This is a genomic window from Sphingomonas sp. Root710 (genome assembly GCF_001429065.1).
Taxonomy (GTDB): domain Bacteria; phylum Pseudomonadota; class Alphaproteobacteria; order Sphingomonadales; family Sphingomonadaceae; genus Rhizorhabdus.
Genome location: NZ_LMIB01000001.1, coordinates 1243060 through 1299564, shown reverse-complemented (window position 1 = coordinate 1299564; position 56505 = coordinate 1243060). Strand labels below are relative to the sequence as shown.

Below are 56505 nucleotides of genomic sequence, written 5' to 3'. Positions count from 1 at the left end.
TGCTCGGCGAGGTCGATGGCGGGATCGAACAGGCCGGACCAAGGCAGTTTGCCGTAGCGGGCGTGAAGCATCGACCAGGCATCGACCGTGCCGGGCACCGATACCGAAATGGCCCCATAAGCCGGAAGCGCGCCATTTTTCGCGCGCGAGCGGACGGTATCGAGCGAGAGGCCGCGCGGTGAGCGGCCTGAACTGGCGACGCCCATCACTTTTTTGAGCTTTGGGTCCCACAGCATGACGAAACAATCGCCGCCGATGCCGCAGGCGGTTGGCTCAAGCAGGCCGAGACAGGCGTTGATCGCGATCGCGGCGTCTACCGCGGTGCCGCCGCGCCGGAGCGTTTCGATCCCAGCCTGGGTCGCGAGGGGATGTGCGGTGCCGGCCGCGCCGGAGAGACCATAGACGGCGGTGCGCGACGCGAAGCTGGCCCCGACCGGACGATCGCCACCCCGGACATCTGGCCGAAGGAAACGTTCCTCGCCCGGCGTCCAGCGGCCAGGCAGCGGAGCGGCGGATTCGGATAGGGGCGCCCGCTGGGCGATCGCGGGCAGGGCGATGGCGGCGGCAGGCAGGCTGGCGAGGAAGGTTCTACGGCGCATCGGCATGTCCCTCGAACTATCGGTTATGTCGAGGTTTTCCGACCTATCGCCGTATGGTGCAAGCCCTTTCGCGGTCGATGCGGCTTGCTGGCAGCGTGGGCACGCCTATAGTTTGCGGCGAGGAGAAATAGCCATGCAGAATATGGGTGATAGCAGCTGCCCGTTCGAGTTCAATTTCGATCCGGCGAGCTTCAAGGTTGGCGATGTTGTGAGCTATCGGGTGACCGGAAGCCTGGCGGACTTCCCGTTCGTCGGCACGCTGACCGAGGTGCATGACGACCATGTCTTCCTGATCGCCGAGCCAGATAATCCGGGCAGCGCGGTCCGTGCGACGCGCGAGAGCCGTCCGGTCGTCAACGAAGCCGATATTCTATAGCTCGTACGACCACTCAATGCGCGGAACGGGTCGCGAGCCAGGTACGCGCGCGGCGCTGAGCCTCGGCGATCTCGCGGTTGCTCATCTGATCGGCGATGTCGGCGCGGCAATATTGCGCCTCTTCCGAACCCGCGAGCGCGGCGAGGTTGAACCATTGATGCGCGCTGACCAGGTCGAGGTCCATGCCCCGCGTTCCTGTGGAATAAGCAAAGCCGAGATCGAGCAGGGCGTCACTGTCCTTGGCGGTCAGCGCGATGGCTGCGATAGAATTTCCCATAGCATTAACTCCTTTCGGAGCTCTGTCTGACGGGATTCCCCCAAACAAATGGTTAACGCGGTCTTAGACCTTGGTCGAAGCGCTTCCGGAAGCAGACAAGCTGGAGAAGAAAATAGTCGGCTACTTGTCGGGTGCGAAGACGCGACAAAATCGTTTCAGGTTAACATCAGTCGGTTAGCATGTCGGACCGCTTCGCCGACGAGCCATTGCGTGATTGGCAGGCGTCTAGCGGCTCTCCTGCCAGAGCGCTTCGCGATAACGGGCAAAGCAGCGCGCGCCGCAGCCGAGGCGAATAAGCGCACCTTCTGCAATTGCAGTAGCGCGGGCCGGATCCTCGTCCACGAGAGGCCTGAGAGCCTCACGATTCCAGTCGGCGCTGTGCTTGATGTCGAGCACGGCATGCAGGTCAAAATAGCGCCGCTGCTTGTCAGACAGCCCGATCCGGCGGAGGCCCTTGGCCACCATGGCCGAACGGCCCGGCGCGGTCAGTTCGATAACGCCAAGCGCGCCGATCGAGTGCCACGCATAGTCCCGGCTAGTCGCCATTGCGGTCATTGCATTGGCGAGCGCGAGGCTAGGCCAGACGGTTTTCTCGATGACCGGATCGACCGCGAGGGTCTCGACGAGAGCGTCGAGCATTGGACCGTGCATCCCGGCGCGGTTGCCACGTCCCATCTCGTCCCAATAATTCCTGGCCAGTTCGAGCTTGGCGGAAACGGGCAGCTTTACCTGAGTGAAAGCGACAAGATCATCGAAGCCAGCTTCGCCCGCCGCTTCCTGCTCAAAGAACCAGCGGAGCTCGTCGCGGCTGGCGCGTTCGGCAAGCCATGGGAAGAGCGGATCGCCCTGGCCCGGGCCGACTTCCTTCAGATTTTCGAACCAGGCGACGAAGCCATCCGGGTCGGTAGGGGCAAGAGCTGCCTCATCTTTGATGTCCGCGCGAAGATGCTCCAGAAAGGCGCGCTCGAGGCGAAGCATCTTCATGTCGAGCTCAAGGCGAAGATGCCAGTCTTCTTGCGGGAAGCCGGGCGCGAGACGCTCCCTGTTCCAGTGGGCGAGGCCACGCTGGAAGCTGTCTGTCAAAAATTGCGAACGCGGTGCGTAATCGTCGATAGTATATCGGCTCGCCATCATGTTTCTCTATTTATAATTGCGTGTGTGCCGGGAGAACGGACACGCCACGAATGGGGTTCCCGGCAAATCGGCTGATCCAGATTAGCCATATGTCTTCACGCCCCGCTAACCGGGCCATGCGATCAGGATTTTCATGTTTCGCTATAGTTCGCTTTTCCGGAGCCGCTGGTTCGCGCTGATATGGAGTGCGGGGATCGTCTGGAGCGCCGTGAGCTTCGTGGGATCGGAAGATCCAGAAAGAGACGTGGCGGCGAATTCCGCAGCCGGCGACGACGCAGCAAATCTGAACCAACTCCAAGCCTTGGTAAGCAGACTTCAGGCGAGCTAGGCCGGCGCCATTGCGGCTATGGCGAGCGGAAGCCGAAAGCGGGTATAAGCGTCGACAAGGGGCGACGACCTGCCGGAGGATGATCGTATGAAGCGCCTAACCGATTCGATGTGCGTCTGTCTGCTGATGGCATCCGCCGCGGCGAACGCGCAGGTCCAGCCCGGCCAATGGGAAGCCAGCACGACCTTCAATTCGATCGATATCCCCGGCGCCCCGCCTCAGGTCGCACAAATGATGAAAGGCCGGATGGCCAGCGGCGGCCGGACCAAGATGACATATTGCATCACGCCCCAGCAGGCATCGCAAGGACCGCAGGAGATGTTGAAGCAGAACCCGTCGTGCCGCTTCAGCAAATATGAAATGAAGGCGGGACGGATCGCGACCGAGATGAGCTGTAACCAGAATGGCGGGACCATGACCGCCCGGGCGAGCGGCAGCTATACGCCGACCAGCTTCAACGTGACATCGAATGCGGTGATGAGCGGCCAGATGAGCATGCGGATGTCGAGTACCAGTACCGGGCGGCGTATCGGGCCCTGCAGCGGCAAATAAAGTAAGCGCCTGCGCCCGATCGGCGCGGATGTCTCAGGCTGCGGCCTGCTCGCGCGCGGCAGCGATGCTGGCAGTCAACTGGATCTGCCGGAAAGGCTTGGACAGGCGGACGACGTCGGGTGCGATCAGATCAATCCCCTGATAACCCGAGACGATCATCACAGCCATCCGGGGACGTTCGAGCCGAAGGCGCAGCGCCAATTCGGCGCCGGTCATGCCAGGCATGACGTGATCGGTGACGACCACCGCCGGATCGAGACCGTCGTCAAGCAGATCAAGGCCTTCGCGCGCGCTGGCGGCCTCGACCACGTCGTAGCCGAGCGCGGAGATCATCTCCGCGGTGCCCGATCGGACGATGGGCTCATCATCGATGACCAGGATGGTACCTCTGTTCTCTTCCTCCCACATCGCTTTACCGGCTGCCGCCGCCGCCTGCTGGTCGACCGGAAGCCACAGCACGATTTCCGTGCCCGAGCCGGGTTCGCTGAACAGTTGCAGCGCGCCGCCGAGCTGGGCGGCGAGGCCGTCGACCATCGAAAGGCCGAGGCCGGTGCCATGTTCGGCATCCTTGGTGGTGAAGAACGGCTCCACCGCCTGAGCCAGAACGGTTTCGTCCATGCCGACGCCGTCATCGCGTATCGAGATACGGAGATAGTCGCCGGCTGATAGGGATGCGGGTTGCTCCTCCCGCCTTCCGCCGCGCGCGGATATCGTCAGGCTGCCGCCGTCGGGCATGGCATCGCGTGCATTGACCGCGAGATTGAGCAACGCCATTTCGAGCTGATGCCGGTCGGCGCGGGCATTGGGCAGGCCAGGGGCGATATCCAGAACCAGCGCTATGCGCGATCCCAGCGAGCTGCCGAGCAGATCCTTCATCCCCGTAGCAAGTTCGGCGATGTCGACCGGCCGGGTAATCAAAGGCTGCCGGCGAGCAAAGGCCAGCAACCGCTGGACCAGCAGCTTGGCGCGCTCGGCCGCTTCCATCGCCACATTGGCGGCGCGCAAGACATTGTCGGTCGCTTCGCGCCGGCTGAGCAGCAGATCCAGGCTACCCATGATCGGGGTGAGCAGGTTGTTGAAATCATGCGCGACATTGCCGGTCAGCTTGCCGATGACTTCCATCTTCTGCGCCTGGCGCGCGATCTCCTGGGTGCGTTCCAGCTCGGCCGTACGCTGCGCAACGCGGCCTTCCAGCGCATTGTTCAGTTCTTCGAGCGATGCGAGGAGGCGGCCATTTTCAAGTGCGGTGGTGGCGGCGCGGCTCAGGGCCTCGAGCAGCGCAATGGCATTTGGATCGGGATCTCCAGTGTGCGACCAATAAGCGCCGACTGCCGCAACCGACTCGGGAGAGCCGATCGGCACCATCACCATGCTGCGCACGAAGGTCGGTTCATAGGCCGCATGCGGTACACGCGGGTCGGCCATCACGTCTGGTATTATGATGGTTCGACGCGACTGCATCGCCATGCCCGATATGCAGCTGTGCTGCGGAAAGCGTTGCCCTGACCATAAAGGCGACATCGCGTCTTCGGTCAAATAATGGCACTGTCCATTGTCGGACAGAATGATGGCGATGCCATCGGAGCCGGCAATGCGGCGCGCGCTGCTGCGCAGGACATTGACCACTTTGTCGAGGGTGCGCGCGCTGCCGAGCCGTTCTATTGCCGATGTGAGTAGAGACCAACGCTCAGTGGACATGCGATGTGCGCTAAAGTCGTCGTCGTGCTCCGACGGCCTCATTGCGGAATTCCCCTACGTCACTCGATCCTTTTTCAACTCCGTTATGGCGCATATTCGTTAAATTTCCATAAGGAGTTTAACGTCGGTCAAGCTTTCAGTCGGCCAGGGCAATGGAAATCGCGTTGGTGAGTGACTCCGCGCCATAGGGTTTTTGTACGAGGTGGAAGCCGGCTGCTTCGCCGGCGGCAACTTCCCGGCTGTAGCCAGTTGCGAGCAGGACGCGCTGGTCCGGGCTCGTGTCGCGCAGTCGCCGAGCGAGATCGAGCCCGCTCATGCCGGGCATGACGATGTCGGTGAAGACGAGATCGAAATGACGGCTCGCGAGGATGTCGAGCGCAGCCTCGGCAGACTCGGCTTCGACCACATCGGCCCGCAACTCCTTGAGCATCGAGCGCGCGAAGCGGCGGACATTGTCGTTGTCTTCGACGAGGAGGACGTGGAGCTTGTCCCAATTAGCGATCGCTCCGCGCCGGGGAATGCCCTCTACAACGGATTTATGCGTGCGTGGAAGATTGAGATAAACAATGGTGCCTTCGCCAGGCCGGGACCGAATGAAGGCGCGGCCGCCAGTCTGGGCCGCAAAGCCGTGGATCTGGCTGAGGCCCAGCCCCGTGCCCTTGCCGACCGCCTTGGTGGTGAAGAACGGTTCGAACACGCGCTCGAGATTTTCGGGTGCAATGCCCTCGCCAGTGTCGGCGATGGCGATGCACAAAGCATCTTCCTCGGGTGCATTTTGCGCCGAGAGCGTGAGCACGCCACCATCAGGCATAGCGTCACGGGCGTTGAAGGCGGCGTTGAGGATCGCGGTTTCAAGCTCGGCGGAGTCGGCCTCGATCGGCCACAGATCCGGAGCGAGATCCAGCCTGACCTTGATATGGCTGCCGATCGTCCGGCTGAGCACTTCGCCAAGCGCATCGAGGCGCGTGGCGGGATCGAGCACCTCAGGCCGCAACGCCTGCCGACGGCCGAACGCGAGAAGCTTGGCGGTAAGCGCCGTCGCCTTGTCGGCAGTCTCGGCGATGGCGCGGACATAGCGTGTGCGCTTTTCCGGAGCGAGATTCTCGCGTTCGAGAAGCTCAGCAGAACCGCGGATCACGGTCATCAGATTGTTGAAGTCATGGGCGATGCCGCCGGTCAGCTCGCCCAGTGCCTGAAGCTTTTGAGACTGGAACAGAGCTGCATGCGCTTCATCCAATTCCTGCTGGGCGCGGCGCTTCTCGGTAATATCGCGCGTGATCTTCGCGAAACCGATCAGCTCGCCGGCTTCATCACGAATAGGAACAAGGACGACATGGGCCCAGAAACGCGAACCGTCTTTGCGGACCCGTTGGGCCTCGGTTTCATAACGGCCTTCCCGAAGCGCTGTCGCAAGCGCGCGCGCAGGTTCGCCGCGGGCGCGATCCTCATCGGTATAGAAACGCGAAAAATGCTGTCCGATTATCTCGTCCGCACGATAGCCCTTGATAGCCTCGGCTCCGGTATTCCAGTTACTGATCACGCCGTTGAGATCGAGCATGTACAGCGCATAGTCGCGGACGCCCTGCACCAATATGCGGAAGCGCTGTTCAGCAGCATAGAGCGCGCGATCGGCTTCGCGGCGCTCGGTTATATCGCGCGTGATCTTTGCGAAACCGAGCAAGGTGCCGTCATTGCCGACGATGGCGTCGATGACCGTATGAACCCAGAAACGGCTGCCGTCCTTGCGGACACGAATGCCCTCGGCCTCATATCGCCCTTCGCTCGCCGCCGTTTCGAGAATCTGTTCCGGAATGCCAGCAGCCACGTCCTCGGGCGTGAAGAAGCGCGAATAATGCTGGCCTATGATCTCCTCCGCCTCATAGCCCTTGAAACGGCGGGCGCCGGGATTCCACGTCACGATCTGACCGGAAGCGTCGAGCATGTAGATAGCGTAATCGCTGACGGCGTCGATCAGCAGTTGATAACGATGTTCGGGTGACGGCGCGTCTTGGGAAGGTCGATCGGTCATATGTCTCACAAACGGTCGAGGCGTCATCCGCTCCAACCCAATGGCCCCAACCGCCGGAGAAACTCTTAGGCCGTTGGGAGATGCATGCAAGCGTTATGCTGTTGCGCGACGACACGCCACAACTATGGTTAACTGGATGGTAAGACCGATCGGCGATAGCGGGACCACAACTCCGCCGGATGAATGACCATGAAGACCAGCGTTTCCGCACGGCAAATCCCCAGCTTGCTGGACCAAGCACCCGACGGCGTAACGGTCCTGTCGCTCGATTGCTTCGATACTTTGCTGTGGCGCAACGCGCAGGCTCCGTCGGACGTGTTCACCGAACTGGGCCTGGAAGGCGGATCGATCGATCCGCGCGTGTTCGCAGAACGCAAGGCGCGCAAGGCGCAGATGTTTCATACTGGCCGAAACGAGGTTTCGATCGAGGCGATCCATGCGCGGATGCTGCCGGGCGCGGATGCCGCGGCGGTGGAGGCTGCGGTGCAGCGCGAGCTGGATGCCGAAGCACGGCATTGTTTTCCCTTCGCCCCGGTCGTCGCACTGATCCGAGTGGCCAAGGCGCGCGGGATGAAGGTGATCATCGTCAGCGACACCTATTTCAGTTCGGCGCAGCTTGGCGAGTTGATCGTGCGAGCGGCGGGCCCCGATATCGGCGCGATGATCGACCGGGTCTTCACCTCGTCGGAGCATGGCCTGAGCAAGAGCGAGGGCCTGTTCGAGCCGGTGTTGAAGGCGCTGGGCGTCGCGCCCGGGGCGATCCTGCATCTAGGCGACAACAAGCGGGCCGACCAGGAAGCGCCATCGGCATTGGGTATCGCGACCGCGCATTTCGAGCAGTTCGACGGCAATGCCGAGATACGCCTGCGCCATGAGGCGATGGCGGCGGTGATGATCGATCCAGCGACGCGCCAGACGCTGCCCGCGATGCAGCCGCATCGCCCGCTCGTTTCACTGCGCGACGAGCAGGATCCCGCCTATGTGCTGGGGCATGACGTGATCGGCCCGATGCTGCACGGCTTCGTCGAATGGGTGCGCGACGAGGCGCAGGCGCTGGCCGCGAGCAGCGGCCGTCCGGTCAAGACGCTGTTCCTGATGCGCGACGGCTTCCTGCCGATGAAGATGTTCGAGACGCTGGGATCTGGAATCGCCGCGCACGAGGTTTCGATCAGCCGGCTGACTGCCGGGCGGGCGGGGTTGATCGACCAGGCGGCGGTGCGCACCGTGATCGAGCGGGATGCGGGCAAGCATAGGCTCGACGTGCTGGCCGGGCAGTTGCTGCTCGAGCCGCATGAGGCGAAGAAGCTGGTGGGGCCGGATGCCGAACCCGCCGATCTGGAGAAGGCTGCGTGCGAGAGCGAGATCGCCGAGAAGATCGTCCGCCGCTCGGCGCGCTATGCGGACAGGCTGATCGCGCATGTCCGCCGCGCGGGGCTGGAGGATGGCGACATAGCGCTGCTGGTCGACCTCGGCTATCACGGCACGGTCCAGGATCGGGTCGCGCCCCTACTGCAGGCACGGATGGATGTGGTGACGGCGGGCCGTTATCTGCTGCTGCGCGAAAATGAGCCGAGCGGGCTCGACAAGAAGGGCTATTTCGACAAGCGGCATTATGGCCGCGAGGCGCTGACAGCATTGGGATCTTCGATCGCCGTGATCGAGCAAATCTGCACCCAGGCCAAGGGTTCGGTGATCGACTATTATCCCAACGGCAAGACGATCCACGAAAAGCCGACCGAAAAGGGCGCACAGAGCGCGGCCCGCGACCGCATCCAGGCTGCCGCTATCGCCTATGGCGAGGCCGCGACGGCGATGGGGCGCGGGGCGGCATCCGACGACGACGATTGCCGGCGGCGCAATGCGGCGGCGATTCTGGCGCGGTTCATGTATCTGCCATCGGCCGCCGAAGTGGCGGTGATCGGCGACTTCACCCATGACGCCAATCTGGGTTCGTCGAGCCATCTCAAAATGCTCGACACGACACGCGCGACGCGCGGCCTGCGGCGACGGGGGATGCATTATGTGCAGAGCACGGCGCGCATGTATCTGCCCGGCGAATTGCAGGATCAGGGGCTGGCGCTGAACCTGGCGCTGTTCGGAATCGTGCGCGGCGCGCTCGACGTGCGCGAGTCCGATTTCCTGTCGGGCGGGGTGCCGGTGCCGGTGATCCTGGCTAATGCGCGCGAGGATTGTCTGGTCGATGTCGATGCCTATCCGACGCATGACGGCTATTACCGGCTGACCGTGCCGGTGCGCGGAGACCTGACCGTCGCGGTGATGTTCGGCGGACTCTATGAGGCGATGCAGATCGAGGATGTCAGCTTCCAGCCGATCGTCGCGCCGTCCGACGAGCATGTGATGAGCGACAAGCCCGACCTGAACGCGCCCTATGTCCAGGAGGGCATGGAGGCGATCGCGGGCGACCTGTTCCGCTGCACGCCAGGCGCGGCGCTGATGGTGCCCGCGCAGCCGGCGGTGGGTGAGGGGCTGTACAAGCTATGCATCGCATTCCGGCCGGTGGTGCGCCGCGACGCGGCGGGCGAGGCGCGCAAGGCGGCGTAGCCGGTGTCAAGTGTTCCGTTTTTGTTCTTGACATTCGGGGCGGGTTTCGCTAACAGAAATCCACGGTGGAAGCTGCGCAACGATCCGCGCGTCGTCGTTCATGAAAAGACGAATGCACGAAATTTGACCGATGCAGAGATCCCCGAACCAATCGACGTGATCGTGTGCGACGCGAGCTTCATCTCGCTTGCGAAGGTGCTGGCATCGCCGTTGCGCTTCGCAAAGCCGGGCGCGCGGCTCGTGGCGCTGATAAAGCCGCAGTTCGAGGCTGGTCGGGACGAAGTCGGTAAAGGTGGCGTCGTACGAGATCCCGCGGTACATGAGCGAGTGTGCGCCGAAGCGGTCAACTGGATCGAAAGTCTCGGCTGGCGTTCTATGGGGGTTACGCCGAGCCCGATCACTGGCCCGGAGGGGAATGTCGAGTTCCTGCTGGGGGCTGTCAATGCATCCTGACCAATGTTTTCCAAGGCTCGCGTAATGGCGGAGGGGTCATACTCCGGTCGGTCAAGGACCAGCTTCTTACGCTGGGCCCTCGTGACGATCCCAGCGATCCTTCTGCTCGGCATGCTGTCGGCGAGGATCGGGGACTCAGGATATGGCAATCTATGGTTTGACCGGCTTTTGAAGCCGGGAATCATGCCTGCCGCGTGGGTTTTTCCGTTCGCGTGGTCCATCCTCTACATCATGATGGGTTTCGCGCTCGCGATGATCCTTGATGCGCGCGGAGCGAAGGGGAGGGGAGTCGCGGTCTTCCTGTTTCTGATCCAGCTTGGGCTTAATCTGGCTTGGTCGCCCGTGTTTTTCGCCATGCATCGAATCATGCTCGCATTCGGGCTGATCATCGCGATATTTCTGTGGGCAGCCGTTGCCACTGTCCTTTTCTGGAAGATACGGCGCCTGGCGGGCCTGCTTATGCTTCCCTATCTGGCATGGTTGATATTTGCCGGCGTTCTGAACTGGCAGATCCATCTGCTCAATCCGAATGGGCTGACCCTTGTCCCGATGAGCGGGAATACCCAAATCATTATCAGATGATGCCGTCATATCCCGGCTAAGCGAGGAAGTGTCATGCAATCCGAAAATCGGCTGTTCGATGATTTCGTTAAGATGATGAACGGCGCAGCCGGCACACTGGCCGGAATGGGCCGGGAGGCGGAGAGTGCCTTCAAGGAGCGGGTGAAGGATTGGGTCGGCGGCCTGGATCTTGTCAGCCGCGAGGAATTCGAGGCCGTCAAGGCCATGGCCGCTGCTGCACGCGATGAGGTCGAGACGTTGAAAGCAAGGATCGATGCTCTGGCGTCGGTAAATGGCGAAACGGGCGGTTGACGGAGCTATCCACAGCTTTCTGGGCGCTTCGGCTTGAACTGCTCAGTGTTCCGGGCCACGGAACGCTGATCAGGCCAAGGAGTTAGGCCCTAATGAACGTGGACGACTTCGAATCCTCGCGCGATCCGAGCGCGCCCATCGACATGCTGGAGCAGTATTTCGCGGCACGCGGCTGGGAATTTCAGCGTGCAGGCGACGAGGAGATTGTTGCCCAATATCAGGGTAGCTGGGCGCAATATGAGTTGCGTGCCGTTTGGCGTGACGAGGATCGCGTCCTGCAGTTCCTGGCCTTGCCCGATATCCGCGTCACCACCGACAAGAAGCTGGCGATGTACGAGACTATGGGGCTTATCAATGAGCAGCTCTGGCTCGGGCATTTCGAGATGTGGACGAGTTCTTCGATGGTGCTGTTCAGGCACGCAGCGCTTCTTGACGCCCAAGGTGAAGAAGCCAGCCTGACGCTGGACCAGGCCGAGACGCTGATCGAAACCGCGATCGACGAATGCGAACGCTTCTATCCTGTCTTTCAGTTCGTCCTGTGGAGCGACAAAACGCCCCAGGAAGCAATTGCGGCAGCGATGATCGAAACCCAGGGCGAGGCGTGATCCGTACCCGCCGATAGGCTCATTGACTGAGAATCTGGCGGGTCTGGTACATCAACCCACCTCGTCCATAATTGTGTTTTAGAAAATCGCGCCAGAATGATGGCGGATCATGCCGAGGCCGGCCGCGTAGGCCTGCCCATGCCTTGCCAATCGGTGTTGCCACCAACCACAGCAGGTTGGCGATATGCGTCGCGCCGATGCCGTGATGACGCAAAAAATAGCGCGCCCTCGATTCAAACCAATATCTCGGTTGCCGGGGCGATGACCCGAACTCTGTGAGGCCTGTGGCCTGTCCGCCAAGGTGGACCACTCGACTGGCGGGGACGTGCCATGCCTCGAATCCCGCCTGCGCCGCACGCGCGCAGAAATCGGTCTCCTCGAAGAAGAGGAAGTAACGGGCGTCGAACCCGCCGATCCGCTCGAACACGCAGCCCCTTATCATCAGGTGAGCGCCCGACAGCCACTCAGCTCGAATCGGGGATAGCCCGACGGGAATGACGAGCTGGTGGTTCGAGAGAGCCTTGGTTAGAATCCCTATGTCTAGCGCCGCGATGAACTCACTCACGGGAGTGTGAAACCGGAACGCGCTGGGCCGGATACTTCCATCCGTCCGCAGACAGCGTCCCCCAGCCAGCCCTGCTTCCGGCGTCCCTCTCATGAAGTCGATGAGAGCGCTCAGTGCACCTTCTTCAGCGACAGTGTCTGGGTTGAGCAGCCAGACATATTCAGGTGATGTGCCATGCTCGGCCGTCTCCAGATAATGTTTGAGGCCAGCGTTATTGCCACCGGCAAAACCCAGGTTGGTTTCGAGCGCCAGCAATGTGCAGATGTCGGTAGCTTGGAGCCGTGCGATCTCGCCCGACAATATTTCGACCGATCCGTCATTGGACCCATTGTCGACGACGATGATCGAGGTATCGCCCCGCTTCCTGGCTTCCTCCAGGATCGCCTCCACGGCCCGCGCAGTCATTACCGCCGTGCGGTAGTTTACGATCACGACGAGAATCGGCGCGGAGTTCATAAAGCGCGCGCGTGGCTCCTAAACCGGCACCCTGTATGAGCGGCCGATGCCGCACACATGCCCGGCATCGGGTCTCGTGACAATCTCGCTACCTTTGCGCTCAGCCGAATACGCGTTGGAAGATCGTATCGACATGCTTGAAGTGATAGTCGAGGTCGAACTTCTCTTCGAGTTCGGTGGCGCTGAGCTTCTCGGTGACCTGATCATCGGCCTTGAGGAGTTCCAGCAGCGACAATTCCCCATCCGACTCCCATACCTTCATCGCGTTACGCTGAACGATGCGGTAGGCGTCTTCGCGGCTGATGCCCGCTTGGGTCAGTGCCAGCAAGACTCGCTGCGAATGGACCAGGCCACCCATGCGATCGAGATTCTTCTGCATGCGGGCCGGATAGACCAGCAGCTTGTCCATCACCCCCGTCAGCCGCGCTAAGGCGAAATCAAGCGTCACCGTCGCGTCGGGGCCAATCATTCGTTCGACCGAACTGTGGCTGATGTCGCGCTCGTGCCACAAGGCGACATTCTCCAGTGCCGGGGTCACGAAACCACGCACCAGGCGCGCAAGCCCCGTCAAATTTTCGGTCAGGACCGGGTTGCGCTTATGCGGCATCGCTGACGAGCCCTTCTGACCAGGCGAGAAATATTCCTCGGCTTCCAGCACTTCGGTACGTTGTAGATGACGGATTTCCGTGGCCAGCCGCTCGATCGACGAGGCGATCACGCCGAGTGTCGCGAAAAACATCGCGTGGCGATCACGCGGTATGACCTGGGTCGACGTCGGCTCGACGGTCAACCCCATCTTCGCCGCAACATGCTCCTCAACCCGAGGATCGATGTTCGCGAAGGTTCCCACTGCTCCGGAAATCGCGCAGGTCGCGACGTCCTTCTTCGCAGCCACAAGCCGTTCTCGGTTGCGCGCGAACTCGGCATAGGCCTGCGCGAGTTTCAGCCCGAAGGTGACCGGCTCAGCATGAATGCCGTGGCTGCGACCGATGGTTGGTGTCATCTTATGCTCGAAGGCGCGGCGCTTGAGCACCTCGAGCAGCTTGTCCAGATCCGCGATCAGGATATCCGATGCGCGCGACAATTGAACCGCGAGACAGGTATCCAGAACGTCCGACGACGTCATACCCTGATGCATGAAGCGAGCGGGTTCTCCGACATGCTCGGCGACATTGGTGAGGAAGGCGATGACATCGTGCTTCACTTCGGCTTCGATCGCATCGATTCGTTCGACCTCGAACGCTCCTTTTTCCCAAATGGCCCTTGCGGCCTCTTTTGGGACCACGCCCAGTTCCGCCAGCGCATCGGTCGCGTGGGCTTCGATCTCAAACCAGATGCGAAAGCGCGTCTCGGGTTCCCAGATCTTGACCATTTCGGCCCTGGAATAGCGGGGGATCATCGTCGTTCCTTGTTGTTGCGCAGCCTTGTTGCGAGCGCGCCTAGCAGAGGGGGCGAGCACCGGCAATCGGGCTGCTTTTTGCGATGAACGGATCGCGAGACCGCGGAGCGCAACGCAGCGCCGATCGTTCTCGTCGCAACTGGATATCGCTAGTTCGAAAGGCGATCCGTTGGATCAGCGCATGAAACCTGTAATCTTGGCTGTGGCGATGATGGTCTTGCCTTTGCAGGCGCTAGGGGCGCATCCTCGTCTTTCTGCAGCGCCCGGGACGATTGCCCAGGCAGTCCGCTTTCCGCAGCCGGCGGCTTATGCGGGGGAGCCGCGCGCTCGCATCAGGACATCGAATCGAGAAGGGGGCCTGAGTCCCTTGGCATTCGCCGAGTGGCTGGTGAGGCATCAAGCGCTCTTTCTCGCGGAAAGGGCGTTGTTGCGCCAGGTATCCAACTCGAATGATCTCATAGACCGCAGCGCGCGCTCCTTCTCGATTGCAGATAGTAATAGGGATCACCGGATTTCAGCTATCGAACTTGCGGATTTCATCGCAATCGATCCGGCCAAGGCGCTGGTGAGCCAAATCTGGGTGACTAAATCATCTCCATGAGCCGTCTCCATGAGCGGCGAGAAAGCGATGTGCCGGACCGTTTCGTGGACGAATCGGGAAACTGTAACGGTGGTGACGAGTTGGCTCTTGGTCTTGGTGTCACGTTTTTGTGACTACATGTCAGGAGAGAGAGATGAATAAATTGATGCTTATCGGCGGAGCCGCGCTCATTGCGGCGTCGGGCGCCGCTCTGGCGCAGGGCACCGCTCCCGAGGCAGCTCCGGATGCGCCCACCGCAGCCCCAGCGCCCACCGAGGCCTCCCCGCCGTCCGCCGAGGCTGCTACGCCAACCGCGCCCGAGACTACCGAGGCCGCCCCGACGGTTGCACAGACCACCGCACCTGCGGCGGACGCTGCCGCAAACATGCCTGCCGCTAGTTCCGACGCCGCGGTCGCCGCTACACCGACGGTACCTGCTGCAACCGCTTCGGCCAGCGCGGACGCATCAGCGAAGGTCAATGCCGATTGGGCCAAATATGACGTCGGTAACAAAGGTAAATTGACGCCGCTCGAGTTCGGCAGCTGGGTCTTAGCCAAAAATGGCCAGGACGTGACGGCGCAGGTCGAAAAGACCAAGACCAGCAAGAAAGCCAACCTTCCGGCGATCAAGGTATTAAATGCCACGTCCGCCGAATTTGCCAAGGCTGACAAAGACAAAGACCGTATGATTTCGCCCGATGAACTGGCCGGCTACCTCTCGGCTTGATTATAACAATGAGCGTGTACCGGGACGGCTTTCTAGCCGTCCCGATTTCATATGAGCCCGAGTGAGCGGAGGCTCGCCTGGCCCTTGACGCCGACCACGACATGATCGTGGAGGCTGATCCCGAGAGGCTTTAGGGCCGACATCAATTCGCGGGTAAGGATGATGTCCTGGCGACTCGGTTCGGGGTCGCCGGATGGATGATTGTGGACAAGGATGAGTGCAGCCGAGCCGAGTTCGAGCGCGCGGCGTACTATCTCCCTGACGTGGACCGCCGCCTGATCTACCGATCCTTCGGAGACGAGTTCGTCGCGGATCAGTGCATTTTTAGTGTTGAGATGCAGAACACGCACCCGTTCCACTAATCGGTGTGCCATGTCTGCGTGGAGATAGTCGGCCAGCGCCTGCCAATTCGTAAGTATCGGACGGTCCGCAATCTCGCTGCGCAACAAGCGGAGAGCAGAGGCTTCGGCGATCTTCAGCGCCGCAATCACCCCGTCGCTTAGCTCGGCACGGGCGAGAGATTCGGGGTCGGCTGACAAGAGCGGCCCCAGTCCGCCGAACTCGGCGAGCAGCCTTCGGGCCATCGGTTTCGTGTCTCGCCGCGGGATCGCCAGCGCCAGCAGATATTCGACCAGTTCATGATCGAGCAGCGCTTCCGGTCCGCCTTCGATCAAGCGGCGGCGCAGCCGCGCGCGGTGGCCGCTGGCGTCAATGGCTGGATCGGGCGACGCGCTGTTCATCTCTTCGCACGCTAGCCGATTTTTCGGCGGAAGCTAGTTCATCCCGAGACGGTTGAAGTCATGGATATGCACGAGGCCGATCGGCTTCTCCGGATCCTCGTGGTTCATAACGAACAGCGACGTAATCTTGTTCGCGGACATGATCGCTCGGGCGTCCTCGGCATATGTCCCGTCCATGATCGTCTTCGGGTAGCGGGTCATCACCTCGCCGGCATTGCTGAACAACAGTCGGTCGATATTGCGGCGGAGGTCGCCGTCGGTAATCGTGCCGACGAGTCGGTTATCCGCGTCAACGACGCCGGCCACTCCCAGGCTCTTCTCGGTCATCGTCACCAGAACGTCGCGCATCGGCAGGTCTACCGACACCAGAGGCAGTTCATCGCCGGCGTGCATGACCTCATTGACCGGTAACAACCGCGATCCGATCACGCCGCCGGGGTGGAGCAATTCCAGCGCCTCCCGAGAAATCCCCCGCACGCTCATCGCCGCGACGGCCAGCGCATCGCCCAAGGAAAGCATCATTGTGGTCGAGGTGGTCGGCGAGATGTTGACCGGGCAGGCTTCGCGCGCACTGGGCAGAAGCAGGCCGACCGTCGACATCTGGGTCATAGGGGAATGGCGCTGCGACGTTATCCCGATGACCGGACATCCCAGGCGTCGTGCATGCTGCATTATAGGCCGCAATTCGGGCGTAGCACCTGAATTGGAGAGGGCGATCAGAAGGTCTCCGGCCAGTAACATCCCCAGGTCGCCATGGGCGGCCTCGCCCGGGTGAATGAAAATGGCGGGTGTTCCGGTCGATGCGAAGGTCGCCGCCATCTTGCGGGCTATATGACCGGACTTGCCCATGCCGCTGACGACGACGCGCCCAGCCGTTGCCAGCACCAGCCGGACCGCTCGAGCGAACTCCTCGTCGATCATGGCGCTGAGGCTGGACAGCGCCTGGGCTTCGATATCCAGAACGATGCGGCCGCTATCGATTATGGCCTGATCGGTGGTGAGGTCGACCTGATTTATGGCGATTTCGTGATACATCACGGCTTCATCGCGAACCAGGTGGGGTACATCGAGTTCCAGCTATCTTCGTGGCAGTCGATAATGTGAAGTTCGAGGCCCTTTTCGGCCACGAACGCATCGACGGCCTGAACGACGAGCGGCCAGTCAGGCGCATAATCGTCGCCGGCGATGATACCACCGGATTTGAGCTTCGGAAACCAGTCACGGAAAGTCGCGCCGTTCAGTTCACCATCATGCGCGTAGCCATCCACATAGATGAAATCGAGTGACTCGTCGCCGAAGAGATGGAGCGCCTCGTCGAACCGCATACGCATGATCGCGTTCCGATCGCGATAGGGACTGAGCCGCGCGATCGCTTCACGATATTGTTCGACCCCATGGCCGCGGTCGCCCGCCCACATGTCGATGCTAAAGAGATAGCCGACATGCTCGAATCGCAGGATTCGCTCAGAGAAATCCCCGGCTGCGACACCAAGCTCCACGCCCACGGCGCCTTCACGGAACAGCGCCGCCACGTCGTCTCGGCGGGTGAAGGTCTTGGCCAATGTCTGCAGAGTGCGGCTCATCTCCGCATCGTAGCTCGGCGCCTGTCCGGCGGCGGCAGAGGCGGTCATTGGATCGGAGCTATATTCCTGACCCTTGATATAGAAGGTCAGTGCGATCGTATTGCGCAGTTTCTCTTCGGGGCCGAGTTCGTCGACGCTGTGCCAGCTCTCCTCGCTCCGAACGAAGGCGTAGGCTGCATTGGGCTTGAAGTCGTTGGTCTTCAGCCGCTCGAATCCGTCGGCGGTACGCTGGTGGAACGAGGTGCCGAGGTGGATCTGGGAATCATCTTGGGGCAGGTAGAATTGTAGCGTCGCGACTTTGCCCGGCGCGTCGGGGTGAATGCCGATCCGGTAGCCGGGATGATCGCGATAGAGGATCGGGACGGCGACCAGTTCCGGCAAGGTCTCGCCGAACCGCGCGCGGAGCGTCGGCGCGAATTTCGAAACTATTGCATTGGCGATCGCTGGCGCGGTAAAAACCTCGATCATGGCTTCCCAGAACGGCTGGTCTTCCTCTGCAAGGCGTGGCAGCGACGCTCGAGTCAGGTCCAGCAGGTACCGCGTCCTCCTGCCATCCGCAGTCATGGCGTCGGGATGATCGATTGGATCGAGCGCTTCGTCGTTCGGCAAGCGATCGAGCAATTCGCGATAGACGGCCGCGGGCAGCATATCTTCCATGAAGATGTTCTCGCACGGCATAGGATCGACCGTCGCGCTGCCGATCCTGGCGACGATGCGCTCGACGAGCTGGTCGGTGGTCACATCCTCCTCTTCGGACGGGGTAGCCGAAACGGGGCGCTTCAGCTTCGACGGATCGCGGTGGAAGAGAAAATTCAGAACATCCGAAGTTTGGGGCGTGGCAAAGGCCGCGTTCTGCTTTTTGTGGACGAAATGAAGCCCAGCGCCCTCCAAAATCTCGGTGACTCCCGCAACCTGTTCGACATCGGTATCGATCAATTCGATCGAAACGGATTGCAGCCGTTCGTTCGCCAGCATCTTGCGTGCGCCACGGATGATCGGCAACTCGATGCCATCGACGTCGATCTTCAGATGGGTTGGAACCTTGATGCCGAAATCGGTGATGAAACTGTCGATATCATAGCCGACCATGCCCTGACGAAAGGCTGGCTCGAAAGGCTGTCCGCGGAAATCGAGCGCCTCCCCGAAATTGCTCATCGACGTCCCGATGTCGAGGCTCGCGAGATTCATCTCCGCGACCGACTTGCGCTCGGCGAAGGCCAGGCATAGCGGCGTCACCATATTCTGCAGGCCGTTCAGCGCGATGGTGACGCACAGCTGGTGATAATTTGCGAAATGCGGTTCGAATGCCGTCGTCTGTATCCCCCGGGCCGCCGCGTAGACGCTGTAGATTCCGACGTTGGCGCCGATATCCCAGAAGCTGTCGCCTGGCTCGAAGCCATCGATCCATTCGATGGTTTCCGGCTCTTTTTCCAGCAGCGTTTCATAGCGCCAGCCAGCACCCGCCTCGACATAATGAATCAGATGGCCATTGGCCTCGATGGTTCTGATCCCACCCGCGCCGAAATTATTGGCCATGACGTTCATCGGGCATTCTCCTGCACGCGGATCGCGATTTGGGAAAAGGCCTAACGGCTAATGTTGAAACCTTCGTTAACCATGTTTCGCGGGCTCAGGCGGCACGGAGGCGATTATTTTCGCGCTCGAGATCACGTGCCCATGAGGCGAGGCCGAAGCGGCGGACGTCGACCTGACGCCAGAACAGCCCAGGATCGCGATCCCACAGGTGGAAATTGGCCAAGGCGTTGGCGCATTGCGATCCCATGTCGATCACCTCGGCCAGCTCGGTCAGGTAAAAGGAAAGCGGCCGATCGGCGGGACCCATCTGCTCACCATGCGGAAAGGCAGCGGCTTTGAGAGCCGTATCGACGCCATGGCGGAAGCGGGCCTGCGCAGTCTGCGTATCGCCATCGGCAAGGCACAGCCGGGCCTCGTAAAAGGCAGCGGCGATCGCCTTGGTAGCGAGCAGTGGGGAAAAGGCCGCCCATTCGCCATTGGCAGAGGACCGATACCAGCGCTTTGCCGCTTCACGGTCGCCCGTCAGTTCGCTGAGCCTTCCCGCAAGGAAAGCCAGTGAAATGCGCCAGCGCCGGACATGGACCGGCGTATCGTCGCTCAGCGGCGCGCTGGTATAGTCGGCGATGAGGGACAGGATCGACGGGGCCATCTCCGCCAGCCGCATTTCCAGCAGGCGGTAGCCCAGCACCGCGATGGCGGCGCCACGGTCTGCAGAATCGGCGCGTGAATCTTCGATCACGCATTCGGCCAGCCGGGCGAGTTTCACTTCGTCGCCGAGGCGTTCACCCATCTGAACCATCGACCGGTAGAGATAAGGATTGTCATACGCTGCGCCGAAGTCGACCAGCGCGGGTTGTTCGCCAGCCACCTTCGAAAAGGCGGGATGGTCATATTCGCTGGCCCGCCCTTCGCCCATCAGCGGGTTGGCGGCGGCAACCAGCAGCAGCCAGTCGGTGGCGACCATCTGATCGAGCTGAACCGGGAACAGAGCATGGGCGCCGGCCGGATCGGGGCCTATGGGAATCTGAATATAGCGGGTCTCGGGCAGGAAGCGTTGGGACACGGCGGCCTCCAGCGCGGCCCAATCGCGCGGCCGCTCGCCTTCACCCTGGCGCCAGCCGAGGATGATGCGTCCGTCGCATTTCAGGATACGTGCATAATCATCCAGTCTTGCGACCCAGTCAGTCGGAACGGCGGGCTCGAAGGCAACGATCATGTCGACCGAATTGTCCGCGATCCCGGTAAGGCTTGAATCGGTGATGTCGCAGCCGCCCCGCATCGCCCACTGTCCCGGCTTGGGCTTCGCGCCGACGCGGACGACCGATCCGGCGCGCGACAGCGCCATCAATACCGCCGCGCCATCGGCCGATCCCGCGCCATCGATCAGGATATGATCGCTTGGCCGCACATGGTTGGCTGCCATCGCATAGCGCGCGATGGCCGCGTCGGCGTCTATGCTGCCCTTTTGAAGCTCGTTCGCGCCGCCATGGGGAGCGCGCTGATAATAGCTGATCGCGGGAAGAGCGGAGCTCGACCATGCGGGATATTCGCCCAGCGACATGCCACCGGGATGCCGTTGCCAGCCTGCCTCGAACAGGCTGCGCTCCATCGATCGGCGGTCTTGCCCGGCCGACTGCAGGATCAGCGCATCCATCCGCTTGAATGGTCGGATCGCGTCGGCAAAGGACGCCGTCGTGGGTTCGGTCCAGGCGAGAAATCCGGCCATCGGCCCGTTCGCGCCCTTCGCAGCGCCCGTCGGTACGTCGACCAGATCACATCCCACCAGCGCCAGTTCGCGAGCCAGTTCGGCATGCGCCGCCCGATCTAGCGCGATTCGGCACGGCCCAAGCCGCTGGACTATGGCGTTCGCAAACTGAATGGTCACTCGTCTCTCCGCGCTGTCCTGCACGACCGGAACCTGCCGGGCGCGGCATCCGTTTCGGTATCGATGCCGGAATAGGCGCAATGCGTTGAGGGTTGGTTAACCATGATATTCGAGGACGGCGGCAGCCGTTGCGGTAATCGTGTCCCGCCCCTAAGCCTGCCCTGATGAAGGACGCGTCCCGTCGCTGGTCTAGGACCTGGATCGCCGCCGGAGCGGGCTCTATCCTGCTCGCGGGCGGGGCCGCCTGGCTGTGGACCCAGCGTGCGCCGATCGCCACGTCTTATATCGATGATGCCCTGACGGCGCGAAATATACCCGCGCATTATCGGCTTACCCAGGTCGGTTTCCGTACGCAGCGGATCGAGGACATCCGGATCGGAGATCCGCACAATCCGGACTTGACCGCCGACTGGGCAGAGATCGAGCTCGCGGTTGGTCTTTCTGGCGTCCGCGTGCGGGCGATCGACGCCGGCGGCGTCCGGCTGCGCGGGCGGATAGCAAATGGTCGGCTTTCATTGGGCTCGCTCGACCGGCTTTTGCCGAAAAGCGAGAGCGCCCAGCCTTTCGCGCTGCCCGACATCGCCTTGACGGCGCGCGCCTTGCAGTTCGATCTTTCCACGCCGCAGGGGATGGTGAAGGCGCGGCTGGATGGCGCGGGCGGGCTTAAGGACGGCTTCCGGGGACAGCTGTCTTTAAACTCAGAACGGTTGAAGGCCGGAGGCTGCGCAATCTCGACGCCACGGGCAATGCTGGCGCTGTCGGTTGAAGCCGGCCGGCCGGCGGTTCGCGGTCCTGTCGAGGCGTCGGATATTGCTTGCCCGGGGGGGACGCTGCTCAGCGCGCCGCGTATGGATATCGCGGCGCGGAGCGATGCTGATTTGGCCCGCTGGCGCGGCGGATTGACGATAAAGGGGGGGCGGTTGGCCGCGCCCGATATTGCGGTGGGCGGGCTAGGGGGGACCATCGTCTTCGACGCGTCCGCCAGCAAGGTGGCGGGCAAGGTCAATCTGCTCGCCGAGCAAATGCGCTATGCCGATGCGACCGCGCGTTATGGTGCAGTGCGCGCCGATTACGGTGCCGATCCCAGAGCAGGTGCCGCGGACGTGGCGGGAGACGCCAGCTTGTCCGATGTCCAACTCGATCCGAAACTTGCCAATGGTTTCCATCAGCAGGCCGCCGCTACTGACGGTACTCCGTTCGCCCCCGTCCTTGCCGCATGGTCGAACGCTGCCCGCCGCGCCGCTGGGAATATTGACGGAAAGGCGCGTTTCGCCATCCATCAGGATGAAAGGGGGGGCGTGGCCCGGATCGAGAAGCTGGAGGCGAATGCATTCGGCGGCGGCCATTTGACGGTCCGCGGCGAAGGCGCCGAAGGCCTCAGCTGGCGCTGGCCACGCGCCGGGGCGGTGGTCAATGCGACGATCGATCTGGAGGGCGGCGGTTTTCCACGCCTGTCGATGAGCTTGCGACAGGCGGTGCCCGGGGCGCCGCTGAGGGGGGCGGCGACCCTTGCGCCCTATCAGGCCGCCGGCGCCCGGCTGCGGCTGGCGCCGGTGCTTATTGCCCCGGCGATCGGCGGCGGGACTGCGATCACCACGCGCGTCGCGCTCGATGGCCCGCTCGCCGATGGCCGCGTCGCCGGACTCGACCTGCCGGTTTCAGTCTGGCTCGGACGGGGCGGGGCTTTCGCGGTCAATCAGCGTTGTGCGCCGCTCGCGTTCGAGCGCCTGGCAATTGCCGGCACGGTGATCGGCCGGTCGAGTCTGCCGCTATGTCCGATCGACGGGGCGCTCGTCGGCCGCCGCGCGTCCGGCTCACTTTATGGCGGTGCGCGGATCGCTGCGCCGCGCCTGCGTGGGCGGGTCGGCGACCAGCCGCTGACGATGGAAGCCCGGTCGCTGGTCGTCCGCGTGGCCAGGCCCGGTTTTAGCCTCGACGAGCTGGCAGTACGTCTGGGCGACCCTGCCTCACCGACCCGGCTCGATGTTGCGTCGCTTGCCGGCTCGGTTGGCAGTCAGGGGCTTGCCGGTCGATTCGACGGTGCCGCGGGCAAGATTGGCGCGGTACCGCTGCTGATTTCGGAAGGCGCGGGCGGCTGGCGTCTGCAAGGCAGTGCCCTGTCGATCGACGGAGCAATACGTGTCGCGGATGCGGAACAGGCCGATCCGCGATTCCATCCGCTGATCGCCAATGATGTGCGGGTTGCGCTGAAAGGAGGGCAGATAGATGCCGCCGCGACATTGCGTGAGCCGCGATCGTCCCTGCCGGTGGCGCGGGTTGCGATCCGGCACGACTTGTCTTCAGGGCGAGGCGACGCCCGCCTGGACGTCGATGACCTGCGTTTCGGCAAAGCTTTGCAGCCGGAAGCCGTCACGCCTCTCACCTTGGGCATGATCGCCAATGTGGAAGGCGTTCTGGCGGGGCAGGGGAGGATCCGCTGGGCTGATGGCGTCGTGACGAGCGACGGCGAATTCCACACCGACGCGCTCAATCTTGCCGCTGCCTTCGGGCCCGTGACGGGCCTTAAGGGTACGATCCGCTTCACCGACCTTCTTGATCTCGTCACCGCGCCCGATCAGCGTGTGACGATCGCGGAAATCAATCCTGGCGTGGCGGTCACCAATGGCGTGATCCGCTACAGGATTCTGCCGGATCGCAAGCTGTCGGTCGCCGAGGGAACATGGCCTTTTGCCGGTGGGACATTGACGCTCGAACCGACCGTGCTCGACATGGGGCAACCGGTAGCGCGGCGGCTGACGTTCCGTATCGACGGGCTCGACGCCGCCACATTCGTTCAGCAGCTCGAATTCAAGAATCTGGCGGTGACCGGCAAGTTCGACGGGACGTTGCCGATCATCTTCGACGCGCAGGGCGGACGGATCGAGAATGGTATATTGCGGGTGCGTCCGCCGGGGGGCACGCTGTCCTATGTGGGCGACGTCACCAATGCCAACCTCGGGCGGATCGCGCGGATCGCCTTTGATGCGCTCAAGTCGATGCGCTATCAGCAGCTCACCGTCGATCTGAACGGTTCGCTCGACGGCGAGATCGTCAGCCGCGTCCGCTTCGACGGTACCAACGACAAACCGCAGGAAACCGCGAAGGCAGGCGGTATCGTCGGACGGATTCTCGCGCCGATCACACGGCTGCCCTTCCGCTTCAACATCACGATCACCGCGCCCTTCCGCGGTCTGGTCAATTCGGCGCAGACCTTTATCGATCCCTCGATCGTGCTGCGCAACAGCGCGAGCGCGGCCCTTCTGCCGCCTGCGGCTGCGCCGCCCGCTCTACCACCCAGCCAAACCCCCATTCAGCCCCGGTAAAGCGAGATCATGCGATGAACATCCCGACATTGACGATGAAGCGTTGTGGTGCGAGCCTCGCTCTATGAACAAGATCCTCGTGCCCGTTGGCTTGTCGGTCCTCGTCCTGATGCTGCTGTCCGGCTGCATTCAGGTCGCGGCTCCCGACAAGCCGATCGAAATCAACCTGAACGTGAATGTGAAACAGGAGGTGGTCGTTCGGCTCCAAAAGGATGCCGAAGATTTCATCGCCAATAACCCGGAGCTGTTTCCGCAATGATGAAGATGCCCCAGTTCATGATCGCCGCCGCGGTGCTCGCTGCGGCTTCGCCGGCGCTCGCCGCCGACCCGATCGTCGAGGCGGCGCTTACCAGCGGTACCATCGGCGAACAGTGGGATGGCTATATCGGCTTCGTCTCGGCGCCATCGGGCGACCTCAAGGCAGCGGTCGATGCGATCAACATCAAGCGTCGCGCAGGCTATACCCAGATTGCGGCCGCCCGGAACGTGACGGTCGATCAGTTCGCCCAGACCACCGCATGCTCCACCTTACGCGCGGTGAAGCCCGGCCAGGCCTATAGGCTCAAGGACGGCGGCTGGCGCAAGCGCGCCGGATCGGAATCGATCACTCCCGATTATTGCGGCTGACCCCCAAATGTTACCGTGATCTTTGCCCCAGGGGCGCCACTGCGGTTGACTCGGTGAAACCCCCTTCCTAAAGGGGCCTCGCCTTGGCGGGGTCGCTCGTCGGTGTGGCGCTACCTGGCCTGTGGAAGGAGGGGTGGCGGCATGGCGGCAAATGATCCCGGGCAAGACCCGGAAAGTGTGCAGGACCAACGGCTTACGTCGCTCGATGAGCGGCTCGAAGCGGTCCGGCAGGCCGAAAAGGTCAGGACGGGGACAGCGCAGAAAAAGCCTGAAAAGGGATATTCCCAGGGCAATCGCGTGCTGACCGAACTGATCGCGGGAATTGCCGGCGGCGGTCTGATGGGCTGGCTGTTCGACAGCTGGCTCGGAACCAAGCCCTGGCTCCTATTGGTGATGCTGTTCCTCGGGATCGGGGTCGCCTTCAGGAATATCATACGGATTTCTCAGGAGCGCCCGGAATAGCTTCCGGACGCTTTTGGCATAAGCAGGGGTAAGGCAAGCGTGGCAGCCGAATCGGGCAAGATCGATCCGATGCACCAGTTCCTCATCGAACCTATGTTCGGTAAGGATTGGGCGATTGCGGGCCATAATGTCGCATTCACCAACTCGGCCTTGTGGATGGCGCTGACGCTCGGCGTCCTGTTCATCTTCATGCTGGGCGGAATGAAGCGCGATCTTGTCCCCGGCCGCTGGCAGGCCGCGGTGGAAAGCTTCACCGGCTTCATCTCCAACATGATGACCACGAACATCGGGCCTGAGGGCAAGAAGTTCACGCCTTATGTCTTCTCGCTGTTCATGTTCATCCTGATCGCGAACATCATGGGCATGATGCCGGTCGGCATCTTCGGCGTGCACCCGTTCACCGTCACCAGCCACCTGACCGTCACCGGCGTCCTCGCCGTTATCAGCTTCTCGATCGTTCTGATCGTCGGTTTCTGGCGGCATGGCTTTCACTTCTTCTCGCTGTTCGTGCCGCACGGCACGCCCGGTTACATGATCCCGCTGATCTTCCTGATCGAGCTGTTCTCCTTCTTGATCCGCCCCTTCTCGCTGGGCCTGCGACTGTTCGTCGCGATGACCGCTGGGCACATTCTGATGAAAGTGCTGGCGGGCTTCGTGATCAACGGCCTGAACGCCGGTGCACTCACCATCGCGATCGTCTCGTTTCCCAGCTTCGTCCTGATGATCGGTATCACCCTGCTCGAACTACTGGTGTGCGCCATCCAGGCCTATGTCTTTGCACTGCTGACCTCGCTCTATCTGAACGACGCGGTCAACCTGCACTGAGCTTTCAACAACGACTATCAACCTGTTTAACGCTAAGGAGTTTATCATGGACGCAGAAGCCGCAAAGCTGATCGGTGCCGGTCTCGCCGCTATCGGTGTTGGCATGGCCGCGCTCGGCGTGGGCAACGTGTTCGGCTCGTTCCTCGAGTCCGCGCTGCGCAACCCGGCCGCCGCCGACGGCCAGCAGGGCCGCCTGTTCATCGGCTTCGCCGCTGCCGAGCTTCTCGGTCTGCTGGCGTTCGTCGTCGCGATGATCCTGCTGTTCGTCGCCTAACAGGTGATTGCGGGGCCGGTTCGCCGGCCCCTTCATCTACCTAACGACCACAGGGAATATCGATGCCTCAGATCGCCCAGATCGCCGCGACCTATGCTTCGCAGATCTTCTGGCTGCTGATTGTCTTCGGCCTGATCTATTTCGTGATCGGGAAGGGGATGCTGCCCAAGATCGAAGCCGTCGTCGACGCGCGTGACCAGAAGATCGCTTCCGACCTCGCCGCCGCCGAAGCCGCGCGCGTCAAGGCCGACGAGACCGAAGCGGCCTATCGGGCAAAGATCGAGGATGCCCGCGCCGCCGCGCTGAAGGCGACGCAGGACGCCAAGGCCGCATCGACCAAGGAAGCCGAGACCAAGGTCAAGGCCGCCGACGCCGAACTGGCCGCCAAGGCGGCCGCCGCCGATACCGCGCTGAAGGCCGCTCAGGCCAAGGCGCTGGCGGAGATCGAAAGCGTTGCCGCCGAGGCCACGCAGGACATCGTCGCCAAGGTGTCGGGCCTGACGGTCGACAGGGCGGCAGCCGATGGCGCGGTGAAGGCCGCGCTGGCCGCCTGATCGGAGACGTACCATGTCTGTTAACGCCTCCACCGCCGTTGCCCAGAACCTCTCCGATGCCGCGGAGCTCGAGAGCATGCCCACCAATGCAAGCGTAGAGCACGCGGCGGGCGTCGAGGAACATCATGTCGACCCCACCGCGCTGGGAATGACCGCTACCGCCTGGGTTTCCTTGGCAATGGTCGTGGTCATCGTCCTGCTGCTGTGGAAGAAGGTGCCGTCGATCATCGGCGCCGGGCTCGACAAGAAGATCGCCTCGATCCGGGCCAATCTCGACGAGGCTGCGGCGCTGCGTGCCGATGCCGAGAAGCTCAAGGCTGAATATGAGGCGAAGGCCAAGGCCGCCGCGAAGGAAGCCGAAGCCCTGATCGCGCATGCGAAGGACGAAGCCGACGCCATCGTCGCCCAGGCACGCACCGATGCGGCGTCGCTGATCGAGCGTCGCGGCAAGATGGCCGAGGACAAGATCGCTGCTGCCGAACGCAGCGCGGTTGCCGAGGTTCGCGCGAAGGCCGCCAATGCCGCCGCCGCCGCGGCGACCGCGCTGATTGCTGAGCGCAACAATGCGAAGGCTGACAAACCGCTGGTCGACAGCGCGATCGACGCCCTGGGAACCGCTCGCCTGAGCTGAGCACACTCCAGAACGAGAAGATAGGGGCCCACCGAGCGATCGGCGGGCCCTTTCTTTTTGGAGACCGCTTCGCCGCAATATCATTTACCATTTCCTCATCGCTGATCGCGTAAAGCGCCGATCATGGGCGCGATCGGCTGGATCTGGGCGTGGTTGATGTTGCTGGGCGGGGTGCGCGCGCATCTTACCCAGTCGCTGCCGCATGAGCTGATCTGGGCGATGATGTTGTCAGGGATCGTCGCGCTGCCGCTGCTGTGGAACCGCACCAACGGCGTGTTGGCCTCCTTCGCGCCTTCGGGCATCGTCCGCGCCGGCATATCCCTGCTCATATTGGTGGTCGCAGGCATCACCCATCCCGACGCGGTGATGGGTCTGATCGCAGCCTGACGTGATCCGGGCGTTGCGACGGTCCGCCGCGCGGCCTAGATCAGTAGGCGTGAGTGACAACACCCCGAACGACCGCTTCAACGAAGAGAAGAGCGTCTACACCGTTCGCGGCAGCGATGCGCCCGATCTCGATGCGGGCATCGCGGCGATCCGCAACGTTCTCAAAACCTTGCCGGTGCGGCCCGGCGTCTACCGGATGCAGGATGCGCGGGGCGATGTCCTCTATGTCGGCAAGGCGCGTGCGCTGAAGAACCGGGTGTCAAACTACACCCAGGTGGCCCGCCTGCCGAAACGGCTCAGCCGCATGGTCGCGCAGACCCGATCGATGACGATCGTCACCACCAATAGCGAGGCCGAGGCGCTGCTGCTCGAAGCGCAACTGATCAAGCGCTATCGCCCGCCCTACAACGTCCTGCTGCGCGACGACAAAAGCTTTCCCTTCATCCTGCTGCGCGAGGATCATCCCTTTCCGCGCATCCAGAAGCATCGCGGCGCCCGGCGCGCCAAAGGGCAATATTTCGGCCCTTTCGCCAGCGCGGGCTCGGTCACCCGCACGCTCAACGCGCTGCAGAAGCTGTTCCTGCTTCGCTCCTGCACCGACAGCTTCTTCGCCAATCGCGACCGGCCCTGCCTGCTCTATCAGATCAAGCGCTGCTCGGCTCCCTGCGTCGATCGTATCGATGCGGCCGCCTATGGCGAGCTCGTCGCCGATTCCAAGGCCTTCCTCACCGGCAAGTCGACCCAGGTCCAAAAGAAGCTGGGCGAGGCGATGAGTGCGGCGGCCGAGGCAATGGATTTCGAACAGGCCGCCGTCTATCGCGACCGGCTTCGCGCGCTCACCTTCATCCAGGGCAGCCAGGCGATCAACGCCGAAGGCGTCGCCGATGCTGATGTTTTCGCGCTCGACACCAAGGCGGGCACGGTCTGCATCCAGGCCTTCTTCATTCGTGGCGGGCAGAACTGGGGCCATCGCGCCTTCTTCCCGGCACACACCGCGGACGTGCCCGAGGAAGAGGTTCTGGCGAGCTTTCTGATGCAGTTCTACGAGGAGGTGCCGCCGCCGCGCCTCGTGCTGGTCGATCGCGATCCTGCCGAATGCGAACTGCTGGCCCAGGCGCTGGGCGAGCGCGCGGGCCGCAAGGTACAGATCAAGGTGCCCCAGCGTGGCGAACAGCGCCGGCTGATGGATCAGGCGCGCCGCAATGCGCATGAGGCGCTCGACCGCCGCCTAGCCGAATCCACCACCCAGGGACGAATCTTCCAGGAAATGGCCGATCTGTTCGAACTGGAAGGGCCGCCGGACCGCATTGAGGTCTACGACAACAGTCATATCATGGGCACCAACATGGTCGGCGCGATGATCGTCGCGGGCCCCGAGGGGTTCCGCAAGGGCAGCTACCGCAAGTTCAACATCAGGCGCCCCGAAACGGCGCCGGGCGACGATTTCGCGATGATGCGCGAAGTACTCGAACGGCGTTTCGCCAGGCTGGAGAAGGAGGATCCCGAGCGACGCAGCGGCGAATGGCCGGACCTATTGCTGATCGACGGCGGCAAGGGGCAACTGGGCGCCGTGTGCGAAGTGCTCGAGGATATGGGCGTGCACGATGTGCCTGTCGTGGGTATTTCCAAGGGACCGGACCGTAATGCGGGCCGCGAACATTTCCACCTGCCAGGGGGACGCGAGGCGATGCTGCCGCTCAATTCCCCCCTTCTGTTCCACCTTCAGCGCCTGCGCGACGAGGCGCATCGTTTCGCCATCGGCGCACATCGCACGAAGCGCGCGGCCAGCTTTACCAAAAGCCCGCTCGACGATGTTCCTGGGATCGGCCCAGCGCGCAAGAAGGCGCTGCTCATGCATTTCGGAACGGCCCGCGCGGTGCGCGCTGCCTCGCTCGCGGACCTCGAACGCGCTCCGGGCGTTTCCAAGGCGATGGCGCGGGCGATCCACGATCATTTTCACGCGAGTGAATAGTGAGCGAGGCCGTAAACCCTCCGTTCCTGCCGGTCGATCCGCCTTCCGAGACGAGGGTCCTGCTCACGATCGATACCGAGTTGATCCGCCGGCCGGGGGATGATCTGACCCATTGGGAGCCGGCCTTCGAGCGCTCCTACGAAGCTGCTGGCGTCGGCGTGCGCTATCAGTTGCGCGTCCTTGCGCAATATGCCCTCAAAGCCTGCTTCTTCGTCGATCCGATGCCGGCCTGCGTCTACGGCCTCGACCCGATCCGCCGCATGGTCGACCCTATCCTCGAAGCGGGCCAGGAAGTTCAGCTCCATCTCCACCCGCTCTGGGTCGTCGCGCGCGACGGGGACATGGACGGCGAACGCGAGCTCGCACGCTATAATCGCAATGAGCAGCGCGACCTGATCGCCCGAGCCCGGGATCTTCTGATCGAAGCCGGAGTGCCTGAACCGATCGCCTTCCGCGCGGGCAATTATTCGGCCAATGACGATACGCTGAGCGTACTGGCCGAACTCGGTTTCCGCTTCGACAGCAGCCATAATGGTCATCAGCATCCCTGGCCGAGCGCCATCGGCCTGCCGCGAGACCATATCGCGCCGATCCTGCATCAGGGGGTAATCGAAGTTCCCTTGACGGTAATCGCGGAGGGGCAAGGCTCGCGGCACCTTCAGATCTGCGCGGTGTCGCTCGGTGAGTTGAAGGCCGCGATCGAGCATGGCGGCGCTTCGGGGCAGCCGGTCGTCAACATCGTTACGCATAGCTTCGAGCTCGCCAATCGCGCCGGCACCGCGCCCAACAAGGTCCATGTCAAACGCTTCGAGGATCTTTGCGCTTATCTGTCGAAGGAGCGGCGGCGCTTTCCCACCGCCTTCTTCACCGACCTCGACGATCTGCCGCTCGGTCTCGATATGCCGATGCTGCCGAAGGCGGGCTTCCGCCGCGTTGGCCGGCTGATCGAACAGATATGGTCGAACCAGGTCGAGGAGCGCAGTTCTTAGCTTGCGGGCGGCGCGCTTCCCCGCTTGAACAGTCGCCATGCAGGTCCGCGCTCCCGCCATCATCTGCTCGATGCGCGCCCATGGCGAGCATGGTGCGATCGTGCGTGCGCTGACGCCGGAGAATGGCTTGCTGGCGGGCTATGTGCGCGGCGGGCGGTCGCGGCGGCTGCGGCCGGTGCTGGTGCCGGGCAATCTGGTCGAGGCCGACTATCGCGCGCGCACCGCCGAACAGTTGCCGGGCCTGACCGTCGAACTGGCGCACAGCCGGGCGGGCTTGCTTGCCGAGCCGCTGGCCGCGGCGGCGATCGACTGGCTCTGCGTGCTCACCGCTGTATCGCTCGTAGAGGCGCAGCCCTTTCCCCGGCTATACGAAGCGCTGGAGGCTACGCTCGCCGCGATAGAATATGCGCCCTCCGCGCGCGGTTGGGCGGCGTCGGCGGTACGCTATGAATTGCTGCTGATGGCAGAGATGGGTTATGCGCTCGACCTGTCGGCCTGCACCGTGACCGGCGCGCGTGATGACCTCGCCTTCGTCAGCCCGAAGAGCGCCGCGGCGGTGTCGCGTACCGCCGGGGAGCCTTATGCAGACCGTCTGTTGCCGCTTCCGGCTTTCCTGATCGAGCCCGGCCATGACGCAGGCTGGTCCGACATTCTCGATGGCCTGCACCTGACGGGCCATTTCCTTGCCCGCGACATATTGGTCGACCGCCGTTCGGACGCCCTCGACGCCCGCGAGCGCCTCATCGACAGGATGAAAAGGTTGGCCTGACCAACACCAACCCATTGCGCCACGGCGCGCATCAGGGCAGGGGGCGGCGACGATTTTCGAAGAGGGTGGGATATGTTGATTGCCTTGTTGCCCGGTGACGGCATCGGTCCGGAAGTCATCACCGAAGCGGTGCGCGTGCTGGAGGTGGTGTGCGGCGACGCGCTCGAATATGAGATCGGCCTCGTCGGCGGCGCCGCTTACAAGGATGGAGGGCATCCGCTGCCCGCCGCGACCCTCGATCTGGCGAAGCGCGCCGATGCGATCCTGTTTGGCGCGGTCGGTGATCCCGATTGCGACAAGCTCGACCGGCATCTCCGCCCCGAGCAGGCGATTCTCGGCCTGCGCAAGGAACTCACCCTGTTTGCCAACCTGCGCCCTGCTACGCTGTTCAAGGAATTGGCCGACGCCTCGGCACTGCGTCCGGAGGTTGCCGGACAGATCGACATGGTCATCGTCCGCGAACTCAACGGCGACGTCTATTTCGGCGAAAAGGGCCTGCGCAGGACTGCCGGAGGCCGCCGCGAAGGCTATGACATCATGTCCTATAATGAGGACGAGGTCGCCCGCATCGCGCGCGTCGGCTTCGAGACGGCGCGCGCCCGGCGCGGCAAACTCTGCTCGGTCGACAAGGCCAATGTGCTGGAGACTTCGCAGCTGTGGCGCGACGTGGTGATCGAGATTTCGGCTGAATATCCCGATATCGAGCTCAGCCACATGTATGTTGACAACGCCGCGATGCAGCTTGTCCGCAATCCCGGCCAATTCGACGTCATCGTGACCGGCAATCTGTTCGGCGACATCCTATCGGATCAGGCGTCGATGTGCGCCGGATCGATCGGTATGCTGCCCTCGGCCTCACTCGATGCGAACAAGAAGGGGCTGTACGAGCCGATCCACGGCTCCGCGCCTGACATCGCCGGCCTCGGCAAGGCCAACCCGCTCGCGACGATCCTGTCGGCGGCGATGATGCTGCGCTATTCGCTGGGCAAGGCGGCGGAGGCCGACCGCATCGAGGCGGCGGTCGCCAAGGCGCTGGAAGGCGGCGCGCGCACCCCTGATCTGGGCGGCACGCTCACTACATCGCAAATGGGCGACGCAGTCCTCGCGGCGCTCTGATCGCCGCCTAGCGCCCCATCAGCGTCCGCGCTGCGGGCAGATAGGTGCGGCCGATGCGGATGCGTTCCTCATCGGCCAGCACGGCGTGCCAGACGCCCATGCCGTCATGGCTCAGCCGCGATATCCGGTCGCGCCGGACGATCGTCGATCGGTGCAGGCGGATGAACTGCGCCGGGTCGAGCCTCCGCTCCAGCTCGGTGATCGTCTGGTGCAGCAGGAAGCTGCGCACGCCCACGTGCAGCCGCATATAGTCGCGCTCGGCTTCGATCCGGTCGATGTCCTGCGCGGCGATACGTATCATCTCCGACCGGTGCGGGACCCAGAACTCCTGAGCATGATCGGACGCCGATGCTTCCTCGGGTGGCGCCCGGCGGCGCTCGATCACCCGGGCGACCGCGCGCGCCAGCCGGTCCTGCGCTACCGGTTTCAGCAGATAATCGGTCGCCGCCAGGTCGAACGCCGCGACCGCATATTGGTCGAACGCGGTGCAGAAGATGATCGCCGGACGCTTGTCGAGCTTTTCGATCGCCTTGGCGACGCCGATCCCGTCGAGCCCAGGCATCGCGATGTCGAGGAGCAGCATCTCGGGCTCCAGCGCTTCGAGCAGCCGCAAGGCCGCCTCGCCGTCGGACGCGGTGCCGACCAGATCGATCATCGGCTCGCGCGCGCACAATATCTGGAGCCGCTCGATCGCCAGCGGCTCATCGTCGACGACCAGGGTTCTTATCGGGGAATCAGAGGCCATTCCGGATCAATGGCATGAAAATCGTCACGCCAAAACCACCATTGGGAAGCGGCCCGTAGCGGCACGCCGCCTCGTCGCCGAAGCGTGCCTTGAGCCGGTCGGTGACGTTCTTCAAGCCCACGCCCGCGCCATGCAGCTTGGCGTCGTCGCCCAGCGGCTCGCCGTCATCCTCGACGCTGAGCACGAGCCCGTGCGAATCCTCCCGTGCGCTGATCTGGATCGTCACCGGCCGCTTTGCGCGCGACACGCCATATTTGATCGCATTCTCCACCAGGGGCTGAAGGATCAGGCACGGCACGCAAGCATTGGATAGCTGCGCGGGAACGTTGATGTCGACGATCAGCCGCTCGGGGAACCGCACCGCCTCGATATCGAGGTAGAGCCGCTGCAGCCGGATCTCCTCCGACAGCACGACATCCTCGGTCGGATCGGCGGTCAGGCTGGTACGGAAGAAGGTCGATAGGTTGAGGATCATCGCCTCGGCATCGTCCTTCTGGTCCTTCAGGATGAGCGTCGATAGCGAGTTGAGCGTGTTGAACAGAAAGTGGGGATTGACCTGATAGCGCAGCGCGCGCAGCTCGGCATCGCGGGCGGCGGCGCGATAACCGGCGGCTTCGCGCTCGGCGGCGCGCACCGCGGCGGCATAGGACAGCGCCAGGAACAGGGCGCCCCAGGCCGCGAAGAAGAAATAGCCGTTGAGCGCCTGATCGCCGATCTTGCCGGCGATCGAGAGCTCCTTCTCCTTGTGCGACGACATCGGCTGTCCGACCTGGATCATCACCGTACCCGGCGTCGGCTCGGTGATCACCGGCGTCGGGATGACGACCGGCGGAACGGGCGCCACGCGCACAGGCGCCGGGGGCGAAGCAGGAGAGGGCACGGGCTTCGCGGCGGGCTTCGCCGCAGCAGGAGGGGCGGGCGGTACCGGCGTCGAATCGATCCGTATGTTCGGCGGCGCGGGCGGCGTCGGCGCGGCGGGCGGCGCCGGGATGCTCGACAATATCTCGTTGATGTCGATGTCGACCCCGTTCAGCTTGGCTTCTTCGACCGCCTGACGCGCTTCCTCGATGCTCTCTTTGTAGCTCTGCTGAGCCTCACGATACGCCTCTCGCTGGGCGTAATAGGCTTCCCGCTGCGCCTGATAGGCATCGCGCATCGCGTCCCGGCGGGCCTGATCGGCTTCACGCAGCGCCTCGCGGCGCGCCTGATCGGCTTCGCGGAGCGCTGCGGTGCGGACCTGGTTCCAGTCGCGCTGGGCTTCCTTGGCCTGGCGCTCGGCCTCGGCCTTCTTCCTGTCCACCTCGACTTTTTTCCGCTCCGCATCGCGCTGGGCTGCCGCTGCGGCGGTCTCATGCTGGGCTTCTGCCTTGGCGGCGGCCGCAGCCTTCGCCTGTTCGGTGGCCTGGCGGATCGCATCGCGCGCGGCGGCGATAGCTATGCGTGCCTGTTCGCGCGCCTGGGCGACGCTGCTGTCGTCGATCACATATTTGCGGTTCTCGATCTCGCGTGCCTTTTCCGCCTCGATCTGCTTGTCGAGCTGGTTGAAGGCCATCCAGTTCATCGAGCTATAGGCTACAGCTGCGGGGATCGCGAGCAACGCGACCGCGGTGACGTTGACGGCGAGCGACCGGCCCGCCAGCGGGCGCATGGCGAGATAGACGATATAGGTCGCGATCATCGATCCGGTGGTCACGAACGCGCGCGCCGCCAGCATCTCGGTCTGGTGGCCCCAATCGATCATCAGTGACCGAATGGTCGCGACCGCGAAATACACCAGCCAGAAGCACAGTATCGACAGCAGCGCCACGCGCGGACTCACGGCCGATCCACGCGGAGCATCATGGTTCAAGGTCATGATCATCATATATATTCAAGGCTGTAAATATGCGCCCATGTCCCCGTGACGTTGGTCGAACTGCCCATGCGGTTGATCGAAAGTTCAGCTTTTGGATCGCCGCCGATCCGGGTTTCTACGCCGGAACAGCCCCCTTCGCCGGACGTTGGTTGATACCGATATTGGCGAAGGAGCAAGGTCGTGACAACCGACGCATTGACGAAGGATGAGACAGCTACGCCGCATATCCGGACGGCGCGCGACGCCACCGACGACAAACGGCTCGCCCGCAATCCAAGCGATGAGGACGCCAAGCTGGATGTAGCGCTCGACGAGAGCTTTCCTACGTCTGACGCCCCGTCCAACACGCAGCCCGGCAAAGGCAAGGATGCGGCCCCGTCCTCGGGATATGACGAGGAAGCCGAAAAGGCCCGTATGAAGGGCAGGGAATAGCCCAAGGCCTAGTTCAAAAGTCTTAGAAGGTGGCGCGTGGCATATTGCTGCGCGCTATCTTTTTGGCACCAAGGCTAGGACCGTAACGAAAATTATCCACAGAATATTGCGTCCATGGAACCGGCGGCGTTCTTTGCTTGTTGCAACGCAGCAAGAAAAGTGATCCGTTCCTGAACAGAGGCCTTACAAGGGCTTAAGCGTCCGTAAACCATAGCTGACGCATGATCCCGGTCAGGCTTCCATTGTAAGGGGGTTTGGTATGGGCACGCATATGAGACCTGCAGACGGCGCGATGACTCTGGCGGAAATGAAAGAGTTCGCCAGCTTCCCGGCCGCCACGCAACGCTACATCCGCCGATCGCTTGATGTCGGACTGGCGCGGGAGGACGCGCTGGCACGCTGGTCGCGCGACGTCATCGAATCCGCCAGCATCATGGCGCAGGCACGGATCTACAGCCGGCTCGATCATATCCGTGATCTCGTCCCCGACGACAGCGGCCTCGATGCGGTCGAACCCTTCCTGTCACCGCTGGTCACCGTTTCGGCGTTCGATCTGGGGCAGGACCGCCTGAACAGCTTCGGCGCTTACCGCTTTCTCTATGAGCGGTTGATCGGCGCGCATGTCCGGCCCTGGCTGCCGGCCGCCTTCTGCGCAGCGGCGGCCCTGCCGCACCTTCATCCCGAAAAGCGGCGGGTGCTGCTACAGTCGATCAGCGAGGCCGCGGCCACCGCGCCGGGCTGGTCGAACCGCGAACCCGTCTTCTTTCCCGAATGGGTCGACAAGGTCGAAGCGCGCCTGCCGAACTAACCCTTTATTTTCGACTGGGTCTGCGGAACAAGTCCCCTGCCTCTCGCTTTTGTGGGGGGCAGCGGGAGAGTGGACTTGCCGGCGACTAAGCTTACCAACCATCGCGTCGAAAAGCCGTGGGGAAGGCACGACCTTGCCCCCCTGTTCGACGATCAGCCCGCAACGGCGTCGGCCATCGGCGAGATCTGGTATGATGATCCGTCGGCAAAGCCTCGCGAACTGCTGATTAAATATCTCTTCACCAGCGAGCGCCTCTCGGTTCAGGTCCATCCCGATGACGCGGCCGCGCAGGCGCGCGGTTTCCCACGCGGCAAGGACGAGGCGTGGATAATCCTGTCGGCCGAGCCCGATTCGACGATCGCGCTGGGGCTCACCGAGACGATGCCGGCGGAAGCGGTCCGCGCCGCCGCCCTCGATGGATCGATCGAGCACAAGCTCTACTGGAAACCGGTGAATGCGGGCGAAGTGATCTATTCGCCGGCGGGCACTATTCATGCGATCGGGAAAGGGTTACGGGTCGTAGAAGTCCAGCAAAATCTGGATCTTACCTATCGTTTCTATGATTATGGATCGGCCCGCGAGCTTCATCTCGACGACGCGCTGGCGGTTTCGGACTTTGGCCCTTTCACTGGTAATCCGGCCCCATATGAGATCGGGCCGGGCCGCACGATCTGCGCCGATGGCCAGAAGTTCGTGCTCGAACGCTGGACGATGGCAGGCCGCTTCACGATCGCGCCGGGCAGCGCCACCGTCTGGATATTGCCCGTCGAAGGACAGGCGGCGATCGATGGCGAACCCGCCGCGCTTGGGGATGCGATCATCGTTGAAGGCGCTGCTGGGATCGAGATCGCGCCCGGAAGCATGATATACGCTGCTTATCCGGGCGCGCGGGTGATCGACGGCTTGTTCGGGAGCTAGTCTCCCCGGTCGGCTTCCGCCATCCGCTGGGTGGTGACCGGATAGCCGCGACCTTCGGGAATGCAGAGCCAGTTGCCCCCGTCGCGTTCTTCGACCCAAGGGATGATCGTCTCGATCGTATAACGCTGCGCCCGGGCAACGGCATCGCCGAAATCCCGTGCCTGCGCGATCCATTCAAGATTCCGGATGGTCGGAAAGATCATCCCGCCATTGGCCAGATGGCGCTCGGCGGTCGCCCAGACCAGATGGCTGCTCTCGGTACCATCGGCGGCGGCTTCGCCGAACGCGGGCGCCCGCGTAAGATAGAAGCGGGTATCAAAGCGTCGCGTCAGCTCAAAATTGGGCAGCCAACGCGAAAAGGGATGAATCTGATAGGGGTCGAGCCGCAGCCAATGCTGTTCGAGCAAAAGGCTCAGCGGCGCGCCGCCATGGAGCGCGCGGCGGATGTCGGTGATCATCGCGGCATCGGACAGGTCGGGTATGCCGGGGGCGAGCCCGATCTCCTCGATGGTCTCGCGGATCGCGGTGATCCGGCAGGCGAGATCGTCGGGAGCGAGCGCCGGGCCCTCGACCAGCAGATCGGGTCTCCCGGCCAGCAGGTGATCGTCATCATCCACGCGCCCGCCGGGAAAGACCATCCGGTTGGCGGCGAAGGCCAGATGCTTGCCCCGGCCGATCATCGGTATTTCAGGTGGTCCGTCGGGCATGTCGCGCAGCAGGACCAGCGTCGCGGCGGGAACGGCCTCCTTCATGCCGCGCGTCCGGCCAAAATCGTCAAGGGCCAGCGGATCGTGCGATGCGCGTCCGGATCGCCCCAGGCGGCGGTGATCTCGGCGATCGCGTCGTCGAACGGGCCGCGCCCGATCCGCTTCTCCATCGCCCGCACGGCCGACCAGGTGTCGAGATAGCCGATCATGGCCGCGAGCGGCCAGGAAAGCTCGATGGCGAAATCGGGCGCGGCGATGGGGGTGAAGGGCAGGACGATATCGGCATAACCATTCTCCACCATCGCCCGCTCGGGCGGCCAATAGTCCTTGAGCGTCTCCAGCCGAAAGCGCTCGACGATCGGTTCGATCGGGCCGCGATGCTCCATCCCTGCATAGCTGATCAGCGCGACGACTCCACCGGGCCGCAGCAGGCGGCGGGCTTCCTCGAAAAAGGCGGGCAGGTCGAACCAGTGTGCCGCCTGCGCGGCGGTCAGCAGGTCGGCCGACGCATCGGGCAGTCCGCTCGCTTCGGCGGGGGCGACGCGATAGTCGACGCGGGGATGCGGCGTGGCGCTGGCAATCTGCTGAGCGCTCGGATCGGTCGCGACGACCCGCCGGAAATACTCCGCCAGCAACAGCGCGAGCTGGCCGGAGCCGCAGCCGACGTCAAGCGCCTCGTCGCTCGCGGGCGCGGTCGCCGCGAGCCAGGCGGCAAGCTCGGGCGGATAAGCGGGCCGATAGGCGGCATAGGCTGCCGCATGCGAGGAGAAGTGGTCCTTGAACATGGTCACCGGACGGCGGTGAGGAAATAATCGAGCGCCAGATTGTCGCTGAGATGGAAGCCAGCCGCTGGAGAGAAGCTCAGGCCCTTGCGGTCGGTCACCCGCAGTCCCGCTGCTCCCAGATGCGCGGACAGTTCATCGGGAGTCAGGAATTTGTGCCAGTCGTGCGTTCCCTTGGGAACCATGCCCAGTCCCTCGCCGATCCGGATCATCGCCAGGTGCGATAGCGGCGTGCGGTTCGGCGTCGACAGGATCATCACGCCGCCGGGGGCAAGCAACTCCGCCAGGCCCGCGATGAAGGCCGCCGGATCGGCGACATGTTCGATAACCTCCATCGAGGTTACGAGATCGAAGCGTTCGCCCTGCAAGGCTTCGACGCCTCCTGCGCGATAGTCGATGTTCAGTCCCTGCTTCTCGGCGTGGAGTCTGGCCACCGCGACATTTTCAGGCGCAGCGTCGATGGCGGTGACCGCCGCGCCCATCCGCGCCAGTGGCTCGGCAAGCAGCCCCGCGCCGCAGCCGACGTCCACCGCGCGCTTGCCTGCCAGTGACTTGACCGCGGCGGAATCACCGCCCCAATGCTGGTCGACCGTCGCGCGGATATGACGCAGCCGCGGCGGGTTGAGCTTGTGCAGCATCGCGGACGAGCCATTGGGATCCCACCAGTCGGCTGCCAATTTTCCGAAATGCGCCGCCTCTTCGGCAACGATCGAGCTATATTCTTGTGCGCTTGCGTTCATACGGCGCCCTCTCTATCAGGGCCGCGCCCTTGAGCCCAAGGGCTTTTCTGGTCGCCTCGACCTTATGGGACAGACGTTTTCCTATGGCTCGCATCGTGATGAAATTCGGCGGAACCTCGATGGCGGGGATCGAGCGAATTCGCAACGTTGCGAACCGCGTCAAGCACGAGGTCGAATTGGGCAACGAGGTCGCCGTCGTCGTGTCGGCGATGTCGGGCGAGACCGACCGGCTGGTCAATTTCTGCCGCGAGGCTTCGCCGCTCTACGATCCGCGCGAATATGACGTCGTGGTCGCTTCGGGCGAGCAGGTGACGAGCGGCCTGCTGGCCATCGTGCTGCAGTCGCTGGGGGTCAAGGCGCGCAGCTGGCTCGGCTGGCAGCTGCCGATCCGCACCAGCGATGCCCACGCCTCGGCGCGCATCCAGGAGATCAATTCGGAAGCGATCGGCAAGGCGATGGCGGCGGGCGAAGTGGCCGTGATCCCGGGCTTCCAGGGCCTGACCGAGGACGAGCGCGTCACCACGCTGGGCCGTGGCGGATCGGACACCTCGGCGGTCGCAGTGGCCGCCGCGATGAAGGCCGACCGCTGCGACATCTACACCGATGTCGACGGGGTCTATACTACCGACCCCCGGATCGTTCCCAAGGCGCGCAAGCTCGCCAAGGTCACCTATGAAGAGATGCTCGAGCTCGCCTCGGTCGGCGCCAAGGTGCTGCAGACCCGTTCGGTGGGCCTTGCGATGAAGGAGAAGGTGCGCGTCCAGGTGCTCTCCTCCTTTGACGAGCCGACCGACAATCCCACCCCCGGCACGATGATCGTCGGCGAGGAAGAACTCGAAGGAACCGCCATGGAACGCCAGCTCATCACCGGCATCGCCTATGACAAGAACGAGACCAAGATCACGCTGATCGCGGTTCCCGATCGACCCGGCGCGGTCGCCTCGATCTTCGCGCCGCTCGCCGACGCGAACATCAACGTCGACATGATCGTGCAGAATGTCGCGCATGACACTGGTTCGACCGACGTGACTTTCACCGTCCCCTCGGCCGAACTCGCCCGTTCGCTCGACGTCCTGGAGCGTGAGCGCGGCAATATCGGTTATGAGCGGCTGACGCACGACGCCAATGTCGCGAAGATCTCGGTCGTTGGCGTCGGGATGCGCAGCCATGCGGGCGTCGCGTCGAAGATGTTCTCGGCGCTTGCTGCGCGCGGCATCAACGTCCTCGCGATCACCACGTCGGAGATCAAGGTCTCGGTGCTGATCCATGAGGATTATACCGAACTCGCCGTCCGCGTGCTCCATACCGCCTATGGCCTCGATGCGGAGGATGCCGCTTGAGCGGCCAGGCGCGCCTCACCGCGTTGATGGCGCGCGGCGCTGCCTTCCTGGGCAGCGAATATGCGATCCTCGGCGGCGCGATGAGCTGGGTGTCCGAACGTCACCTCGTCGCGGCGATGTCGAACGCCGGCTGCTTCGGCGTCATCGCCTGTGGTGCGATGACCCCGGCGCTGCTCGATGCGGAGATTGCGGGCACCAAGGCGCTCACCAGCAAGCCCTTCGGCGTCAACCTGATCACGATGCATCCCGATCTCGATGCGCTCATCGATGTCTGCGCCAGGCATCAGGTCGGCCATGTCGTGCTTGCCGGCGGCCTGCCGCCGGGCGGGGCGATCGAGAAGATCAAGGGTTCGGGCGCGAAGCTGATCTGCTTCGCACCCGCGCTGGCTCTCGCCAAGAAACTGATCCGTTCTGGAGTGGACGCGCTGGTGATCGAGGGCATGGAAGCCGGTGGCCATATCGGCCCGGTTTCCACCTCCGTGCTGGCGCAGGAGATGCTGCCGGTGATCGCCGATCAGCTGCCGGTGTTCGTTGCGGGCGGTATCGGCCGGGGCGAGGCGATCAGCGCCTATCTCGAAATGGGCGCGGCGGGGGTGCAGCTTGGCACCCGCTTCGTCTGCGCAACCGAATGCATCGCGCACCCCAATTTCAAGAAGGCCTTCATCCGCGCCTCGGCGCGCGATGCGGTCGCCAGCGTGCAGATCGACCCGCGTCTGCCGGTGATTCCGGTCCGCGCGCTCAAGAATGCTTCGAGCGAATTGTTCACCGCCAAGCAGCGCGAAGTCGCGCAGCTCCTCGATGAAGGCAAGGTCGAGATGCTCGAGGCGCAGCTTCAGATCGAGCATTATTGGGCGGGCGCGTTGCGTCGCGCGGTCATCGATGGCGATGTCGACAATGGCTCGGTGATGGCGGGTCAGTCCGTCGGTATGGTGACCAGGGAAGAACCGCTGGCCGAGATCGTCGCGACCATGCTCGACGAGGCTGGTGTCGCGCTGGAGCGCCGCGCGGCATAAAGATTCCATCATTGGAATCCTGCCCCGCTTTCTGATAGCGGGCCTGTAATGGCTCCGTTGACCGCAACCTCCGCTGCGCGCGAAATTCTGACCCGCCTTCACGATGTGATGGCGTCGCGGTCGGCTGCGCAGACGAAGCTGAACCAGGTCGTTCAGATCATCGGCGAGGCGCTCGGTACCGAGGTGTGCTCGATCTATCTGCTGCGCGACGGCGTCCTCGAACTGTTCGCCACCCGCGGCCTGAAGCAGGCGGCGGTCCATGTCACCAAGCTGGCGCTTGGCGAAGGTCTGGTCGGCACGATCGCCGACAATGTCGAAACGCTGAACCTCGACGAGGCGACCAGCCACCCCGACTTCGCCTATAAGCCCGAAACCGGCGAAGAACTGTTCCACAGCTTCGCGGGCGTCCCGATCGTGCGGCGTGAGCAGGCGGTCGGCGTGCTCGCCGTGCAGCATCGCGAACAGCGCAAGTTCGACGATGTCGAGATCGAGGCGCTGCAGACCGTAGCGATGGTGCTGGCCGAACTCATTGCCGGCGCCGGGCTGATCGATGGAAACGGCCCTGGCGCGCAGGGTACGCGCGACACCGGCCCCGTCCGTCTTTCGGGCCTCAAGCTCGTCGAGGGCATGGCGCGGGGGAGGGCGGTCTATCACCAACCCCGCATCGAGATCGAACATACCGTCGCGGAGGACATCGAGGTCGAGCGGCACCGCGTCATCTCGGCCTTCGCCAAGATGCGCGACCAGATCGAGCGCATGACCCGCGAGGCCGATTTCGGCGCGGCGGGCGAACATCAGGACGTCCTCGCGATGTACAAGATGTTCGCCTACGACGAAGGCTGGATCCGGCGGATCAACGAATCGATCGATAGCGGCCTCACCGCCGAAGCCGCGATCGAGCGCGTTCAGCAGCGCACCCGCATGCGCATGCGCGAGATCGCCGATCCGTTGCTCGCGGACCGGATGCACGATCTGGAGGACCTCTCCAACCGCCTGCTCCGTATCGTCTCGGGCCAGCTCGGCACCGCGGCGCAGCTCGGCCTGCGCGGCGATTCGATCCTCATCGCGCGCAATCTCGGCCCCGCCGAGCTGCTCGAATATGATCGCCGCCGCCTGAAGGGCGTGGTGCTCGAGGAAGGCTCGCTGACCGCGCACGTCACGATCGTCGCCCGCGCGATGGGCGTGCCGGTGCTGGGCCGCGTCAAGGATGTCCGCCGTACGATCAGCGATGGTGACGCACTGCTGCTCGACGGCACGGCGGGTTCCGTGGTGGTCCGTCCGAACGCCACGATGGATGAGGCCTTCGACGCGAAGATGATGGTCGGCCAGAAGCGCCGCGCCGAATTCGCCGCGATGCGCGACCTGCCCGCGCAGACGAAAGACGGGTTGCGCATCGAACTGATGGTCAACGCCGGGCTGCGCGATGACATGGCGGCGCTCGACGTGACGGGCGCCGACGGGGTCGGGCTGTTCCGCACCGAATTCCAGTTCCTCGTCTCGGCCACCTTCCCGCAGCGCGAGCGCCAGCAGCGGCTCTACAAGGAAGTTCTCGACGTGGCGGGCGACCGCCCTGTGATCTTCCGCACGGTCGATATCGGCGGCGACAAGGCGCTGCCCTATATGAACACCCATGACGACGCGGATGAGGAGAATCCCGCGCTCGGCTGGCGCGCGATCCGCCTCGCGCTCGAACGCGATGCGCTGATGAAGGTGCAGGCGCGCGCGCTGATCGAGGCGGCGGCAGGACGGACGCTCAACGTCATGTTCCCAATGGTTTCCGAACCCTGGGAATATGAACAGGCCGTCGCGCTGTTCGAGGCGCAGCGCAAATGGGTGCATGGGCGGCACCGGCCGCTGCCCAATCTGATCCGCTACGGGACGATGCTCGAGGTTCCCGCGCTGGCCGAAAGCCTCGACATGGTTCTCCCGCAGCTCGACTTCCTGTCGATCGGCACCAATGATCTGACCCAGTTCCTGTTCGCCGCCGATCGGGCCAATCCGAAGCTGGCGGAGCGCTATGACTGGCTCAGCCCGGCGATATTGCGCTTCATCGGCCGCGTCGCGCGCCAGACACGCGCCGCGAATGTGCCGATCGGCGTGTGCGGCGAAATGGGCGGACGCCCGCTCGAGGCCATGGCCTTGATCGGCCTCGGCATCGATCGCCTGTCGATCACCCCGGCGGCGATCGGCCCGGTCAAGGCGATGATCCGATCGCTCGACGCGGCGGCGTTGCGGGCGGAGATGGGCGGTTTCCTCGCCCGCCCGGCGCGCAGCCTTAGGGGCGACCTAACCGCATGGGCCGACAGCAATGGGGTTGCGATCAGCTGAAATGCGCGGCAGACCGTGCGAGCCAGGGGGACGGTGACGCCGATGGCGGGGATGCAGGTCAATTTCATTGATGGCTGCCTCTTCCGCTGACGCGTGAAGGAGAGCGCAATGGTTGACGGCGCGAATGATGAACGGGGGTTGTTTCCCGCTTCGGTCGGGGAGCAACTGGCCGCCGAGCGCGGACGCCAGAAACTCGACCTGAGCGATATTGCGGCGCGCAGCCGGATTCCGCTCCGCCATCTCGAGGCGATCGAGAGCGGCCAGCATGACGCGCTTCCTGCGATCCCCTATTCGGCAGGCTTCGTGAAAAGCTATGCCAATATATTGGGCCTCGATGGTCAGGCGCTTTCGCGGGCGTTCCGTGAGCAGGTTGGCGAGGAGCGCCGCGCCTATTTCGAACCTGAGGCCTATGAGCCGGTCGATCCGTCTCGCGTGCCCTCGCGGCTGCTGGCGATGGTCGCGCTCGGCGTCGCGCTGCTGCTCGGCATGGTCTACCTTCTCTTGCGCTTCGAAGGCGACAACAGCGATCTCGCCAAGCTCGCCGCCGATACCGTGCCCGACGCCCGCCCGGTCGTCGCCCGCCGCGTCCTGCCGCCGCCGCCCGCCATGGTCCCCGTCGCGCCTGTCGTGCCGACCGGTCCGATCAGCGTAGCCGCGGTTCAGGATGTCTGGATCAAGGTGTCGGAAGCCGATGGCAGCCGGACCTATTTCATGGACGTGCTCAAGGGCGGGCAGAATTTCGCCGTGCCGGATACGGCGGTCGACCCGGTCTTGCGGACCGGTTTGCCCCAGGCGCTCAAGGTTATGATCGGCGAGACTGCGCTCCCGCCGGTGGGCGAGCCCGACCGGCTGGTGCGCGCCTATAGCCTGAAACGCGACGCGCTCGTCGCGATCGCCACGGCGCCGGCCGCCACCACGCAAGCCGCGCCGGTGGCGGGCAATGCTGCGGACCCGCTGAGCCCCGGCTCGGCTGGACCGATAAGCGACTCTGGCCAGCGCCCACAGCCTTGATCTCGGCCGCCCAGGCGCGGCATTATCCCAGCGAAACGATCTCTCGAGGACATATCATCATGAAGAAGGCGATCGTCGCCCTCCTGTTTCTCTCCGTCGCCGCCCCCGCGCTCGCGCAACAGGAAATGCCGCTCGAAGGCAGGGTGGGCAAGCTGGAGAAGGAGATGAAGGCCGTGCAGCGCAAGGTCTTCCCTGGCGGCGCGCAGCAATATTTCGAGCCTGAGATCAAGCCGCAGGCAACGCCGCCGGTCGCTGCGGGCCTGCCCGCCGACACCCCGGTCGCCGATCTTTCGCGCCGCGTCGACGCGCTGGAAAAGGCGCTCGCGGGTTTGACCGGCCAGGTCGAGCAGAACAGCTATAATCTGCGCAAGCTCGAGGATCAGTTCGCGAAGATGAAGGGCGATGCCGAGTTCCGCCTGAACGTTCTGGAAGGCAAGGCGGCGCCTGTCGCTGGCGGCGCACCGGGCGGTGCGAGCCTTCCTTATGCCGTGCCGCCCGCGCCCAAGGGGCCTGCCGGTGGCGCGACGGCGGCGGTTCCGGCCCCTGTTCCCGCTGCTGCGGCGACCGCGGCAGCCCCGAGCGGGGATGCCGGCAAGGACGCCTATATGGCGGGTTATGCGCTGTGGGAGCAGAAGAAATATCCCGAGGCGGTCGCCGCTCTGAAGGCGATGGCGGCCAAATATCCAAAGCACAAATATGCCAGCTATGCCCGCAACCTCGCCGGCCGCGCCTATCTGGACAATGGCCAGTATAACGAAGCGATCCGCGAGCTGTTCGAGAACACGAAGGACGAAGCCGGCGAGCGCGCGCCGCACAGCTATGTCTACATGGCACAGGCGCTGATGAAGCGGAAACCGCCGCTGCCGGACAAGGCGTGTCAGGCCTATGAGGTGCTGCTTGCCAAATATCCCGACAAGGTCACCGGCGGGCTCGCCGACCTCGTCGCCAAGGGAAAGGCCGATGCCAAGTGCAAGTGAGGATGGGCTGGCCGGGCTGATCCTTTTCGCACTTTCTCCGTCATCCCAGCGAAGGCTTGGATCCATGGCTGTATTCTTCTCAGATGCCCTCTGGCTGATGAGAGACATGGACCCCAGCCTTCGTTGGGGTGACGTGTAACATGGCAATAGCGCCTGCCCTGATTGACCGTTTCAACGCCGACAGCGCGCGCCTCGCGCCCGATGACCGGCTTGGGATCGCTGTCTCGGGCGGTCCCGACAGCATGGCGCTGCTCCACCTCGCGGCCACTGCGTTGCCGAACCGTATCGAGGCGGCGACGGTCGACCATGGCTTGCGCCCCGAAGCCGCCGCCGAAGCCGCGCTCGTCGCCCGTGCCTGTGCGGCGCTGGACGTGCCGCATCGAACGCTGACGATCAACGTGGTGCGACAGGCAAGCATCCAATCCGCCGCCCGTCGCGCTCGCTACGAAGCCCTGGCGTCATGGTGCCGCGAGCGCGGCCTGGCATCGCTCGCCACCGCTCACCATGCCGATGATCAGGCCGAAACCCTGCTGATGCGCCTCGCGCGCGGGGCAGGGCTGTCGGGCCTTGCGGGGGTTCGCGAGAGCCGCGATCTCGGTGGAGTGCGACTGATCCGCCCGTTGCTCGGCTGGCGGCGTGCCGAGCTCGCGGCGATCGTCGCCGGGGTTGATACGGTCGAGGACCCCAGCAACGCCGATCCGCGCTATGACCGGGTTCGGGTCCGCGGGCTGCTCGCGGCGGCGGGGGAGGGGATCGATGTGGCCCGCATGGCCATGTCCGCCGCGCATCTCGCCGAAGCCGATGCGGCGATCGACTGGCTGGTCGCGGAGGCGATCCGCGCGCGCGTCGACCGGTCAGGCGAGGGGCGCATCGCCGCCGATCTGGAGGGCTTGCCGCGCGAAGTCCGGCGAAGGATATTGGCGCGGCTGATCGCTGAGAGCGATTCGCAGGTGGATGGCCCCACTCTCGAAACCGCGATGGCGCGGCTCGATGCGGGGCTGATGGCGAGCGTGGGCGGCCTCAAATTGTCGCCCGGACGACGCATACTGATCGAAAAAGCGCCTCCCCGGCGATGAATTCGGGGATCGCCCGGTCTGTTCCATTGTTATTAATCAGGCGATGCCTATCTTGGCCGCGAAAGGCGGAACCGACGCATGAACGACGATAAAGAGCCGAAACAGACCAATCCCTGGATGAAGAGCCTCGCCATCTGGATGGGCATTCTCCTGGCGCTGGTCGTCTTCGTATCGATGTTCGAAAGCTCGTCGCGCACCGCGCAGGGCGACCAGATCGCCTATTCCGAATTCCTTGCCCGCGTCGACGAAGGCACGGTGCGCGAGGCGGATATTGGCGAGGGTGTCGTCAGCGGCAAGTTCGCCAATGGCACCGCCTTCACCACCAACGCACCCAATGATCCGATGCTGATCCAGCGGCTGGCCGACAAGAACGTCACCTTCCGCGCGAAGCCGGCCGAGCAGACCAGCTTCTGGATGATCATGCTCTATCAGTCGCTGCCCTTCCTGCTGATCCTCGGCATCGCCTTCTTCGTGATGCGACAGATGCAGAAGAACGCCGGTTCGGGCGCGATGGGCTTCGGCAAGTCGCGGGCACGGATGCTCACCGAAAAGCATGGCCGCGTCACGTTCGACGACGTGGCGGGCATCGACGAGGCGCGCGAGGAGCTTCAGGAGATCGTCGATTTCCTCAAGGACCCGACCAAATTCGCCCGCCTCGGCGGTAAGATCCCCAAGGGCGCGCTGCTGGTCGGCTCGCCCGGCACCGGTAAGACGTTGCTCGCCCGCGCCATCGCGGGTGAAGCGAACGTGCCCTTCTTCACCATCTCGGGTTCGGATTTCGTCGAGATGTTTGTCGGCGTCGGCGCGAGCCGCGTCCGCGACATGTTCGAACAGGCCAAGAAGAACGCGCCCTGCATCGTCTTCATCGACGAGATCGACGCGGTCGGCCGCCATCGCGGCGCGGGACTCGGCAACGGCAATGACGAGCGCGAGCAGACGCTGAACCAGCTGCTGGTCGAAATGGACGGCTTCGAGGCCAATGAAGGCATCATCATCGTCGCGGCGACCAACCGCCCCGATGTGCTCGATCCTGCGCTGCTGCGTCCGGGCCGTTTCGACCGTCAGGTCGTCGTGCCGCGCCCCGATATCGAAGGCCGCGAGAAGATCCTGGCGGTGCACATGAAGAAGGTGCCGCTGGCGCCCGACGTCAACGCCCGCACGATCGCGCGCGGCACGCCGGGCTTCTCGGGCGCGGACCTCGCCAATCTCGTCAACGAAGCCGCTCTGCTGGCCGCGCGCAAGGGCAAGCGCCTGGTCGCGATGAAGGAGTTTGAGGAAGCCAAGGACAAGGTGATGATGGGCGCCGAAAGGAAGTCCATGGTCATGACCGAGGACGAGAAGAAGGCGACCGCCTATCATGAGGCCGGCCATGCCCTCGTCTCGCTTCACGTCCCGGGCTGCGATCCGCTCCACAAGGTGACGATCATCCCGCGCGGCCGGGCGCTCGGCGTGACTTGGAACCTTCCCGAGCGGGACCGCTATTCGATGACGATGAAGCAGATGAAGGCGCGTCTCGCGCTCTGCTTCGGCGGGCGAATCGCCGAGCAGATCATCTACGGCAATGACGAGCTCAATACCGGCGCGTCCAACGACATCCAGCAGGCCACCGACATGGCCCGTTCGATGGTGATGGAATATGGCATGTCCGAAAAGCTCGGCTGGCTGCGCTATCGCGACAATCAGGACGAGGTGTTCCTTGGCCATTCGGTGTCGCGCAACCAGAGCGTGTCGGAAGCCACGGCTCAGATGATCGACCAGGAGGTCCGCCGCCTGATCGAGGAAGCCGAGCACACCGCCCGCACCGTCCTGACCGAGCATCTCGACGAACTGCACCGCTTGGGTTCGGCTCTGCTCGAATATGAGACGCTCTCGGGCGAGGAATCCAAGCGCGTCATCAAGGGCGAGGATATCGGACGCGATGACGGCAACAGCCGGGCGCCTGCCGCACTGGGCACCGGCGGCTCTTCGATCCCGAAGAGCAAGCGCCCGGGCAGCAGCGGCGGCTGGGGCGATCCTCAGCCCGCCTGACCGCTCAATCAAGAAAAAGAGGCCGCCCCGGCGTGACGCCGCGGCGGCCTCTTTTTTATGAGAGGGGAGGCGGACGGCGGCTATGAAGATCATCGCGGACCCGAACCACGTTCTCGCCGACGGCCTCGCCGCTATCCGCGCCGAGTTCGACGTACCCCGCGATTTTCCACCTGATGTTCTGGCCGCCGCCCAGGCCTCTGCCGCCCGCGCGCCCGGCGAGCATCGCGATCGGACAGGCGAACCCTTCGTCACACTCGATCCCGCCAGTTCGACCGACCTCGATCAGGCTTTCTCGATCGACCGGCGCGGCGATGATCTGTTGCTCCATTATGCGATCGCCGACGTCGCCTGGTTCGTCGACGACGGCGATCCCGTCGATGCAGAGGCCTGGCGGCGCGGTACGACCCAATATCTTCCCGACGGCAAGGCCGGCCTCTACCCGCCAGTGCTGGGTGAGGGTGCGGCGAGCCTGTTGCCCGACGCGGACCGTCCTGCGGTCGTCTTCTCGGTGCTGATTGCTCCCGACGGCGACGCCCGGCTGGACGGGACCGAGCGTGCCGTCATTCGCAGCCGGGCGAAGCTCGCCTATGACCGCGTCAAGCCGGATGACCTGCCGGCCGGGTTTGCGGAACTTGCGGAACGCGTGCGTGGCGCCGAGGATCGGCGCGGCGCATCGCGGGTCGACCCGCCGGAGCAGGAGGTCGCCGCGGCCGGCGATGGCCAATATCAGCTGGCCTTTCGCGAGCGGGCCGCGTCCGAAGACCAGAATGCCGCGCTCTCGCTGGCGACCAACCTTGCCGTCGCCGATCTCCTTCAGAAAGCCGGAACCGGCCTGTTTCGCGTCATGGCTGGGCCCGATGCGCATGCACTGGAACGGCTGCGGCAAACCGCCCGGGCATTCGCCCTCGACTGGCCCGGGATGGCATCGCTGGACCAGTTCGAGAAGACGCTCGACCCGCGCAACCCGCGCGCCGCCGCCTTCATGATGGCGGTCCGCCGGGCGGGCGGCGGCGCCTCCTATGTGCCCTATCGCGCGAGCGAAACGCCCTGGCATGCGCCGATGGCGGCGACCTACGCCCATGCGACCGCGCCGCTGCGGCGGCTCGCCGACCGCTATGTGCTGCGCGCCGCGCTGGAGGTCGCCAACGGCAGGCCGGTGCCCGACGTCGTGACGGAGGCGTTTGCGCGATTGCCCGCGGTCATGGCGCGCGCTGATGCAACCGCCGGCAGGATAGAACGCGCGGTCGTCGACCTTGCCGAACTGGTCACGCTCCAGGGGCATGAGGGCGAGACGTTCGCGGCGGTGGCGACCGACATCGACGAGCGGGGCGTCCGCCTGCAGCTGTGCGACTATCCGGTCGCTGCCCGCGTGAATGCCGATGGATTGCGGTCGGGCGACGCCCTCGAGGTCCGGCTCGCCGCACTCGATCCGGCCCGCCGCGCCATCCGCTTCGAACGCGCCGGCTAGCCGGCGATTATCTCGCCGGCGGATAGGGGCGGATAGCGCCGCACCGGCATGTCGGGCTGGTGCAGCGGCGAAATCCGCCGCGCGACCTTGTGGAACCCCGCGTCGGTGCGAGTGGCGATCACCAGCGGCGTTCCGCGCAGTATCGCGTCGGGGCCGTTTAGGAACGCCATGGCCGCCGGGGCGCCGCCAAGATATTCGATCGCCATCTTCACGATCCGCGATTGCCTTTCCGCGGAAGCGCCGCTGAGCCGGCGACTGCGCAGCCGTTGCTCGAACCATCCATTGTGCCGCATGTCCTTTTCTCCTGTCCCGGGAGCGGATGGCGGCGGATTAGGAAGAACGGGCCGCCGATCCTCGTGATGCGGGTCACGGCCTTCTTTGCTTCGTCGAGGCTCAGGCTCCGTCCGTCGTCCAAGATGACGAAAATCAAATGATCGGCCCACCAGGGCTCCATCGCCGCCCGCTATCCGGCTTCATCGGCAATGGAGATCACTCTCGATATGCAGGGATTATTGGCGAGGGCCGGAGCGGCCGGTACAATGGTTCCGCTCGCGCGGTCTGCGGATTCCGTGACATCGGCGGTCGGACCGCTGCCGCGTATTGCCTTTCTATTCAACGCGCAGGCGCACCAGATACTGCATGGCATCACCGTTGCCGAACGGCTTGCGCTCGACTGGCAGGTCAATGTCGACATCCTGTCGGCCTCGCCCGATCACCTCACGCTCGCCCGGCGGCTCACCGATCCCCAAAGCCATTGTTTGTTGCGGTTCGATCTGATCGGCGCGCCGGTGCTTCGCCGCGCGGCCGCGGCGGCCGGCAGCGTGGTGCCGCCGAAGCTGCTCACCCTGCTCCACGCGCGCCGCCGCCTCGACGGCTATGATGCGATCGCATTGCCCGAGCGGACCTCGACGATCCTGCGCAGCTTCGGGGTCGGCCGGCCGATGCTGATTCACCTCGACCATGGTGCCGGAGACCGTGCCGCAGGCTTCGATCCTCGCATCGCCCGGTTCGATTTCGCCCTCGTCGCAGGGGAGAAGCAACGCTGCCGGATGCTGGCCGATGGGCTGATCCGTCCCGGGGACCATGCCGTCGTCGGCTATCCGAAGTTCGAAGCCGCGGATCGCTCCCGGCGCGACGGCTGGACGCCGTTCGCCGACAAGCGTCCGATCATCCTCTATAATCCGCACTTCTCCAAGGCCTTGGGCAGCTGGCCGCGGCATGGTGCGGAGATCGTCCGGCGGATCGCCGAGGATGGCCGCTTCAACCTGATCGTCGCTCCCCATGTCCGCATGTGCGACAGCCGCAAACGTCGCGCGGCCTTTCTTAAGTCGCTGGCCCCGGCCTCGGGCCTGCCGAACGTCCATATCGACCCCGGCAGCGACCGTTCGATCGACATGAGCTACACGATGATGGCGGACATCTATCTCGGCGATGTCAGCAGCCAGATCTACGAATTTCTGCGTACGCCGCGTCCCTGCCTGTTCTTCAACGGCGATGGCCGGTCGTGGCGCGACGATCCCGATCATGCGCATTGGCGCTTCGGACCGGTGGTCGAGGATGCTGCCCTGATCATGCCGGCAATAGACTATGCCATCGAAAGCCATGGGGACTTCGCCGCCGGGCAACGTCAGGGCTTCGTCGACACTTTCGATCTCCACGAGGGCGAAAGCCATTCGAAGCGCGCGGCGGAAGCCATCGCCGCATTCCTGCGCCTGCAGCCCCATAGCTGATCAAAGGAGCCTACCGTGAAATATCCGTGCGTTGCCGCAGTTGCCGCCTGTCTTTCGCTTCCAGCCGTTGCGCAGCCCGGCGGCGATGGCCTTGTCGGCGTCACCCGCGCCGTCATCGCCGCTGAGCGCAGCCTGTCTGCCCGCGCGATCGAAGCCGAGCTGGAGACCCGTAGCGGCCGGCTGGTATATGAGATCGACCTGGTACGCGGCGCGACGCTGCACCGTGCGACTGTCGATGCGCGCTCCGGCAAGCTGCTGACCACCGAAAAACCGAGGATGGAGAACTGGCTGCGTGGCTGGGTCGACAGCGAACGCCTGCGCAAGGGTGGAACGGCAGCGCCGTTGGGCGCCCGGCTTGCCGCGCTGGAACAGCATAGCGGGGGTGAGGTGAAGGAGGTCGAGTTCGACCTGCGCAAAGGCCGGGCGTTGTACGAAATCGAACTCGCCACGGCTGCGGGTATCGGCGAGGTAAAGATCGATGCGGCGACGGGGCAGCGTCTCGAATTGGCCTATGACGATTGAAGTGCCATAGCGGCACGTGATGCAGATATTGCTGATTGAGGATGATGCGCGCGTCGCCGATCATGTCGCCCGGGGGCTCCGCGAAGCAGGGCATCTGGTGGATGTTGCGCGCGCCGGCCGCGACGGGCTTCTCAAGGCTGCCGCGGAGCAGTTCGACGCAATCATCCTCGATCGGATGCTGCCTGAGATCGACGGCCTCAAGATCCTTCAGACGATTCGCGCGACGGGCGATACCACGCCCGTCCTGATCCTCAGCGCGCTGGGCGACGTCGACGAGCGGATCAAGGGGCTGCGCGCGGGTGGCGATGATTATCTGCCCAAGCCGTTCGCGCTGTCCGAACTCATCGCGCGGATCGAGGTGCTGGGCCGGCGCGCACCGGCGATGGTCGAGACGACACAGCTCAGGACCGGGGACCTGACCATAGATCTGCTCGGCAGGACGGTGACGCGGGCAGGCCGCCGGATCGAGGTGACCCAGCGGGAATTCCGTATCCTCGAATATCTCATGCGCAACGAAGGCCGCGTGGTCACCCGGTCGATGCTCCTCGAAAATGTTTGGGACTACAGCTTCGATCCGCAGACCAACATCATCGACCAGCATGTCAGCCGCCTACGCCAAAAGGTCGATCGCGACTTTTCGACCCAACTGATCGAGACGGTGCGCGGCACCGGTTATGTGATCCGGTCCGACGCATGAGGGCGCTGTTCCACAGCCTCTCCTTTCGCCTTGCGCTGACCTATGTCGGGCTCTTCGCCGCATCGTTGCTGGTGGTGCTGGGCAGCTTCTATCTGGTCGTCATCCGCATGCCGCTCGAAGCCGCGAAGACGGAGGTGGAGGCGGAAGCCCGCACGCTGCAAAATACCTATATCGTCGATGGCGGCGCTGCGCTGACGGCGCGGCTGCAAGCCAGGATACATGCGACTAATCCCCGTCACGCCTTTCACGCCTTCATTGATCGCCATGGCCGTGTCGTGTCCGCCAACCTGCCGAGTTGGCCACGTCAGCTCTCGGCAGGATGGTGGCGGCTGGAGGCCGACGCCTATCATGAGGGCGACGAGATCGACTATGAGGCGCTGGCGCTCGACCATCGCTTTGATGACGGAGCCCGGCTGATCGTGGGGCGGGACATCGAGGATATCAGCGAGATAGAAGAGGTCGTTGCCTCGGGGGCGGCAGCGGTCCTCGTCGCTGCGCTCGTCATGGGTTTGCTGGGCGGAGGCCTGATGAGCCTCGCCATCAGCCGCCGGATCGATGCCGTCAGCGCGACCGCGCGGCGCGTGATGGCGGGCGATCTTTCGCAACGCGTGCCGGTACGCGGCAGCGGTGACGATTTCGACCATCTCGCTGAAACATTGAACCTGATGCTGGCGCGCGTCCAGGAAGGGCTGGAAGCGGTGCGCCGCGTGTCAGACAGTGTCGCGCATGAATTGCGTACGCCGCTGGCCCGGTTGAAGGCCAATCTGGAAGACGCCGCTGCTCCCGGAAAAGATCGCGAGGCGCGGCTGGCCGCCGCCACCACGGAGGCCGAGCGTATCGGCAAGATCTTCGATGCGGTGCTGCGCATCGCTCGTATCGAGGCAGGACGGCACGAGATGATTTTGACGGCAATCGATCTGTCAGTGCTGCTCGACGATGTCGTCGACTATTACCGGCCGGCCGCCGAGGAGCGCGGCATCGCCTTGACGTCGACGATCCAACCCGGGCTGATCGCCACTGCCGATGCCGACCTGATGTTCCAGGCGATGGCCAATCTGGTCGACAATGCGATCAAATATACGCCCGCTGGCGGTCGAGTGGTGTTAGCCGCATCGTCGGCTGACGGGACGATCTGCATCACCCTGGCGGACAATGGCCCCGGCATTTCCGCCGAGCATCGCGCCCGTGTCACTGAGCGCTTCTACCGCGGGCCGTCGGCGGCCGACCGGCCTGGTGAAGGGCTGGGCCTCAGCCTCGCCGCCGCAGTCGCTGTGTTGCATGACGCGAAGCTATCATTCGAGGATGGCGCCCCCGGTCTGTGCGTCCGTTGGACGATGCCGCATTTGGCGGCAGCGAACGGCGAGCCGGCCTAGGGCTGCCGTTACCGCTTCGCCAGCCAGATGACGTGATGGGCGCCCTTGCGCCCGCCGGTGGCCCGGACCTTGACCTCGTCCACTTCGAACCCGGCGCGCTTCAGACGGTTGGCAAAGACCTTGTCCTGATAGGCGGACCATATCGCCAATATCCCGCCCGGTTTCAGCGCGGCGCGGGCAGCGCGCAGGCCTGTATCGCCATAAAGCTTGTCATTGTCGGGATGCACCAGCGCGTCGGGGCCGTTGTCGACATCGAGCAGGATCGCGTCATAGCCCTCGGCTGGGGTCGCGATCGCGTCGCCGACGTCGCCCACCCGGATCGTCACCCGTGGATCGTCGAGGCTGTCCCCGAACAGATGTGCGAGGGGACCCCGCGCCCATTCGACGATCGCAGGCACCAGTTCCGCGACGACGATCTCGGCCTTGGGCGGCAGCTGATCGAGCGCCGCGCGCAGGGTGAAGCCCATGCCGAGTCCGCCGATCAGGAAGCGGGGGCGGCTGCGGTCGCGCAGCCGTTCGGCGGGCAGGGCAGCCAGCGCCTCCTCCGAGCCGCGCAACCGGCTGCTCATCAGTTCGTTGCGACCGAACAGGATCATATGGTCCCGCCCGCGCCGCATCAGCCGTAATTCGCCATCCGTACCGGGGATCTTGGTGCTGTCGAGCTGTTCGAGAGGAATCATCGGCTCAGTCTTCGCCGGTGCGCAACGGAATCTTGTTGGGCAGTTTCTTGCCCTTGGTCCGGCGCGACGGCACCTGGACCGGGTTCTTCTTTTTCCAGTCACCCCAACGCATCGGGCCTTCGGGCGTATCAATGATGCGATCGTCGAGCGACTCGGTCATGGCGAAATCCTATGGTACCGGCCCGCCATGAACCGCTTTTCCTCGCGCGTCCAATGATGGGGAGGACCGCACGAGGCGATCCCCCCGTAGAAGAGCGATCAGTCCGGATATTTCGAGATCCACGCCTCGGGATAGGGCGGCGCCCAGGCCGGCCCGGCAACCCAGGTGGTGCCGCGCGGCGCGGCATGCGCTTCCAGCGTTCCGACGCGGCTCAACGCGTCCTTGCTGG

56 protein-coding genes and 1 pseudogene (2 of these 57 cut by a window edge) are annotated in these 56505 nt (G+C 64.0%); 37 read left to right on the top strand and 20 right to left on the bottom strand.

Annotation, left to right across the window (positions count from 1 at the left end):
• Window positions 1-599 carry the start of a gamma-glutamyltransferase family protein gene (locus ASE00_RS06050; RefSeq protein ID WP_056379370.1) on the bottom strand. The gene continues 1228 nt to the left of window position 1, outside the view, so the window shows 599 of its 1827 coding nt (coding positions 1-599); its start codon is at window positions 597-599; its stop codon lies beyond the left edge, outside the window.
• A gap of 133 nt (window positions 600-732) precedes the next feature.
• Between ASE00_RS06050 and ASE00_RS06045 the strand changes: the two genes are divergently transcribed.
• Window positions 733-975, top strand: a complete 243-nt coding sequence (locus ASE00_RS06045) for a hypothetical protein (protein ID WP_056378233.1) — start codon at window positions 733-735, stop codon at window positions 973-975.
• Between the two features lie 13 nt (window positions 976-988).
• On the opposite strand, the gene ASE00_RS06040 is transcribed toward ASE00_RS06045, so the two are convergent.
• Window positions 989-1252: a hypothetical protein gene (locus ASE00_RS06040; protein WP_056378232.1), complete on the bottom strand. Its 264-nt coding sequence runs from the start codon at window positions 1250-1252 to the stop codon at window positions 989-991.
• A gap of 225 nt (window positions 1253-1477) precedes the next feature.
• Window positions 1478-2383 carry an iron-containing redox enzyme family protein gene (locus ASE00_RS06035; protein WP_056379368.1) on the bottom strand — a complete coding sequence of 302 codons (906 nt, stop codon included), beginning with the start codon at window positions 2381-2383 and terminating at the stop codon, window positions 1478-1480.
• A gap of 418 nt (window positions 2384-2801) precedes the next feature.
• Here ASE00_RS06035 and ASE00_RS06030 point away from each other — a divergent pair, with 418 nt between their 5' ends.
• On the top strand, window positions 2802-3266 hold the full coding sequence (locus tag ASE00_RS06030) for a DUF3617 domain-containing protein (protein ID WP_056378231.1): 465 nt from the start codon (window positions 2802-2804) through the stop codon (window positions 3264-3266).
• Window positions 3267-3299: 33 nt separating this feature from the next.
• On the opposite strand, the gene ASE00_RS06025 is transcribed toward ASE00_RS06030, so the two are convergent.
• Both ASE00_RS06025 and ASE00_RS06020 read right to left on the bottom strand, forming a co-directional pair.
• A complete protein-coding gene (locus tag ASE00_RS06025) occupies window positions 3300-5006 on the bottom strand; it encodes an ATP-binding protein (RefSeq protein WP_056378230.1) in 1707 nt (568 codons plus the stop codon).
• Window positions 5007-5100: 94 nt separating this feature from the next.
• The gene (locus tag ASE00_RS06020; RefSeq protein ID WP_056378229.1) at window positions 5101-6993 is read right to left on the bottom strand and encodes a PAS domain-containing sensor histidine kinase; all 1893 of its coding nucleotides are present in this window, start codon (window positions 6991-6993) and stop codon (window positions 5101-5103) included.
• Between the two features lie 189 nt (window positions 6994-7182).
• On the opposite strand from ASE00_RS06020, the gene ASE00_RS06015 reads away from it, so the two are divergent.
• The 5 genes and pseudogenes from ASE00_RS06015 (at window position 7183) to ASE00_RS05995 (ending at window position 11486) form a co-directional block, all read left to right on the top strand.
• Window positions 7183-9555, top strand: a complete 2373-nt coding sequence (locus ASE00_RS06015; protein WP_056379366.1) for an HAD family hydrolase — start codon at window positions 7183-7185, stop codon at window positions 9553-9555.
• Between the two features lie 66 nt (window positions 9556-9621).
• Window positions 9622-10008: pseudogene (locus ASE00_RS06010) on the top strand (TlyA family RNA methyltransferase); the annotation flags it as partial.
• 24 nt (window positions 10009-10032) lie between these two features.
• A complete protein-coding gene (locus ASE00_RS06005) occupies window positions 10033-10590 on the top strand; it encodes a TspO/MBR family protein (RefSeq protein ID WP_056379364.1) in 558 nt (185 codons plus the stop codon).
• 33 nt (window positions 10591-10623) lie between these two features.
• Window positions 10624-10881, top strand: a complete 258-nt coding sequence (locus tag ASE00_RS06000; RefSeq protein WP_056378228.1) for an accessory factor UbiK family protein — start codon at window positions 10624-10626, stop codon at window positions 10879-10881.
• Between the two features lie 92 nt (window positions 10882-10973).
• Window positions 10974-11486: a YbjN domain-containing protein gene (locus ASE00_RS05995; protein WP_056378227.1), complete on the top strand. Its 513-nt coding sequence runs from the start codon at window positions 10974-10976 to the stop codon at window positions 11484-11486.
• 19 nt (window positions 11487-11505) lie between these two features.
• Here the strand turns inward: ASE00_RS05995 and ASE00_RS05990 are convergent, their stop codons facing one another.
• Together ASE00_RS05990 and purB are read right to left on the bottom strand one after the other, a co-directional pair.
• The gene (locus tag ASE00_RS05990) at window positions 11506-12507 is read right to left on the bottom strand and encodes a glycosyltransferase family 2 protein (RefSeq protein WP_056378226.1); all 1002 of its coding nucleotides are present in this window, start codon (window positions 12505-12507) and stop codon (window positions 11506-11508) included.
• Between the two features lie 100 nt (window positions 12508-12607).
• Window positions 12608-13906, bottom strand: a complete 1299-nt coding sequence (gene purB, locus ASE00_RS05985; protein WP_056378225.1) for an adenylosuccinate lyase — start codon at window positions 13904-13906, stop codon at window positions 12608-12610.
• A gap of 181 nt (window positions 13907-14087) precedes the next feature.
• Between purB and ASE00_RS05980 the strand changes: the two genes are divergently transcribed.
• Both ASE00_RS05980 and ASE00_RS05975 read left to right on the top strand, forming a co-directional pair.
• Window positions 14088-14507, top strand: coding sequence for a hypothetical protein (locus ASE00_RS05980; protein WP_056378224.1), 420 nt, complete (start codon window positions 14088-14090; stop codon window positions 14505-14507).
• 133 nt (window positions 14508-14640) lie between these two features.
• Entirely contained in the window at window positions 14641-15213 is a 573-nt protein-coding gene (locus ASE00_RS05975; RefSeq protein WP_056378223.1) for a hypothetical protein, read from the top strand.
• A gap of 47 nt (window positions 15214-15260) precedes the next feature.
• Here the strand turns inward: ASE00_RS05975 and radC are convergent, their stop codons facing one another.
• The 4 genes from radC to ASE00_RS05955 form a co-directional block, all read right to left on the bottom strand.
• Window positions 15261-15953 carry a RadC family protein gene (gene radC / locus ASE00_RS05970; protein WP_056378222.1) on the bottom strand — a complete coding sequence of 231 codons (693 nt, stop codon included), beginning with the start codon at window positions 15951-15953 and terminating at the stop codon, window positions 15261-15263.
• Window positions 15954-15986: 33 nt separating this feature from the next.
• On the bottom strand, window positions 15987-16988 hold the full coding sequence (locus ASE00_RS05965) for a KpsF/GutQ family sugar-phosphate isomerase (RefSeq protein ID WP_056378221.1): 1002 nt from the start codon (window positions 16986-16988) through the stop codon (window positions 15987-15989).
• Window positions 16988-19081, bottom strand: coding sequence for a class I SAM-dependent methyltransferase (locus ASE00_RS05960; RefSeq protein WP_056378220.1), 2094 nt, complete (start codon window positions 19079-19081; stop codon window positions 16988-16990). The genes ASE00_RS05965 and ASE00_RS05960 overlap by 1 nt, the downstream gene beginning before the upstream one ends.
• A gap of 85 nt (window positions 19082-19166) precedes the next feature.
• Window positions 19167-20957, bottom strand: a complete 1791-nt coding sequence (locus tag ASE00_RS05955) for a hypothetical protein (protein WP_056378219.1) — start codon at window positions 20955-20957, stop codon at window positions 19167-19169.
• A 164-nt stretch (window positions 20958-21121) separates the two neighbouring features.
• Between ASE00_RS05955 and ASE00_RS05950 the strand changes: the two genes are divergently transcribed.
• The 13 genes from ASE00_RS05950 (at window position 21122) to leuB (ending at window position 32886) form a co-directional block, all read left to right on the top strand.
• Entirely contained in the window at window positions 21122-24280 is a 3159-nt protein-coding gene (locus tag ASE00_RS05950) for a YdbH domain-containing protein (RefSeq protein WP_056378218.1), read from the top strand.
• Window positions 24281-24344: 64 nt separating this feature from the next.
• The gene (locus ASE00_RS05945; RefSeq protein ID WP_056378217.1) at window positions 24345-24539 is read left to right on the top strand and encodes a YnbE family lipoprotein; all 195 of its coding nucleotides are present in this window, start codon (window positions 24345-24347) and stop codon (window positions 24537-24539) included.
• Window positions 24536-24907 carry a YdbL family protein gene (locus tag ASE00_RS05940; protein WP_056378216.1) on the top strand — a complete coding sequence of 124 codons (372 nt, stop codon included), beginning with the start codon at window positions 24536-24538 and terminating at the stop codon, window positions 24905-24907. Before ASE00_RS05945 ends, ASE00_RS05940 begins: the two co-directional genes overlap by 4 nt.
• A 141-nt stretch (window positions 24908-25048) precedes the next feature.
• Window positions 25049-25369 (top strand): AtpZ/AtpI family protein, encoded by a 321-nt coding sequence (locus ASE00_RS05935; protein ID WP_056378215.1) that lies wholly within the window; start codon window positions 25049-25051, stop codon window positions 25367-25369.
• Window positions 25370-25408: 39 nt separating this feature from the next.
• Window positions 25409-26194 carry a F0F1 ATP synthase subunit A gene (locus ASE00_RS05930; protein ID WP_056378214.1) on the top strand — a complete coding sequence of 262 codons (786 nt, stop codon included), beginning with the start codon at window positions 25409-25411 and terminating at the stop codon, window positions 26192-26194.
• Window positions 26195-26240: 46 nt separating this feature from the next.
• Complete coding sequence (locus tag ASE00_RS05925; protein WP_012050658.1) at window positions 26241-26468, top strand: F0F1 ATP synthase subunit C; 228 nt, start codon at window positions 26241-26243, stop codon at window positions 26466-26468.
• Between the two features lie 62 nt (window positions 26469-26530).
• The gene (locus ASE00_RS05920; RefSeq protein WP_056378213.1) at window positions 26531-27022 is read left to right on the top strand and encodes an ATPase; all 492 of its coding nucleotides are present in this window, start codon (window positions 26531-26533) and stop codon (window positions 27020-27022) included.
• Between the two features lie 13 nt (window positions 27023-27035).
• A complete protein-coding gene (locus ASE00_RS05915) occupies window positions 27036-27653 on the top strand; it encodes an ATP synthase subunit B (protein WP_056378212.1) in 618 nt (205 codons plus the stop codon).
• A 123-nt stretch (window positions 27654-27776) separates the two neighbouring features.
• Window positions 27777-28040, top strand: a complete 264-nt coding sequence (locus tag ASE00_RS05910) for a hypothetical protein (RefSeq protein WP_056378211.1) — start codon at window positions 27777-27779, stop codon at window positions 28038-28040.
• Between the two features lie 49 nt (window positions 28041-28089).
• Complete coding sequence (uvrC, locus tag ASE00_RS05905; RefSeq protein WP_056378210.1) at window positions 28090-30012, top strand: excinuclease ABC subunit UvrC; 1923 nt, start codon at window positions 28090-28092, stop codon at window positions 30010-30012.
• A complete protein-coding gene (locus ASE00_RS05900) occupies window positions 30012-31001 on the top strand; it encodes a polysaccharide deacetylase family protein (protein ID WP_235538546.1) in 990 nt (329 codons plus the stop codon). The genes uvrC and ASE00_RS05900 overlap by 1 nt, the downstream gene beginning before the upstream one ends.
• 37 nt (window positions 31002-31038) lie before the next feature.
• The gene (gene recO / locus ASE00_RS05895) at window positions 31039-31770 is read left to right on the top strand and encodes a DNA repair protein RecO (protein WP_056378209.1); all 732 of its coding nucleotides are present in this window, start codon (window positions 31039-31041) and stop codon (window positions 31768-31770) included.
• A 72-nt stretch (window positions 31771-31842) separates the two neighbouring features.
• The gene (gene leuB / locus ASE00_RS05890) at window positions 31843-32886 is read left to right on the top strand and encodes a 3-isopropylmalate dehydrogenase (RefSeq protein WP_056378208.1); all 1044 of its coding nucleotides are present in this window, start codon (window positions 31843-31845) and stop codon (window positions 32884-32886) included.
• A 7-nt stretch (window positions 32887-32893) separates the two neighbouring features.
• Here the strand turns inward: leuB and ASE00_RS05885 are convergent, their stop codons facing one another.
• Window positions 32894-33631: a LytR/AlgR family response regulator transcription factor gene (locus tag ASE00_RS05885; protein ID WP_056378207.1), complete on the bottom strand. Its 738-nt coding sequence runs from the start codon at window positions 33629-33631 to the stop codon at window positions 32894-32896.
• A complete protein-coding gene (locus ASE00_RS24415) occupies window positions 33621-35486 on the bottom strand; it encodes a histidine kinase (protein WP_414819830.1) in 1866 nt (621 codons plus the stop codon). Before ASE00_RS24415 ends, ASE00_RS05885 begins: the two co-directional genes overlap by 11 nt.
• A gap of 180 nt (window positions 35487-35666) precedes the next feature.
• Here ASE00_RS24415 and ASE00_RS05875 point away from each other — a divergent pair, with 180 nt between their 5' ends.
• From ASE00_RS05875 to ASE00_RS05865, 3 genes are all read left to right on the top strand, one after another.
• Complete coding sequence (locus ASE00_RS05875) at window positions 35667-35918, top strand: hypothetical protein (RefSeq protein ID WP_056378205.1); 252 nt, start codon at window positions 35667-35669, stop codon at window positions 35916-35918.
• A gap of 259 nt (window positions 35919-36177) precedes the next feature.
• Window positions 36178-36726, top strand: a complete 549-nt coding sequence (locus ASE00_RS05870) for a hypothetical protein (RefSeq protein WP_056378204.1) — start codon at window positions 36178-36180, stop codon at window positions 36724-36726.
• 75 nt (window positions 36727-36801) lie between these two features.
• Window positions 36802-37644: a class I mannose-6-phosphate isomerase gene (locus ASE00_RS05865; protein ID WP_056379360.1), complete on the top strand. Its 843-nt coding sequence runs from the start codon at window positions 36802-36804 to the stop codon at window positions 37642-37644.
• Here the strand turns inward: ASE00_RS05865 and ASE00_RS05860 are convergent.
• Genes ASE00_RS05860 through ubiG form a run of 3 tightly spaced genes read right to left on the bottom strand, consistent with a single transcriptional unit; the run spans window position 37641 to window position 39873 of the window.
• Window positions 37641-38396, bottom strand: a complete 756-nt coding sequence (locus ASE00_RS05860; protein WP_056378203.1) for an NUDIX hydrolase — start codon at window positions 38394-38396, stop codon at window positions 37641-37643. The two genes, ASE00_RS05865 and ASE00_RS05860, sit on opposite strands and share 4 nt — an antisense overlap.
• Complete coding sequence (locus tag ASE00_RS05855) at window positions 38393-39136, bottom strand: class I SAM-dependent methyltransferase (RefSeq protein ID WP_056378202.1); 744 nt, start codon at window positions 39134-39136, stop codon at window positions 38393-38395. Before ASE00_RS05855 ends, ASE00_RS05860 begins: the two co-directional genes overlap by 4 nt.
• A 2-nt stretch (window positions 39137-39138) precedes the next feature.
• Window positions 39139-39873 carry a bifunctional 2-polyprenyl-6-hydroxyphenol methylase/3-demethylubiquinol 3-O-methyltransferase UbiG gene (gene ubiG / locus ASE00_RS05850; RefSeq protein WP_056378201.1) on the bottom strand — a complete coding sequence of 245 codons (735 nt, stop codon included), beginning with the start codon at window positions 39871-39873 and terminating at the stop codon, window positions 39139-39141.
• An 83-nt stretch (window positions 39874-39956) separates the two neighbouring features.
• On the opposite strand from ubiG, the gene ASE00_RS05845 reads away from it, so the two are divergent.
• The 8 genes from ASE00_RS05845 (at window position 39957) to ASE00_RS05810 (ending at window position 51114) form a co-directional block, all read left to right on the top strand.
• Complete coding sequence (locus tag ASE00_RS05845; protein ID WP_056378200.1) at window positions 39957-41213, top strand: aspartate kinase; 1257 nt, start codon at window positions 39957-39959, stop codon at window positions 41211-41213.
• A gap of 26 nt (window positions 41214-41239) precedes the next feature.
• Window positions 41240-42226, top strand: coding sequence for an NAD(P)H-dependent flavin oxidoreductase (locus tag ASE00_RS05840; protein WP_056379358.1), 987 nt, complete (start codon window positions 41240-41242; stop codon window positions 42224-42226).
• A 48-nt stretch (window positions 42227-42274) separates the two neighbouring features.
• Window positions 42275-44554: a phosphoenolpyruvate--protein phosphotransferase gene (gene ptsP, locus ASE00_RS05835; RefSeq protein ID WP_056378199.1), complete on the top strand. Its 2280-nt coding sequence runs from the start codon at window positions 42275-42277 to the stop codon at window positions 44552-44554.
• A 108-nt stretch (window positions 44555-44662) separates the two neighbouring features.
• Window positions 44663-45565, top strand: a complete 903-nt coding sequence (locus ASE00_RS05830) for a helix-turn-helix domain-containing protein (RefSeq protein WP_056378198.1) — start codon at window positions 44663-44665, stop codon at window positions 45563-45565.
• A gap of 59 nt (window positions 45566-45624) precedes the next feature.
• Window positions 45625-46542 carry a tetratricopeptide repeat protein gene (locus tag ASE00_RS05825; protein WP_056379356.1) on the top strand — a complete coding sequence of 306 codons (918 nt, stop codon included), beginning with the start codon at window positions 45625-45627 and terminating at the stop codon, window positions 46540-46542.
• Window positions 46543-46682: 140 nt separating this feature from the next.
• Window positions 46683-47618: a tRNA lysidine(34) synthetase TilS gene (tilS, locus tag ASE00_RS05820; RefSeq protein WP_056378197.1), complete on the top strand. Its 936-nt coding sequence runs from the start codon at window positions 46683-46685 to the stop codon at window positions 47616-47618.
• Between the two features lie 78 nt (window positions 47619-47696).
• Window positions 47697-49646 (top strand): ATP-dependent zinc metalloprotease FtsH, encoded by a 1950-nt coding sequence (gene ftsH / locus ASE00_RS05815; protein ID WP_056378196.1) that lies wholly within the window; start codon window positions 47697-47699, stop codon window positions 49644-49646.
• 82 nt (window positions 49647-49728) lie between these two features.
• Window positions 49729-51114: an RNB domain-containing ribonuclease gene (locus ASE00_RS05810; protein WP_056378195.1), complete on the top strand. Its 1386-nt coding sequence runs from the start codon at window positions 49729-49731 to the stop codon at window positions 51112-51114.
• Here ASE00_RS05810 and ASE00_RS05805 read toward each other — a convergent pair.
• Complete coding sequence (locus ASE00_RS05805) at window positions 51111-51407, bottom strand: hypothetical protein (RefSeq protein ID WP_156405285.1); 297 nt, start codon at window positions 51405-51407, stop codon at window positions 51111-51113. The genes ASE00_RS05810 and ASE00_RS05805 overlap by 4 nt on opposite strands.
• A gap of 276 nt (window positions 51408-51683) precedes the next feature.
• Here ASE00_RS05805 and ASE00_RS05795 point away from each other — a divergent pair, with 276 nt between their 5' ends.
• Genes ASE00_RS05795 through ASE00_RS05780 form a run of 4 tightly spaced genes read left to right on the top strand, consistent with a single transcriptional unit; the run spans window position 51684 to window position 55436 of the window.
• Window positions 51684-52844 (top strand): CDP-glycerol glycerophosphotransferase family protein, encoded by a 1161-nt coding sequence (locus ASE00_RS05795; RefSeq protein ID WP_235538545.1) that lies wholly within the window; start codon window positions 51684-51686, stop codon window positions 52842-52844.
• A 15-nt stretch (window positions 52845-52859) separates the two neighbouring features.
• The gene (locus ASE00_RS05790) at window positions 52860-53366 is read left to right on the top strand and encodes a PepSY domain-containing protein (RefSeq protein WP_056378192.1); all 507 of its coding nucleotides are present in this window, start codon (window positions 52860-52862) and stop codon (window positions 53364-53366) included.
• A gap of 19 nt (window positions 53367-53385) precedes the next feature.
• Complete coding sequence (locus tag ASE00_RS05785; RefSeq protein WP_056378191.1) at window positions 53386-54063, top strand: response regulator transcription factor; 678 nt, start codon at window positions 53386-53388, stop codon at window positions 54061-54063.
• Entirely contained in the window at window positions 54060-55436 is a 1377-nt protein-coding gene (locus ASE00_RS05780; protein WP_056378190.1) for a sensor histidine kinase, read from the top strand. Before ASE00_RS05785 ends, ASE00_RS05780 begins: the two co-directional genes overlap by 4 nt.
• Before the next feature lie 8 nt (window positions 55437-55444).
• On the opposite strand, the gene ASE00_RS05775 is transcribed toward ASE00_RS05780, so the two are convergent.
• The 3 genes from ASE00_RS05775 to ASE00_RS05770 form a co-directional block, all read right to left on the bottom strand.
• Window positions 55445-56116, bottom strand: a complete 672-nt coding sequence (locus tag ASE00_RS05775) for a spermidine synthase (RefSeq protein WP_056378189.1) — start codon at window positions 56114-56116, stop codon at window positions 55445-55447.
• 4 nt (window positions 56117-56120) lie between these two features.
• Entirely contained in the window at window positions 56121-56276 is a 156-nt protein-coding gene (locus ASE00_RS23835) for a hypothetical protein (protein WP_200957878.1), read from the bottom strand.
• Between the two features lie 98 nt (window positions 56277-56374).
• Window positions 56375-56505 carry the 3' end of a UrcA family protein gene (locus tag ASE00_RS05770; protein ID WP_056378188.1) on the bottom strand. The gene runs 307 nt beyond the window's last position, so the window shows 131 of its 438 coding nt (coding positions 308-438); the start codon falls outside the window, past its right edge — the gene reads right to left on this strand; the stop codon is at window positions 56375-56377.

Coding starts and splice junctions, on each gene's coding strand:
- ASE00_RS05945 (WP_056378217.1), top strand. CDS start 24,345: ATGAACAAGATCCTCGTGCCCGTTGGCTTGTCGGTCCTCGTCCTGATG.
- ASE00_RS05840 (WP_056379358.1), top strand. CDS start 41,240: ATGGCGCGCGGCGCTGCCTTCCTGGGCAGCGAATATGCGATCCTCGGC.
- ASE00_RS05925 (WP_012050658.1), top strand. CDS start 26,241: ATGGACGCAGAAGCCGCAAAGCTGATCGGTGCCGGTCTCGCCGCTATC.
- ftsH (WP_056378196.1), top strand. CDS start 47,697: ATGAACGACGATAAAGAGCCGAAACAGACCAATCCCTGGATGAAGAGC.
- ASE00_RS05940 (WP_056378216.1), top strand. CDS start 24,536: ATGATGAAGATGCCCCAGTTCATGATCGCCGCCGCGGTGCTCGCTGCG.
- purB (WP_056378225.1), bottom strand. CDS start 13,906: ATGATCCCCCGCTATTCCAGGGCCGAAATGGTCAAGATCTGGGAACCC.
- ASE00_RS06000 (WP_056378228.1), top strand. CDS start 10,624: ATGCAATCCGAAAATCGGCTGTTCGATGATTTCGTTAAGATGATGAAC.
- ASE00_RS05805 (WP_156405285.1), bottom strand. CDS start 51,407: ATGCGGCACAATGGATGGTTCGAGCAACGGCTGCGCAGTCGCCGGCTC.
- ASE00_RS06020 (WP_056378229.1), bottom strand. CDS start 6,993: ATGACCGATCGACCTTCCCAAGACGCGCCGTCACCCGAACATCGTTAT.
- ASE00_RS05855 (WP_056378202.1), bottom strand. CDS start 39,136: ATGTTCAAGGACCACTTCTCCTCGCATGCGGCAGCCTATGCCGCCTAT.
- ASE00_RS05910 (WP_056378211.1), top strand. CDS start 27,777: ATGGGCGCGATCGGCTGGATCTGGGCGTGGTTGATGTTGCTGGGCGGG.
- ASE00_RS05935 (WP_056378215.1), top strand. CDS start 25,049: ATGGCGGCAAATGATCCCGGGCAAGACCCGGAAAGTGTGCAGGACCAA.
- ASE00_RS06025 (WP_056378230.1), bottom strand. CDS start 5,006: ATGAGGCCGTCGGAGCACGACGACGACTTTAGCGCACATCGCATGTCC.
- ASE00_RS05990 (WP_056378226.1), bottom strand. CDS start 12,507: ATGAACTCCGCGCCGATTCTCGTCGTGATCGTAAACTACCGCACGGCG.
- ASE00_RS05915 (WP_056378212.1), top strand. CDS start 27,036: ATGTCTGTTAACGCCTCCACCGCCGTTGCCCAGAACCTCTCCGATGCC.
- recO (WP_056378209.1), top strand. CDS start 31,039: ATGCAGGTCCGCGCTCCCGCCATCATCTGCTCGATGCGCGCCCATGGC.
- ptsP (WP_056378199.1), top strand. CDS start 42,275: ATGGCTCCGTTGACCGCAACCTCCGCTGCGCGCGAAATTCTGACCCGC.
- ASE00_RS05780 (WP_056378190.1), top strand. CDS start 54,060: ATGAGGGCGCTGTTCCACAGCCTCTCCTTTCGCCTTGCGCTGACCTAT.
- ASE00_RS06035 (WP_056379368.1), bottom strand. CDS start 2,383: ATGGCGAGCCGATATACTATCGACGATTACGCACCGCGTTCGCAATTT.
- ASE00_RS05775 (WP_056378189.1), bottom strand. CDS start 56,116: ATGATTCCTCTCGAACAGCTCGACAGCACCAAGATCCCCGGTACGGAT.
- ASE00_RS05960 (WP_056378220.1), bottom strand. CDS start 19,081: ATGAACGTCATGGCCAATAATTTCGGCGCGGGTGGGATCAGAACCATC.
- ASE00_RS05975 (WP_056378223.1), top strand. CDS start 14,641: ATGAATAAATTGATGCTTATCGGCGGAGCCGCGCTCATTGCGGCGTCG.
- ASE00_RS05830 (WP_056378198.1), top strand. CDS start 44,663: ATGGTTGACGGCGCGAATGATGAACGGGGGTTGTTTCCCGCTTCGGTC.
- ASE00_RS05920 (WP_056378213.1), top strand. CDS start 26,531: ATGCCTCAGATCGCCCAGATCGCCGCGACCTATGCTTCGCAGATCTTC.
- ASE00_RS23835 (WP_200957878.1), bottom strand. CDS start 56,276: ATGACCGAGTCGCTCGACGATCGCATCATTGATACGCCCGAAGGCCCG.
- ASE00_RS06040 (WP_056378232.1), bottom strand. CDS start 1,252: ATGGGAAATTCTATCGCAGCCATCGCGCTGACCGCCAAGGACAGTGAC.
- ASE00_RS05845 (WP_056378200.1), top strand. CDS start 39,957: ATGGCTCGCATCGTGATGAAATTCGGCGGAACCTCGATGGCGGGGATC.
- ASE00_RS05980 (WP_056378224.1), top strand. CDS start 14,088: ATGAAACCTGTAATCTTGGCTGTGGCGATGATGGTCTTGCCTTTGCAG.
- ASE00_RS06045 (WP_056378233.1), top strand. CDS start 733: ATGCAGAATATGGGTGATAGCAGCTGCCCGTTCGAGTTCAATTTCGAT.
- ASE00_RS05810 (WP_056378195.1), top strand. CDS start 49,729: ATGAAGATCATCGCGGACCCGAACCACGTTCTCGCCGACGGCCTCGCC.
- ASE00_RS06015 (WP_056379366.1), top strand. CDS start 7,183: ATGAAGACCAGCGTTTCCGCACGGCAAATCCCCAGCTTGCTGGACCAA.
- ASE00_RS06030 (WP_056378231.1), top strand. CDS start 2,802: ATGAAGCGCCTAACCGATTCGATGTGCGTCTGTCTGCTGATGGCATCC.
- ASE00_RS05995 (WP_056378227.1), top strand. CDS start 10,974: ATGAACGTGGACGACTTCGAATCCTCGCGCGATCCGAGCGCGCCCATC.
- ASE00_RS05860 (WP_056378203.1), bottom strand. CDS start 38,396: ATGAAGGAGGCCGTTCCCGCCGCGACGCTGGTCCTGCTGCGCGACATG.
- ASE00_RS06005 (WP_056379364.1), top strand. CDS start 10,033: ATGGCGGAGGGGTCATACTCCGGTCGGTCAAGGACCAGCTTCTTACGC.
- leuB (WP_056378208.1), top strand. CDS start 31,843: ATGTTGATTGCCTTGTTGCCCGGTGACGGCATCGGTCCGGAAGTCATC.
- ASE00_RS05825 (WP_056379356.1), top strand. CDS start 45,625: ATGAAGAAGGCGATCGTCGCCCTCCTGTTTCTCTCCGTCGCCGCCCCC.
- tilS (WP_056378197.1), top strand. CDS start 46,683: ATGGCAATAGCGCCTGCCCTGATTGACCGTTTCAACGCCGACAGCGCG.
- ASE00_RS05870 (WP_056378204.1), top strand. CDS start 36,178: ATGGGCACGCATATGAGACCTGCAGACGGCGCGATGACTCTGGCGGAA.
- ASE00_RS24415 (WP_414819830.1), bottom strand. CDS start 35,486: ATGACCTTGAACCATGATGCTCCGCGTGGATCGGCCGTGAGTCCGCGC.
- ASE00_RS05885 (WP_056378207.1), bottom strand. CDS start 33,631: ATGGCCTCTGATTCCCCGATAAGAACCCTGGTCGTCGACGATGAGCCG.
- ASE00_RS05965 (WP_056378221.1), bottom strand. CDS start 16,988: ATGTATCACGAAATCGCCATAAATCAGGTCGACCTCACCACCGATCAG.
- ASE00_RS05785 (WP_056378191.1), top strand. CDS start 53,386: ATGCAGATATTGCTGATTGAGGATGATGCGCGCGTCGCCGATCATGTC.
- ASE00_RS05950 (WP_056378218.1), top strand. CDS start 21,122: ATGAAGGACGCGTCCCGTCGCTGGTCTAGGACCTGGATCGCCGCCGGA.
- radC (WP_056378222.1), bottom strand. CDS start 15,953: ATGAACAGCGCGTCGCCCGATCCAGCCATTGACGCCAGCGGCCACCGC.
- ubiG (WP_056378201.1), bottom strand. CDS start 39,873: ATGAACGCAAGCGCACAAGAATATAGCTCGATCGTTGCCGAAGAGGCG.